Origin of the sequence: Streptomyces sp. NPDC047981, from assembly GCF_040653315.1 — a bacterium.
GTDB lineage: Bacteria > Actinomycetota > Actinomycetes > Streptomycetales > Streptomycetaceae > Streptomyces.
The window spans coordinates 1-57,671 of sequence record NZ_JBEZNQ010000040.1; the positions used below are offsets into that span (position 1 = coordinate 1).

The 57,671-nt window shown below is 70.4% G+C and carries 41 protein-coding genes and 6 pseudogenes; 17 read left to right on the forward strand and 30 right to left on the reverse strand.

Annotation, left to right across the window (positions count from 1 at the left end; translation table 11 throughout):
* Positions 1 to 22: 22 nt before the first annotated feature.
* Positions 23 to 1,321, forward strand: coding sequence for an extracellular solute-binding protein (locus AB0E14_RS23330; protein ID WP_362421399.1), 1,299 nt, complete (start codon positions 23 to 25; stop codon positions 1,319 to 1,321).
* A gap of 35 nt (positions 1,322 to 1,356) precedes the next feature.
* A pseudogene (locus tag AB0E14_RS23335) lies at positions 1,357 to 1,479 on the forward strand (cupin domain-containing protein); the annotation flags it as partial.
* 488 nt (positions 1,480 to 1,967) lie between these two features.
* Here AB0E14_RS23335 and AB0E14_RS23340 read toward each other — a convergent pair.
* The gene (locus AB0E14_RS23340) at positions 1,968 to 2,234 is read right to left on the reverse strand and encodes a hypothetical protein (RefSeq protein WP_362421262.1); all 267 of its coding nucleotides are present in this window, start codon (positions 2,232 to 2,234) and stop codon (positions 1,968 to 1,970) included.
* 95 nt (positions 2,235 to 2,329) lie between these two features.
* On the opposite strand from AB0E14_RS23340, the gene AB0E14_RS23345 reads away from it, so the two are divergent.
* Positions 2,330 to 2,554 (forward strand): hypothetical protein, encoded by a 225-nt coding sequence (locus AB0E14_RS23345; protein WP_362421415.1) that lies wholly within the window; start codon positions 2,330 to 2,332, stop codon positions 2,552 to 2,554.
* A 100-nt stretch (positions 2,555 to 2,654) separates the two neighbouring features.
* On the opposite strand, the pseudogene AB0E14_RS23350 reads toward AB0E14_RS23345, so the two are convergent.
* The 5 genes and pseudogenes from AB0E14_RS23350 to AB0E14_RS23370 all read right to left on the reverse strand — a co-directional run.
* A pseudogene (locus tag AB0E14_RS23350) lies at positions 2,655 to 3,044 on the reverse strand (transposase); the annotation flags it as partial.
* 1,026 nt (positions 3,045 to 4,070) lie between these two features.
* The gene (locus AB0E14_RS23355) at positions 4,071 to 4,256 is read right to left on the reverse strand and encodes a hypothetical protein (protein ID WP_362421264.1); all 186 of its coding nucleotides are present in this window, start codon (positions 4,254 to 4,256) and stop codon (positions 4,071 to 4,073) included.
* A gap of 150 nt (positions 4,257 to 4,406) precedes the next feature.
* Positions 4,407 to 5,312 (reverse strand): ABC transporter permease subunit, encoded by a 906-nt coding sequence (locus AB0E14_RS23360; RefSeq protein WP_362421402.1) that lies wholly within the window; start codon positions 5,310 to 5,312, stop codon positions 4,407 to 4,409.
* A gap of 217 nt (positions 5,313 to 5,529) precedes the next feature.
* Positions 5,530 to 6,291 (reverse strand): cupin, encoded by a 762-nt coding sequence (locus AB0E14_RS23365; protein ID WP_362421266.1) that lies wholly within the window; start codon positions 6,289 to 6,291, stop codon positions 5,530 to 5,532.
* 224 nt (positions 6,292 to 6,515) lie between these two features.
* On the reverse strand, positions 6,516 to 8,531 hold the full coding sequence (locus AB0E14_RS23370) for a beta-galactosidase family protein (protein WP_362421269.1): 2,016 nt from the start codon (positions 8,529 to 8,531) through the stop codon (positions 6,516 to 6,518).
* Positions 8,532 to 9,048: 517 nt separating this feature from the next.
* Here AB0E14_RS23370 and AB0E14_RS23375 point away from each other — a divergent pair.
* Positions 9,049 to 12,660, forward strand: a complete 3,612-nt coding sequence (locus AB0E14_RS23375) for a S8 family serine peptidase (protein WP_362421273.1) — start codon at positions 9,049 to 9,051, stop codon at positions 12,658 to 12,660.
* Positions 12,661 to 12,708: 48 nt separating this feature from the next.
* Here the strand turns inward: AB0E14_RS23375 and AB0E14_RS23380 are convergent, their stop codons facing one another.
* Positions 12,709 to 13,710 carry a helix-turn-helix domain-containing protein gene (locus tag AB0E14_RS23380; protein ID WP_362421275.1) on the reverse strand — a complete coding sequence of 334 codons (1,002 nt, stop codon included), beginning with the start codon at positions 13,708 to 13,710 and terminating at the stop codon, positions 12,709 to 12,711.
* Between the two features lie 203 nt (positions 13,711 to 13,913).
* Here AB0E14_RS23380 and AB0E14_RS23385 point away from each other — a divergent pair, with 203 nt between their 5' ends.
* Positions 13,914 to 15,542: an alpha-amylase family glycosyl hydrolase gene (locus tag AB0E14_RS23385; protein WP_362421278.1), complete on the forward strand. Its 1,629-nt coding sequence runs from the start codon at positions 13,914 to 13,916 to the stop codon at positions 15,540 to 15,542.
* Positions 15,543 to 15,597: 55 nt separating this feature from the next.
* Here AB0E14_RS23385 and AB0E14_RS23390 read toward each other — a convergent pair whose 3' ends face one another.
* The 9 genes from AB0E14_RS23390 to AB0E14_RS23430 form a co-directional block, all read right to left on the reverse strand.
* On the reverse strand, positions 15,598 to 17,982 hold the full coding sequence (locus AB0E14_RS23390) for a polysaccharide lyase 8 family protein (RefSeq protein WP_362421281.1): 2,385 nt from the start codon (positions 17,980 to 17,982) through the stop codon (positions 15,598 to 15,600).
* Between the two features lie 59 nt (positions 17,983 to 18,041).
* On the reverse strand, positions 18,042 to 19,031 hold the full coding sequence (locus tag AB0E14_RS23395; RefSeq protein WP_362421283.1) for a hydroxyacid dehydrogenase: 990 nt from the start codon (positions 19,029 to 19,031) through the stop codon (positions 18,042 to 18,044).
* Between the two features lie 136 nt (positions 19,032 to 19,167).
* Positions 19,168 to 20,844, reverse strand: a complete 1,677-nt coding sequence (locus AB0E14_RS23400; protein ID WP_362421286.1) for an extracellular solute-binding protein — start codon at positions 20,842 to 20,844, stop codon at positions 19,168 to 19,170.
* A 104-nt stretch (positions 20,845 to 20,948) separates the two neighbouring features.
* Positions 20,949 to 21,854 carry a carbohydrate ABC transporter permease gene (locus tag AB0E14_RS23405; protein ID WP_362421289.1) on the reverse strand — a complete coding sequence of 302 codons (906 nt, stop codon included), beginning with the start codon at positions 21,852 to 21,854 and terminating at the stop codon, positions 20,949 to 20,951.
* A complete protein-coding gene (locus AB0E14_RS23410) occupies positions 21,854 to 22,735 on the reverse strand; it encodes an ABC transporter permease subunit (RefSeq protein ID WP_362421404.1) in 882 nt (293 codons plus the stop codon). Before AB0E14_RS23410 ends, AB0E14_RS23405 begins: the two co-directional genes overlap by 1 nt.
* Positions 22,736 to 22,921: 186 nt before the next feature.
* Positions 22,922 to 23,683 (reverse strand): cupin, encoded by a 762-nt coding sequence (locus AB0E14_RS23415; protein ID WP_362421291.1) that lies wholly within the window; start codon positions 23,681 to 23,683, stop codon positions 22,922 to 22,924.
* An 83-nt stretch (positions 23,684 to 23,766) separates the two neighbouring features.
* Entirely contained in the window at positions 23,767 to 24,651 is an 885-nt protein-coding gene (locus AB0E14_RS23420; protein WP_362421294.1) for a sugar phosphate isomerase/epimerase family protein, read from the reverse strand.
* On the reverse strand, positions 24,648 to 25,772 hold the full coding sequence (locus tag AB0E14_RS23425; RefSeq protein ID WP_362421297.1) for a Gfo/Idh/MocA family oxidoreductase: 1,125 nt from the start codon (positions 25,770 to 25,772) through the stop codon (positions 24,648 to 24,650). The genes AB0E14_RS23420 and AB0E14_RS23425 overlap by 4 nt, the downstream gene beginning before the upstream one ends.
* Before the next feature lie 32 nt (positions 25,773 to 25,804).
* Complete coding sequence (locus AB0E14_RS23430) at positions 25,805 to 27,343, reverse strand: beta-N-acetylhexosaminidase (protein WP_362421300.1); 1,539 nt, start codon at positions 27,341 to 27,343, stop codon at positions 25,805 to 25,807.
* 542 nt (positions 27,344 to 27,885) lie between these two features.
* Here AB0E14_RS23430 and AB0E14_RS23435 point away from each other — a divergent pair.
* A complete protein-coding gene (locus tag AB0E14_RS23435; protein WP_362421303.1) occupies positions 27,886 to 28,890 on the forward strand; it encodes a LacI family DNA-binding transcriptional regulator in 1,005 nt (334 codons plus the stop codon).
* A 56-nt stretch (positions 28,891 to 28,946) separates the two neighbouring features.
* A pseudogene (locus AB0E14_RS23440) lies at positions 28,947 to 29,519 on the forward strand (3-hydroxyacyl-CoA dehydrogenase NAD-binding domain-containing protein); the annotation flags it as partial.
* A 180-nt stretch (positions 29,520 to 29,699) separates the two neighbouring features.
* Here AB0E14_RS23440 and AB0E14_RS23445 read toward each other — a convergent pair.
* The gene (locus tag AB0E14_RS23445) at positions 29,700 to 30,380 is read right to left on the reverse strand and encodes an SMI1/KNR4 family protein (protein WP_362421306.1); all 681 of its coding nucleotides are present in this window, start codon (positions 30,378 to 30,380) and stop codon (positions 29,700 to 29,702) included.
* 224 nt (positions 30,381 to 30,604) lie between these two features.
* The gene (locus AB0E14_RS23450) at positions 30,605 to 31,150 is read right to left on the reverse strand and encodes a GNAT family N-acetyltransferase (RefSeq protein ID WP_362421309.1); all 546 of its coding nucleotides are present in this window, start codon (positions 31,148 to 31,150) and stop codon (positions 30,605 to 30,607) included.
* Between the two features lie 173 nt (positions 31,151 to 31,323).
* On the opposite strand from AB0E14_RS23450, the pseudogene AB0E14_RS23455 reads away from it, so the two are divergent.
* Together AB0E14_RS23455 and AB0E14_RS23460 are read left to right on the forward strand one after the other, a co-directional pair.
* Positions 31,324 to 31,742: pseudogene (locus tag AB0E14_RS23455) on the forward strand (IS5 family transposase); the annotation flags it as partial.
* 150 nt (positions 31,743 to 31,892) lie between these two features.
* Positions 31,893 to 32,078, forward strand: a complete 186-nt coding sequence (locus tag AB0E14_RS23460) for a hypothetical protein (RefSeq protein WP_362421419.1) — start codon at positions 31,893 to 31,895, stop codon at positions 32,076 to 32,078.
* Between the two features lie 158 nt (positions 32,079 to 32,236).
* Here the strand turns inward: AB0E14_RS23460 and AB0E14_RS23465 are convergent, their stop codons facing one another.
* The gene (locus AB0E14_RS23465) at positions 32,237 to 33,094 is read right to left on the reverse strand and encodes an NAD(P)H-binding protein (protein WP_362421312.1); all 858 of its coding nucleotides are present in this window, start codon (positions 33,092 to 33,094) and stop codon (positions 32,237 to 32,239) included.
* 81 nt (positions 33,095 to 33,175) lie between these two features.
* Here AB0E14_RS23465 and AB0E14_RS23470 point away from each other — a divergent pair, with 81 nt between their 5' ends.
* Positions 33,176 to 34,198, forward strand: a complete 1,023-nt coding sequence (locus AB0E14_RS23470) for an AraC family transcriptional regulator (RefSeq protein ID WP_362421315.1) — start codon at positions 33,176 to 33,178, stop codon at positions 34,196 to 34,198.
* A 17-nt stretch (positions 34,199 to 34,215) separates the two neighbouring features.
* Here the strand turns inward: AB0E14_RS23470 and AB0E14_RS23475 are convergent, their stop codons facing one another.
* Positions 34,216 to 34,548 (reverse strand): hypothetical protein, encoded by a 333-nt coding sequence (locus AB0E14_RS23475; protein WP_362421318.1) that lies wholly within the window; start codon positions 34,546 to 34,548, stop codon positions 34,216 to 34,218.
* 251 nt (positions 34,549 to 34,799) lie between these two features.
* Here AB0E14_RS23475 and AB0E14_RS23480 point away from each other — a divergent pair, with 251 nt between their 5' ends.
* Positions 34,800 to 36,596, forward strand: coding sequence for a hypothetical protein (locus AB0E14_RS23480; protein ID WP_362421321.1), 1,797 nt, complete (start codon positions 34,800 to 34,802; stop codon positions 36,594 to 36,596).
* Positions 36,597 to 36,752: 156 nt separating this feature from the next.
* Here AB0E14_RS23480 and AB0E14_RS23485 read toward each other — a convergent pair whose 3' ends face one another.
* From AB0E14_RS23485 to AB0E14_RS23495, 3 genes and pseudogenes are all read right to left on the reverse strand, one after another.
* Complete coding sequence (locus AB0E14_RS23485) at positions 36,753 to 37,664, reverse strand: sulfite exporter TauE/SafE family protein (RefSeq protein WP_362421324.1); 912 nt, start codon at positions 37,662 to 37,664, stop codon at positions 36,753 to 36,755.
* On the reverse strand, positions 37,661 to 38,245 hold the full coding sequence (locus tag AB0E14_RS23490) for a rhodanese-like domain-containing protein (RefSeq protein WP_362421327.1): 585 nt from the start codon (positions 38,243 to 38,245) through the stop codon (positions 37,661 to 37,663). Before AB0E14_RS23490 ends, AB0E14_RS23485 begins: the two co-directional genes overlap by 4 nt.
* 119 nt (positions 38,246 to 38,364) lie before the next feature.
* A pseudogene (locus AB0E14_RS23495) lies at positions 38,365 to 39,748 on the reverse strand (rhodanese-like domain-containing protein).
* 362 nt (positions 39,749 to 40,110) lie between these two features.
* Here AB0E14_RS23495 and AB0E14_RS23500 point away from each other — a divergent pair.
* The 4 genes from AB0E14_RS23500 (at position 40,111) to AB0E14_RS23515 (ending at position 42,775) form a co-directional block, all read left to right on the forward strand.
* Positions 40,111 to 40,377 (forward strand): metal-sensitive transcriptional regulator, encoded by a 267-nt coding sequence (locus AB0E14_RS23500; protein ID WP_362421330.1) that lies wholly within the window; start codon positions 40,111 to 40,113, stop codon positions 40,375 to 40,377.
* A 304-nt stretch (positions 40,378 to 40,681) separates the two neighbouring features.
* Positions 40,682 to 41,005, forward strand: coding sequence for a hypothetical protein (locus AB0E14_RS23505; RefSeq protein WP_362421333.1), 324 nt, complete (start codon positions 40,682 to 40,684; stop codon positions 41,003 to 41,005).
* A complete protein-coding gene (locus AB0E14_RS23510) occupies positions 41,002 to 41,286 on the forward strand; it encodes a hypothetical protein (RefSeq protein WP_362421336.1) in 285 nt (94 codons plus the stop codon). The genes AB0E14_RS23505 and AB0E14_RS23510 overlap by 4 nt, the downstream gene beginning before the upstream one ends.
* Before the next feature lie 244 nt (positions 41,287 to 41,530).
* Positions 41,531 to 42,775 carry an NAD(P)/FAD-dependent oxidoreductase gene (locus tag AB0E14_RS23515; RefSeq protein WP_362421339.1) on the forward strand — a complete coding sequence of 415 codons (1,245 nt, stop codon included), beginning with the start codon at positions 41,531 to 41,533 and terminating at the stop codon, positions 42,773 to 42,775.
* On the opposite strand, the gene AB0E14_RS23520 is transcribed toward AB0E14_RS23515, so the two are convergent.
* Together AB0E14_RS23520 and AB0E14_RS23525 are read right to left on the reverse strand one after the other, a co-directional pair.
* Positions 42,763 to 47,613: a DNA repair ATPase gene (locus tag AB0E14_RS23520; RefSeq protein ID WP_362421342.1), complete on the reverse strand. Its 4,851-nt coding sequence runs from the start codon at positions 47,611 to 47,613 to the stop codon at positions 42,763 to 42,765. The two genes, AB0E14_RS23515 and AB0E14_RS23520, sit on opposite strands and share 13 nt — an antisense overlap.
* Before the next feature lie 90 nt (positions 47,614 to 47,703).
* On the reverse strand, positions 47,704 to 49,710 hold the full coding sequence (locus AB0E14_RS23525; protein WP_362421344.1) for a flotillin family protein: 2,007 nt from the start codon (positions 49,708 to 49,710) through the stop codon (positions 47,704 to 47,706).
* A 530-nt stretch (positions 49,711 to 50,240) separates the two neighbouring features.
* Here AB0E14_RS23525 and AB0E14_RS23530 point away from each other — a divergent pair.
* On the forward strand, positions 50,241 to 51,302 hold the full coding sequence (locus AB0E14_RS23530; RefSeq protein ID WP_362421347.1) for a helix-turn-helix domain-containing protein: 1,062 nt from the start codon (positions 50,241 to 50,243) through the stop codon (positions 51,300 to 51,302).
* Between the two features lie 14 nt (positions 51,303 to 51,316).
* Here the strand turns inward: AB0E14_RS23530 and AB0E14_RS23535 are convergent, their stop codons facing one another.
* Positions 51,317 to 51,499 carry a hypothetical protein gene (locus tag AB0E14_RS23535; RefSeq protein ID WP_362421350.1) on the reverse strand — a complete coding sequence of 61 codons (183 nt, stop codon included), beginning with the start codon at positions 51,497 to 51,499 and terminating at the stop codon, positions 51,317 to 51,319.
* 257 nt (positions 51,500 to 51,756) lie between these two features.
* On the opposite strand from AB0E14_RS23535, the gene AB0E14_RS23540 reads away from it, so the two are divergent.
* Positions 51,757 to 52,008 carry a hypothetical protein gene (locus AB0E14_RS23540; protein WP_362421353.1) on the forward strand — a complete coding sequence of 84 codons (252 nt, stop codon included), beginning with the start codon at positions 51,757 to 51,759 and terminating at the stop codon, positions 52,006 to 52,008.
* 132 nt (positions 52,009 to 52,140) lie between these two features.
* Here AB0E14_RS23540 and AB0E14_RS23545 read toward each other — a convergent pair whose 3' ends face one another.
* From AB0E14_RS23545 to AB0E14_RS23560, 4 genes and pseudogenes are all read right to left on the reverse strand, one after another.
* A complete protein-coding gene (locus tag AB0E14_RS23545; protein WP_362421355.1) occupies positions 52,141 to 53,742 on the reverse strand; it encodes an N-acetylmuramoyl-L-alanine amidase in 1,602 nt (533 codons plus the stop codon).
* A 336-nt stretch (positions 53,743 to 54,078) separates the two neighbouring features.
* Entirely contained in the window at positions 54,079 to 55,365 is a 1,287-nt protein-coding gene (locus AB0E14_RS23550) for a cytochrome P450 (RefSeq protein WP_362421407.1), read from the reverse strand.
* Between the two features lie 227 nt (positions 55,366 to 55,592).
* Positions 55,593 to 56,477: a geranyl diphosphate 2-C-methyltransferase gene (locus AB0E14_RS23555; RefSeq protein ID WP_362421358.1), complete on the reverse strand. Its 885-nt coding sequence runs from the start codon at positions 56,475 to 56,477 to the stop codon at positions 55,593 to 55,595.
* A gap of 14 nt (positions 56,478 to 56,491) precedes the next feature.
* Positions 56,492 to 57,625 (reverse strand): annotated as a pseudogene (locus AB0E14_RS23560) (family 2 encapsulin nanocompartment cargo protein terpene cyclase); the annotation flags it as partial.
* Between the last annotated feature and the right edge of the window lie 46 nt (positions 57,626 to 57,671).

Below are 57,671 nucleotides of genomic sequence, written 5' to 3' on the forward strand. Positions count from 1 at the left end.
GGGCGAGTAGACCTTCATCACCATAAAAGATGCCTCCTACCCGGCCCCTACCGGGACCGGGCTCAGAGGTGTCCACCACTCGGGGACAGGTCCCAAGCTCTCTACGCTGATCGCCGGCGGCGATCTGCCGAACCTGATGCAGGTACAGGCCGGGAGCATCGCCGCCTTCGACCAGTTCCTGCGGGCGCGCTGCCTCGATCTGACCGACTACCTCGCCGGCGACGCGGTCAGCGCCTACCCGGCCCTCGCCAACATCCCGCAGAACTCATGGGCTTCCGGATGTGTGGTCGACGGCAGGCTCTACGGACTCCCCATCGACCGCGGCGTCAGCTTCACCTGGCTGCTCTACGGCAGGCAGGACCTGCTCGAGAAGAAGGGCATCACCGAAGACCCGAGGAGCTTCGCGGAGTTCCGTGACCTCTGCGTCGAATTGACCGACGCCAAGCGCAACGTCTGGGCGCTCGCAAGCAGCCCGCTCGACGAGATCCGCAAGATGCTGAAGATCCCCAATGGCTGGAGCGTGCAGGGCGGAGAGTTCGTCAGCGCCGTGGAGCACGAGGCACAGGAGGAGGCTCTGGAGGCCGCCCGCAAGATGGTGGAGTCCGGTGTCGTTCACCCGGACTCGCTGGTCGACACCTCCAAGTGGCAGCAGTGGTTCGCCGCAGGCAGTGCCTACTTCCACTCCAACACCTACTCGGGCTGGTTCAGCTTGTACCAGACGTTCGGCGCGGACTACCCGGACATGCGGGTGCGCCCCATGCAGTACCCCGGCTTCGACGGCGGGAGCGGCGCCGGCTGGCTCGGTCCGGCGTCCAAGCACATCGTGGCCCTGTCCAAGGAGAGCAAGGACCGCGCTGAAACGATCCTCAAGATCGCCGACTACCTTGCCTCGCCCTTCGGTACGGAGGAGTACCGGTACCTCTCGTACGGAATCGAGGGTCGCCATTACACGTCCAAGGGGAGCGACCCGGTCCCGATTCCGGAGAAGGTGCCCGAGATCAAGCTGGATGTGCGCTACCTGGGGTCCGGGCCGATGGCGATGTACTACCCCGCGGACAGCGACGAAGTGCGTGCGCAGTACGAGCACCAGTTGGAGTTCACGAAGACCGCGGTGACGGACCCCTCGGCCGGGCTGTTCTCGCCGACCAGTTCACGCAGAGGAGCGGCGCTCGGCCAGCAGATGAGTGACCTGGCGAACGACATCGTCCTGGGCCGCAAGCCCGTCTCCGCATGGCGCAAGGGTGTGGAGGAGTGGCGCGGCGGTGGCGGTCGGAACATAGCCCGGGAGCTGGCCGGGGCCCGGGCGGCGAACACTCGCTAGGTGGCGTGGCGCGAGGCGGCGAGGCAAGCCCGGCCCCCGGGGAGGAGTGCTGGCACGGCGGCACCGACACGACCCTCATGGCTCACATCGCCTTGGTCGTCGGCGACGCCAATGGGGCCGGCACCACCTGGCTCGAGCCGGTGACCGACGAGAAGTAGGCCGCGGCGCTCGCTACCGTGGCACGCTGAGAAGGTCCTGTTGTGAGCGGTTGTCGCCGCGTCGCGTGCGAGCACGAGGAGTCCGGGGTGCCTGTTCTCTTCGACGGCGTTGCCGCCGTCGCTGTGCGCTGCCACGAGCACTGCTTCGTCGGCATCGGGCCCGCACGCGGCGGACACCGCCCACAGGGTGGCCATGGAGGCGTCCGGGGTCTTGGTCGCATCCAGGTCAGGGTGGCGGTGTCACCGCGCTCGGCGGCGCCGAGGACGATGTCATGTTTGTATTCCGGTACCCAGAGGGCCGGGATGCCCTTGTGGTCGCGGGTGAAGGGCAGGTATTGCCCGCGTGCCGTGTCATCAGCGAGCCCGCTTCAGACGGCGATGACCCCACGACGCCGGCCTCGCGGGCTTCCGCCAGGTCGTGGCGGCGAACTCGGATCCGATGACGGCCTGCATGTCAGCGGTCGGCTTCCCGCCAGTTAGCTCGCCGTCTAACCTCGGCGCGAAATGAAGCGGGCAAGTGTCTCTGTGGGCCAGCAGAGCCATGCGAGAAGCGGGCTCATGACCACGAACCAGTGGACACTGATTCGGCCCTGCCCCTTGTCCAGGATCGCGGGGGCCTCCTCCCGGTAGACGTAGCGGAGGTATCGGCGGCGGACCGGTGCTCCGGCTATCAACAGCACTGGTGAGATGGCAAGGATGGCCACCGGGATCAGGGTTCTCGCGGCGGTGAGTTTCGCCTTCTCCTCGTATCGCATCCGCTCAGTGTGCCGACCTCAGCACGTGCAGCTCTCAGGAGGGCGTAGTGCTCACGGGCGGCAATGTCGGACGCGTCCTCCAGGCCGCTGGTGCCGTGACCCCAGGTCTTCAGCGCGTCCAGGACGCGGTCTCGGTGACGCCGGTCAAGCTCCGGACGAAGGTCACCCGCGGCGTCGGCAGCCCCGCCGCCGCGCTCGCCATGGTCTTCAATCTCGTCGAGTCCGAGCTGGTCAGGAGTATCAGCGCCGCCGGCAGGGACTCACCCGTGCCGCAGGCCGTGGCGAGCGACGCCCAGTCTGTATTGTCCAGCAGTTCCTGAAAGGGAGGGAGAGCGGCAGGGCGAGGCTGCTCGGTCTGGCTGCGGCTGCGGGTCACACGCCGAGGCTATGCCGTCTACGAGCCAGAGTTATGCCCGGGTGTCACGTGTATAACAGGACGCGCTTGCGGAGGAGCTCGAAGCCGGCTCGGCCGAACATCTGGCGCTTCAGCATCTTGATCCGGTTGACATGGCCCTCGACGACCCCAGAGTTCCACCGCGGCGAGAGACCGGCGGTGACGGCGTCGAGGTCGCGCTCCAGGTGCCGGGCGAATCGCTGGAGGCTGGGCAGGTCGGTGGTGGCCGCGGCCTCGATCCACGTCGGCAGTTCATTGCCTTGCAGCTGGGTGAGCATGTGGAAGCGGAGGACGGTGTTGAGGCCCATGCCGAGCTGCCGGGCGATGGACCGCTTGCTATGGCTGGCGGCCAGCAGCGCGTGGACGCTTGCGTGCCTGGCGCAAATGCGTTCGGCGAACCGGTGGCCGCTCGGCCAGGCTGCCGGATCCGCCCACCGCCACGCCCCGCGTGGTCGGAGTCGACGAATACGCTCAGCGCAAAGGCCGGATCTACGGAATCGTGCTCGTCGATGTCGAGACGCGCCGCCCCGTGGGGACCAGAGCCTGAGTTCGGGAGTCATTCACGGCCGGGCCAAAGAGGCCGCCGCAGCGGCCGACTTGCCGGGCCGCAGTCTCTCGCGCACGGCCTGGCGCTCGATTTCCTCGCGTTCCAGGGTTCGCTGGTGGACCGCCTGGTCGCGGTGGCCTCGATGGCCTGGCGTGCCAGACCGGGTTGGTCTGGTCGGCGGCTGCGGTGTACCAGTTCGGATCGCCGTGTTCCCGCTCCGCGTCGTCGTCCTGGTCCTCCTCGTGCTCCTGGTCGTGGTCCAGGTTCAGCGGCACGACCTCGTCGGGCGCCTCCGCACAGTCCGGCGCGTGCAGGACGCCCCGCCCGCTCCATGCCCTGCATCACCCAGCCGGACGGCCGACGCTGCCCCAGGACCTCCTCGACGAACGACGGCTTTGGCGGACGGATCGCCGGCACAGAGCTGTAGTCGACGCCCGGGATCAAGTGAATGTGCTGCGGGGCGTCGAGCCATGCCCGGTACTCCGCAGCCTCGACCGAGTGGTCCTCACGGTTGCGGTACGAGGGCAGGCCCACGTCGCCCCGCCACCCGGCCGGCGTCTGGTGCTAGGAGTAGAGCCGGGCCCGGAGCTCCTGGCCGTCCGGCAGCACCACCGGCACGGGAACGGGAAAGGATCGGGGAAGTCGGCTGCGGCGCAGATCCACCGTAGGCCGCCGCTGGCCGGACTTCTCCATCTGGGGCGGCCCCGGCCGTACTGCGTCCCGCCGTCACGCGGAGACCGAGGCCTCTCCCGCGCAACCCATTCCGGCGCGGGCCGAGAGCGAGCCAAGTCCGTCCAAGTGAGCCGGGGGTGTGACTCCGGTACGACGGGGCGCAGCCCCTCTAGCGTGCGGCTATGGACAGCACCCCGATGCCCGAGCCGCTGCGGCAGGCGGTTCACCGACTCTTCGCCGAGGCGGTCACGAACTGCCAGGAGGTTCTGCAGTACACCGAACCCGACTTCGCGCACGACTGGAAGCGGATGACGCTGATCCGGGCCACAGATGCCTCCGCCACGATGGACATGGCGTCCCTGCTGATCGCCGCGTACTGCCAGCAACACACCGACATCTCGATGGACACGCTCGCGTCCTACCTTCAAACCCGGCATCAGCGCAGACGGGCGACCGGCCCGCGGGAATCGGACCGGCAGAAGGTCGTCGGGATGCTCGGCAGCCCGCAGCCACGGGAGTCCGACGCCGATGAACGCCGCTGCTTTCGGCGCGGACAGAGCTATGCGGGGGACGGGCTGATGGCCGAGGCTGATCCGCAGCAACTGTTCACCGAGGCGTGCTTGCACGGGCTGAAGGCCCGGCTCTGCGACGATGTCGAGGCGCTGGACAGCAGGACGGCGCCGATCGCGCCCTTGAACAGGCCGGCCGCGGCGGCCACGCCCCAGTTCTGGTCGCGGACGCCGTAGTAGTAGACGTAGGTGTCGATGACCTCGGCCACGTCCGGGCCGAAGTCGTCCCGCTGGAGCAGGATCTGCTCGAAGCCGACGGAGAGGATGTCCCCGAGGCGCAGGATCAGCAGCAGGAAGATCACCGCGCGCAGCGAGGGCAGGGTCACGTGCCAGAACCGCCGCCAGGGGCTGGCGCCGTCGATCGCGGCGGCCTCGTACTGGCTCTCGTCGACCTGGTGCAGCGCGGCGAGGAAGATGATCGTGCCCCAGCCGCACTCCTTCCAGATCAGCTCGGCGACCATCAGCGGCTTGAACGCGTCCGGATTGCCGATGACGTCGACCAGGTGGTCCCCGCCGCCGAAAAGACCGTTGACGACCCCGTCGGCACCCAGCACCTGCTGGAACAGGGCGACGACGATGACCCAGGAGATGAAGTGCGGGAGGTAGACCACCGACTGGACGAACTTCCGGGTCCTGCCCTGGACGAGGCTGTGCAGCAGCAGCGCCAGCGCGAGCGGCACCGGGAAGTAGAAGACCAGCTGCACCAGTGCCAGGACGACCGTGTTGAGCGAGGCGTGCCAGAACGCCGGCTCCGCGAAGAGCTCGTGGAAGTTCCTCAGACCCACCCAGGGGCTCGCGCCGAGACCCAGGTAGGGCTTGAAGTCCTTGAACGCGATCAGGTTCCCGAACAGGGCTCCGTACTGGAAGACAAGGAAGTACAGCACCCCCGGCACCATCAACAGCAGCAGGGCGCGATCCCGGCGCACCCGGGCCGGCAAGCCCTGCTTGCGCGGCTGTCCGCGTGTGGGCGCTCTCTTGTCCTTCGTCGCCGGCCGCGTGCGGTGCGTACGGTCGGTGGGCTCCGCCACCAGCGTCCCGCTGCTTGCCCGTTTCATCGGCCCCCTTTCTCCAGCGACCCTTCGACGCGTGGCCGCGTCCTCGGGGGCGAAGGGATCAATCGGTCCGCACTCCGCCGGTGTCGGCGGGCGCGGCAAGGAATGCGCCGTCTAGATCGCAGGCGGCGAGCTGCCCGCAGATCCCCCAGCGTGGCGTCGTACGGGCGTGGACGACCGTGGCTTCGCGCAGGTGCTCCGCCCCCGACTCCAGGGCCGCCAAGTGGTCCTCGGTCGCGGCGACGGCGGCGGCCGGCCCCGCGGCGACGATGTTCCGCCACTCGGCCAGTCGGGGCCGGACCAGTTCCGCCGCCCGCTCGTGGAAGGCCGACAGCGCGGTGAGGTCGCCGCCCTGAACGGCCGAGCGGAGTTCCGCGAACCCCGCGAGGGCGAGGTCCCGTCGGCTGCGCGCCGACTTCTCGGGGTCGGCCGGATCCAGCGCCGCGGCGTGGGCGTACGCCTCGGTGTCGTCGAGCACGACCCGCGGAAAGGGGAAGACCGCGTCCCCCGCCTCCGGCAGACCGCTGTTGGACATCAGGACGAGGATCTCCAGCGCCCCGTCGTCGTTGACCAGCCGGTGCAGTGTGCCGGGCGTGAACCACACGACACGGTCCGCGACGAGCTCCGTCTCCGTGTACCCGGACGCGGTGAGCGTCTGCACGCGCCCTCGGCCCCCCAGCACGACGTATCCCTCGGTACAGGCGAGATGCAGGTGCGGCGCGCCGCCGCGCAGCCCGTCGGCGGCCTCCCAGTCGTAGACCCGGAGCCTGGACAGGCCGGTGCCACCGGGCAGCGGCGGAACCTGAGATGCGGAAGCAGACATGGCAATCCCTCGGAACGGTGGATCAGGGGGTGAGACACAGGAGGCGGTACGCCTGCGCGCGGTCAGGCTTCGGCGTCGATCCGCGCCAGCAGGTCCTTCAGAATCGACCGCATCTCATCCCTACTCGTCGATCAGCACAGAGAACAAGGCACGGAGTGCGCTTCCGAAAATCGCGACGACGCTTAGAAAGCGCTTTCTAGGTGCAGAAGTTAGCACTGGATCTCTTACCGGTCTAGACCTCTGCTCCTCGTCTGGGAGCGGCTCGTCTCTGAGCCGCGAGTGGCGAGTAATCCGAGCTCAAGGCATGCATGTTGACGCGACCCGTGTCGAACGCGGGTCGCGTGCTGGGTTTCGGTCGCTCGGGCGGGTGGTGGGCGGCCCCTGTCGTCCGCATGGCGCAGGCCGACGGCGAAGGGGGCCGCGTCGTCAACATTCCGGCCCGGCGCCTGCCGCCTACCAGACGGGGATGGGTGCGTCCGCCGGGGTTCCGAGGTGTCGCGGATCTCGACGGTGGTGCCGGGTGTGTGGAGTTCGAGGACGATCAGGGTGTTGGTTCCCGCCTTCCACAGGGGCCCGGGGGCGTACAGGGTCTTCTGCGGCCCGCGCTCCCAGTACCGGCCCAGGGCGAAGCCGTTGAGCCAGACCATTCCCTTGGTCCAGCCCGGCAGTTCGATGAACGCGTCGGCGGGCGTGTCCACCTGGACGACCGTGCGGTGGAACGCCGGGCCGTCGGTCACGGGGGCGGAGGTGAAGGTGAGCGCGGTGAGGTCGTCGAGCGGCAGGGGGCGGACCTCCCAGCCGAACTGGTACTGGTTGTCGAGGCGGACCCCGTCGCGGATCCCCTTGCGGTCGGCGAGCAGCGGACCGTAGTTGATCCGGCCCTGGTTCTCGACCAGGACGTCGAGCCGGGCGCCGCCGTCGGGCACCGTGACGTCCAGTGCTGCGAGCGGCCTGTCGCGCTCCAGGAGGCCGATCTCCCGGCCGTCGAGGAAGACCTGGGCGCGGTCGGCGAGCCCGTCGATGCGGAGTTCCGCCTTGGGGAGCGGTCCGCGCAGCCTGGTCCTGTAGTGGATGAGGCCAAGGGACTGGCCGGCTTCCTCCATCGTCACCGGATCGACGTGGTGCTGCGTCGTGGAGAGGAGGTCGAGCGAGTCGGTCAGGGAGACGTGTCCGTCGAGGGCGAGCGTCCGGGGCGCCTGGCGTGGGGGCAGCGCGGGCGCCTCGTGCGCGACGGGTCCGGTGTGCCGGGTGATCACCTCGCGGAAGAGGTGGAACTTGGCCGTGAGTTCGCCCGCCTCGCCGACCGGGGCGTCGTAGTCGTAACTGGTGATGTCGGGCTGATAGGTGGCGCCGTCGTGGTTGGCGCCGTTCCACCAGCCGAAGTTGGTGCCACCGTGGCCCATGTAGATGTTCACGGAGGCGCCGGCGGCGAGCAGGCTGTCCAGCATGGCGGTGGCGTCCTGCGGGTCGCGGGTGTGGTGGTGCTCGCCCCAGTGGTCGAACCAGCCGTGCCAGTACTCGACACAGACCAGTGGGCCCTTCGGCTGATAGACGCGCATGGTGGCGAGCGAGGCCTCGGGGCGTGAGCCGAACGTGCCGGTGGTCAGCACCCCCGGGATCCGCCCGCCGAGCTGGAAACCGTGGCCGGCGCCGTCCGTGGTGAACAGCAGGCAGTCGACGCCTCGCGCGAGGAGGCCGTCGCGCAGGTGTTCGAGGTAGGCGGTGTCGTTGCCGAAGCTGCCGTACTCGTTCTCGACGCCCATGGCCACCACAGGCCCGCCCCGGCTGCCGAGCAGCGGCGCGAGCACGGGCACGAGTACGTCGAACCACGCGTCGACCGCGGCCAGGTAGCGCGCGTCGGTGCGACGCAGCCGGATCGTACGGTCGGCCAGCAGCCAGCCGGGCAGCCCGCCGAAGTCCCACTCGGCGCAGATGTACGGTCCCGGCCTGACGATGACGTCGAGCCCGAGGTCCCCGGCCAGCCGGACGAAGGCGGCCAGGTCCTCGGCCCCGTCGAAGGAGAACTCCCCAGGTCTGGGCTCGTGCACGTTCCACGCGACGTACGTCTCCACGGTGTTCACGCCCATGGCGCGCAGGCGTTCCAGGCGGTCGGACCAGAGGTCCGGATGGACGCGGAAATAGTGGATCGCCGCCGAGACGATCTGGTGAGGCCGCCCGTTGCGCAGGAAGCCCGAGTCGTCGGTGGTCAGGGTGATGGGGGAGGGATGCGAAGGCCTCATGTGGTCTCTGATCTCCGAGATGCGGGACAAGTCGAACGACCGGGAGAAAGCTATAGCAAGCGCTTTCTGTTGATGCTGACGCTATCGCCTCACGCGTGCCTGATCCAGACCATGGGCGCGAGAACCCCGGGGTGACCGTCAATGCCGGGCGCCGAGACCGCGGCGCCGCCGACGGTGGCCTGCCGGGTCGTCGATGGCGGTGGGGGCGGCGAGCTGCGGCGGAGCGACGGTTTGCACCGGGCCTGCTCTCGCGGCCATGTGTCCGTTCGTGCCCTCGTGGCGCAACTGCGACATGGCACAGGTTGGACACGGTGAACTGCTGACTCACGAGCGGGACGCCACCAGGGTGTTCGAGCATGGAACACAAGAACTTTCGGTGGATGGCCGGTGCTGTGGGCGCTGCCACCGCTGCCACACTGGTGGCAGCGGTCCTCCCAGCCACTGCGTACGGCGACTCCGGCTCCCGCGCTGCCACGCCGGCCGTCGGAGCAGCGCAGATCCGATCCACACCGTCACCTTGATCACCGGAGACACGGTCGCCGTCGAGCGGTACCCCGACGGCCGCCAGTCCGCGACGGTCCGCCCCGCTCCGGGCCGTGACAGGGACGGGTTCTCCACCCGAGAGGTCGACGGCCGCTTGCACGTCACGCCCGTCGACGCGGTCCCCTTTCTGGCCTCCGGACAGCTCGATTCGGCGCTCTTCGACGTGACCGGGCTCATCGAGCAGGGCTACGACGACGCCCGAACGGCACAGGTGCCGCTGATCGTCACGTACGGGAACTCCGTGCGGTCGCTCTCGGCGCAGCCTGTGCCGGAGCACAGCACTCGCAAGGCCACCCTGGGCAGTGTCCACGGCGCCGCCGTCACCACGAAGAAGGCGGAGGCCGCGAGGTTCTGGGACGCCGTCAGCCGACCGGTCGGGCCGTCCGCGGCTCAGGGGACCGGCACGGAGCAGCGGCTGGGGCAGGGCGTGGAGCGGATCTGGCTCGACGGCCGCGTGAAGGCAAGCCTGGACCGCAGCACGGCGCAGATCGGCGCTCCCGAGGTCTGGAACACGGGGGTGACCGGCAAGGGCGTCAAGGTGGCCGTCCTGGACACCGGTGTCGACTCCGCCCACGCGGACCTGGCGGGCCGCATCGCCGAGGCCCGCAACTTCACCCCGGCCGAGGACAGCCGGGACGTCCACGGACACGGGACACACGTGGCCGCCAGCGTCGCCGGCAGCGGAGCGGCTTCCGGCGGCAGCCGCAAGGGCGTCGCGCCCGACGCCTCGCTGCTCGTCGGGAAGGTGCTCGACGACAACGGCTACGGTTCCGACTCGATGGTGCTCCAGGGCATGGAATGGGCCGTGGCATCCGGCGCCCGGGTCGTCAACATGAGCCTCGGTGACGCCTCGGCCGGCGACGACAGCCCGATCAGCGAGGCCGTGAACCGTCTCACCGAGCAGACCGGCGCTCTGTTCGTCGTCGCGGCCGGCAACGACGGTCCCGGCACCTCCACCATCGGGTCACCGGGCGTCGCCGCCCAGGCCTTGACCGTCGGCGCGGTCGACCGGGACGAGCGCCTGGCTGACTTCTCCAGCCGCGGTCCGGCCGGGGCCTCCGACCGCCTCAAGCCCGAGATCACGGCGCCGGGTGTCGGGATCGTCGCGGCTCGCGCGCAGGGCACGTCTATGGGAACCCCGGACGGAGAGCACTACACCTCCGCCTCCGGCACGTCCATGGCCACTCCGCACGTGGCGGGCGCCGCCGCGCTCCTGGCGCAGCGCCATCCCGCCTGGACGGCGCGGCAGATCAAGGACGCACTGGTCAGCACCGCCCGCATGGCGGACGGCCTGAGCGTCTATCAGCAGGGCGGCGGCCGCGTGGACGTGGCCCGAGCCGCGGCACAGCAGGTGTACGCCACCGGAACGGCCGACCTGGGCGTCCAGGACAGTGCCACCGCCGAGGTGACGCGGGAGATCACCTACACCAACCACTCCGCCACCGCCGTGACCCTGGACCTGAGGCTCGCCGTACGCGACGCGGACGGGAAGGCCGCCCCGCCCGGCATGTTCCGCGCAGGCGCGTCCACGGTCGTCGTACCGCCGGCCGGAACCGCCGATGTCTCCGTGACGGCCCTGCCACGGGCCGGCGCCACCGGCCACTATGGCGGCCACCTCACCGCTGTCTCCCCGGACGGAACGGCCGTCGTCCACACGGCGATCGGCCTGTCCGTGCGCGGCCCGCTGCGCACGCTCACCCTCAAGGCGCTCGACCGGACCGGACAGCCCGCTCGCGTCCCCCTCTTCGAGGTGTACGGCTCGGACTGGCGCTGGGACACCCTCGGTTGGATGGGACCGGACGGCACCGCCCGGATCCAGGTCCCGGAGGACACCTACTACCTCAAGGCGCTCATCCCCGGCTCCGACCCGACCGGCGAACACCACAACGTCGTCGTACGGCCCGAGTACACCCTGAGCGGCGACGCCGAGGTGGTCCTGGACTCCCGCAAGGCCACTCAAGTGACCGTCCGCACCCCCAGACCCGCCGAACACCAAGGCATGCTCCACTACGCCGCCCACCGGGCCTGGGGCACGCGCAGCATCACCAGTACGGTCGTCGAGTTCGACACCGTCAAGAAGCTGTACGTCACCCCGACGGACACCGCCGTCAAGGGCGCGTTCGAGTTCTACTCGCGCTGGCGCATGGTCGCGCCACGGCTCACGGTGACCGCCCACGGCGCGAAGTCGCCCACGCTCACCCCCGTCCTTCTCAACGAGTCCCCGGCCGTCGAGGGGACCAGGCGGCTCCCGTTGGTCTTCGTCGGCACCGGAACCGAGCAGGAACTCGCGGGCAAGGACCTCCGCGGCAAACTGGTCCTGATGCGCTTCGGCGGCACATGGGCCGAGGACCAGATTACCCGCCTGGCCGGCACCGGGGCAGCCGGAGGCATCGTCATCAACGAGTTCCCCGGCCCGGTGTGGAGCAGATGGTCCCCGATCGGCGACCGGCTTCCGGCCCTCGGCATGAAGCTCTCCCAGGACCAGGGCGAGGCGCTCATCGGCTTGCTCGCGCGCGGCGAGAAGCTCAGCATCGACGTGTCCGGTACCGCCTCCAGCCCCTACCTGTACGACCTGATGCTGGTCGAACGCGACAGAATCCGGGATCGGCTCGACTACGCGGTCACGGACGACACCACCGCCACGGTGACCGCGCGCTACCACCGTACGGGCAGGCAGGCCTGGACCAAGGAACAGCGATTCGCCTGGCGCCCGTGGGAGACAACCAGCATCGCCTGGGACCACCAGGCACCGCTGAAGGTGCCGAGCACCCGCACCGAACTGATCACCGCGGGCGACACCCTGTGGCGGCAGCGCGTGAGGCACGACTACACCTGGGACGACTTCAACCCGCTCGCCGGCGGCATGACGCACAGCCCGCGCACCTACGACGCCCGTGACGTGCTCCAGGACACCTGGTTCGGCTCGGTGATCCGCCCGGCCGTCCCGAAGGGCGCCGGCCTCGCCTCCGAACGCCACGACGACGTGCTCATGCTGCGCATCCCCGAGTTCGTCGACAGCGGGCCCGGGCACTACGCCAGGGCGGGGGACGACGCGGACAGCGTCCGGACCCGGCTCTACCAGGGCACCGACCTGCTCGCGGACCGCGGCGCACCGTGGGGGGAGTTCCCGTCCGGCACCGGCGAAGGCCCGTACCGGCTGCGGGTGGAGACCGCCCGCACCTCCGACCAGTGGCGGTACTCCACGGCCACGGATACGACCTGGACCTTCGGCGCCGGACGCGGAGACGGGCTGCTCCCGCTGCTCCAGCTGGACTACCGCGTCCCCGTCGACCCGCAGAACCTCATCACCCGGTCCGCGCGCGTCGACCTGGGTATCACGGCACGCCACCAGGAAGGTGCGCAGAACCCGCGGATCGCGGGGATGAAGCTGTGGACCTCGTACGACGACGGGGCCCACTGGACCGAGGTCCCGCGGTCCGCGTCCTCGGGCCACGGCGCGTACACCTTCCGGGCCGACCACGGACGGGCGACAGCGGGTGGCCATGTCTCCGTGCGGGTCCGGGCCTGGGACACGGACGGCCACAGTGTCGAACAGGCCGTCCTGCGTGCGTACGGTCTGAAGTGACGGCCGGCGGACCGGGCCCGCCGCGGTGGCCCCGGTCCGCCGAACCCGTCAGATCCAGTCCTGGCGGGCCGCCGTCCAGGCCAGTTGCATCCGCGTGTCCGCGCCGGCCAGCTCCATCAGTTGGTGCACACGGCGCTGCAGCGTCCGCCGGCTCAAGCCCATCTGGCTGGCGATCGCCTTGTCCGTGACACCCCCGACCAGCAGCGAGAGCAACTGCCGGTCGGCGGCGGACAGTACCTGTCCTTCCTCCGCCGCGTGGGGTGCCGGTGCTTCCCCACCCCCTACGTGCAGGGGCACCGCGCTCTCCCAGTAGCGCTCGAACAGCGCGACGAGCGCGTCGAGCAGGCTGCTGGAACGTACCAGCGCGGCCGTGGGCTCCTCGTCCCCTCCTGCGGGCCCACCGGGCACCAGCGGGCACACGGCGGCGGAGCCGTCGGCTATGGCGAGCCTCAGCGGCAACGCGGGAACGGTCCGCGCGATCTCCCCGGCTCGGACGCCGTCCGCGACATTGCCCACTGCCCCAGGGCCGTCGAAGAAGGCCCGCTCGTACACGACCCGATACCGCACCCCGCGAGCCAGCGCGTCGTACTCGGCGCGATTGCTGCCCGACGGCATCGCGACGTACTCGGCCTTGCAGAACCACACCATCTCGTGTCGTGCCTGATCCTGAAGCTCCCGAAGCCGCAGCCGCAGTGCCTCGGCGCCGGTGATCACCTCGATGAGCTGGTCGGCGTTCCGGCGGCGGATGTTCCCACGGTAGACCTCCGTCAGCTCCGCGAGTTCCGTTCGCGCCCGGTCGATGGCCTCGGCACGCTGCCGCAGGCGCGGAAGGAGGGCCACGTCCGGGGCGACAGGGGCGAATCGGCCGGGGCGGTCCGGCACCGTGCCCACCAGCCCTTTCCCCTCCAGCGACGCCAGTACGCCGCGCATCTCCGCCGCACCCCGACCCACCCGCGCGGCCACGTCCTCCGCCGACCCCACGGTCAGGGCGACCAGAGCCCGGTATCCGGCCTCCTCGTCGCCCGTCAGCCCTGCGGCTTCCAGCGCCACCGTGCCACTCCTCTCCAGCTCGCACCACTCTTCCGTCGCCAGACCGTACCCGCGCTTCCCCGGCCCGGCGAAGATCGCCGACCTCGCCTGTCTCCCGCCAGGGGGGGCGAGGAGCGAAGGGGCGCACGCCGGGTGGTGTCCGACCGTGAAATGATGGCAGAAAGCGCTTTCTCTCGATGTCTTCGGGTGACTAGGCTGCGGTCATGCCCCCTCATTCCTCCGCCGGCCCGTCCTGGCTCACGGACGCCGTGCTCTACCAGATCTATCCGCAGAGCTTCAGCGACTCGGACGGCGATGGTGTAGGCGATCTGGCCGGCGCCCTGGCGCGGCTCGACTACCTCGCCTGGCTGGGTGTCACCACCGTGTGGTTCAGCCCGCTCTTCGCATCCCCCTTCCACGACGCGGGCTACGACGTCTCCGACTACCTCAGCGTCGCCCCTCGCTACGGCAGCAACGACGACCTGGTGGCGCTCGTCGAGGCGGCGCGCGAGCGTGACCTGCGGGTCATGCTGGATCTGGTCCCCGGTCACACCTCCGACCAGCATCCCTGGTTCGCCGCGTCCGCCGGAGACCCGAACGGACCGGCCGCCGACCGCTACATCTGGGCCGACACGGTCGAGGCGCCCGGGGAGAGCTGGGTCGCCTCGCCCGGCGCGCGCTCGGGCTGGTACCTCCCGAACTTCTATCCGGTCCAGCCCGCCCTGAACTTCGGCTACGCCCGCATGGACCCCGCCGAACCGTGGCGGCAGCCCGTCGACGCCCCCGGCCCGCGGGCCAACCGGGCCGCGCTGCGCGAGATCATGGCCTACTGGTTCGACCGCGGCGTGGCCGGCTTCCGGGTGGACATGGCCTTCTCCCTGGTCAAGGACGATCCGGGGCGGACGGCCACCGCCGCCCTGTGGCGCGAGACGCGCGCCTGGCTCGACCGGGAGTACCCGGACCGGGCACTGCTCTCGGAATGGGGTGACCCCAAGACGTCGGTGCCCGCCGGTATTCACGCGGACTTCTTCCTGCATTTCGTGGGCCGGGCGCTGCGTTCGCTGTGGGGCAACGGCCAAGGCAGCCATTCCCCGGTCTGGCCCGGAGCGGAGGAGCCCTGCTACTTCGCCCCCGAGGGCAAGGGCTCGATGGAGGAGTTCCTGCGAACGTGGCGCGAGGCGGCCGCGGCCGTCGACGGGGTGGGGCACATTGCGCTCCCCACGGCCAATCACGACTTCTCCCGCCTCGCCTGTGGCACGCGGACCCGTGACATGACCGCACCGGCTCTGGCGTTCCAGTTGACCTGGCCCACGCTGCCCGTCATCTACTACGGCGACGAGATAGGCATGCGGTACCTGCCCGGTCTGCCGGACAAGGAGGGCAGCCAACTCGGCCCGGAGTCGCGCCAGGGCTCCCGGACACCGATGCAGTGGGACGCCGGTCCCAACGCCGGGTTCTCGACGGCCCCCGCCGACTCGCTCTATCTGCCGATCGACCTCGATCCGGACCGACCCGACGTGGCCGCGCAGCAGGCCGATCCCGGCTCCCTCCTGCACCAGGTACGGGAGTTGATCCGCTTGCGCACCGTGCACCCGGCGCTGGGAAGCCGAGGCTCGGTGCGGGTGCTGAACGAGGGCTACCCCCTGGTGTACACCCGAGCTCTGCCCGAGGAGGAGTTCCTCGTCGTGATCAACCCGGCCGATCGCACGGTGCAGTTCAGCGGGGCGCCCGACATCACGGAGGAGTTGATCGGGCGGGGTGTGCGGTCCCAGGACGGTGTTCTCGTCGCCGATTCCTTCTCCTACGCGGTCTACCGGCTCTCTGAGGCGCGGCCGGTCGCCGACGCCGGATGACGTGCGTGGCGGGGGCCGCCCGGTCGGCCACCAGGCCGGCCGGGCGGCCCCAGGGTCAGCCGAGGGTGACCGTGATCCGTTGGGTGGCGCCCGCCTGGCCCGCGGTGTTCACCCGGAGCTGCAGGGACGAGCCGGTGGAGAGGACGGTGACCGTGGGGTCCTTGGACACCACCGCGGTCACCGCGCGGTTGACGGTGATGTCGAGGCTGCCGACTGTCTGTGTGGGGTTGGAGACGAGAATCGTGGCGGTTGTGCCGTTTTCACGGACCATGACGGAGGCGGCCCCCGTGGAGGTGAGGGTGCCGACGGTGCCCGCCGAGTAGAAGTTGACGGCCGTGAAGCCGAGCGAGGGAACGCGGATGCCCTGCTGGGCACTGGAGTTGGCGAGGAGGCTCAGCCAAGTGGTGTCGGCGGCGCGGGCCGCGGTGGTGGTGCTGTCGGCGCCCGGCATCATGAGGTACGTGTAGGCGGCGGCCGAGGGGTCGGTCCCGTGGTCGAGCCACATGGTCACGTAGCGGCGGGTGAGGGGTGTGGTCGAGCCGTTCGCGTTGATGTCCCGCCATGCTCCGGTACGTTCCTGGCGGAGCGCCTTGACCGTGCTCCCGCCCGGGAAGACATAGCCGCCGAAGGCGGCGAGGTGGGCCCAGCGGGCGCCGGTGAGCGTGGCCGACCAGCCCAAGGTGGTCGGCATGCCCACTCCGTCGACCGTCAGGGAGTGGCCACCGGTCGGGCCGAGGTTGCGGTTCTCCACGATCGTCTCGACACCGGCGCCGTCGGCGCAGCCGATGCCGGCGCCGAGGCAGACGATCGCGTCGTCGAAGAAGAACCACGACTTGCGGCCGGTCAGAGTGGACTGGAGTCCACGGACGTCCATGCCGAGCGCGCCGTACGTGCCGTCGCTGGTGCCGCCCGCCCAGGTGGAGGTCGGCCGCGGCGCGCCGAAGTCGCCGCCGGCTCCGTCGGCGAGGGTCTTCTTGGAGACGGTGGTGCCCGGCATCCGGTAGGGATCGACGGTGGGCCAGAAGGCGTCCGTGTACTGGCCCAGCGTGACGTCACGCCACCAGGAGATCATGCCCGAACCGGTGTGCCAGCCGCGCTTGTTCTCCTGGTTGCCGAAGGCGTAGAAGGCGATGCGGGTGGAGGACATCGACAGGCAGGCGGCCCACGTGGGGCGGCGGTGCACGGCACGGTCCATGGAGCCGAAGACGCGGTTGCCGACCGGCTCGGCGACCGCGGTGACCGCGCTGTCGTTGCGTATCGCGTTGAGCCGGGAGAGCGAGGGGACGCTCAGGACTGTGTCCTGCAACGGTACGTAGTAGTCGCGCTGGAGCCAGCCCTTGATCAGACCGTGCCACCGGGCGCGTTCCGCGGCGCTCGCCCCCATGGCGAGCGTGGAGATGGACGCCATGATGCCCTGCCCGCGCGCGTGGTCCCCGCCCGAGCGGCTCGCGTCGACGCCTGTCAGCTCCCTGCTGCAGGCCCTTCCGCTCACCGAATCCATGATCACGCCGCTGTAGACGAACGGAGAGAAGGACTGTTCGACGGCGTCGAAGACAAGCTGCTTGTTGGGGTCGGTGATCTCCCACGCACTGCCGTCGAGCAGGGCGCAGAGGTAGGCGATGCCGCCGAGGAAGGCGTTGCCGTACGAGGCGGCGTAGGGATGGTAGCTGTGGAAGACGTAGGAGCCGTCGCGGTAGAAGCCGTCGCCCGACGTGACCAGGGGCAGGGCAGGGGAGAGCCCGTCCCTGGCGGTGGCGATCTTCGCGGAGTTCTTGCCGAGGATGCCGCGCAGGGCGATGGTCTTGCAGAAGTCGACGCGGTTGGCCGAGTCGCTGTGCGGGGCTCCGATGTCGAGTTGGCTGTCGGGCACGAAGTGGTCGACGGCGGCGCAGAACTGGGTGATCTGGGTCGCCGAGAGATGGTCGTACATGACGGCGCAGGTTTCGAGGAGGTAGGTCGGCGCGCCGATCTGGGCGTTCCACCACCAGTTGAGGTTCGGCAGGGTGAACGAGGCGTTGTAGACGCCGTCGTGGACGTGCTGGAGACCGGCGACGATGTCGGCGGCGAGCGAGGCGTTGCCGGTGAGGCCGGTGCCGGGCTGGGCGTGGGCGAGCGCCATGGTCCGCAGCCGGTTGTAGCTGCCCGTGACGGGGTCGCCCGCGGGCGAGGAGTAGGGCAGGTCCGGCCAGAGGGAGGAGGCCGAGGGCGCCATCGAGGAACGGAACGAAGCGGCCTGTGTACCGAGGTCGCTCAGCCTCCCGGAGAACAGCGGGTCGCTCGCGCTGATGCCCGTACCGAGCAGGAGTTCGCGCCACTTCAGACGGATCGTGTCGTACGCGTCGGCCGCGAGGGCGGGGGTCGTCCCGAGGACTCCGGCGGCCAGGGCCGTGCCTGCCACGGTGGACAGGAAGGAGCGACGGGACCACGACGGCGTTGTCATGTGACCTCCAGCGGTGGGGTGCGGTGTGAGTGTCGTGGGCGTGGGGGGGCAGGGGACCGTCAGGCCGACCGGGTGAGGAGCGCGGGCTCGACGGCGTAGCGGAACGGCAGACCGTGCGCGTAGCGGTCCACCTCGTCCACGGCCGAGACGCCGAGACGGTGGAGTTCGCCGCCGAAGGAGCCGGCCATGTGCGGGGTGAGCAGCACGTTAGGGAGGTCGTACAGCGCCGAGTCCTCCGGGAGCCGGTCCGGTTCGGTGACATCGATGACCGCGTGGATGCGGCCGGACTCCAGTTCTCTCGTGAGCGCAGCGGTGTCGACGAGCGAGCCACGCGCCGTGTTGATCAGCGTCGTGCCGTCGCGGAGCAGCGCGAGGCGGCGGGCGTCGAACTGGTGGTACGTCTCGGGGGTCTCGGGCGCGTGGATGCTGACCACGTCGCTGCGCCGGACCAGGTCGTCGAGGCCGACGCGTTCGGCACCGAGCGCCGCCGCGTCCGATTCGCCCAGATACGGGTCGTAGAGCAGGACGTGCAGGTCGAAGGGGCGCAGAAGCTCGATCACCCGCCTGCCGACCCTGGACGCTCCGACGATGCCGACGGTGCGCCGGAAGTTGCCGGCGTCGGCGAGCATCGTGTGCAGCGGGAGCGGTCGGCGCTCTTCGCGGAACGTCCGGGCGATCGGCAGGACGCGCTTGTTCGCCATGAGGATCGCGGCGAGCGTGTACTCGGCGACAGGGCGGCCGTTCATCTCGGCCCCGGAGGAGACGGCCAGGCCCCGGGCCCAGGCCGACGCCCCCACGAGCCCCTTCACGGAGCCGGCCGCGTGGACGACCGCCTTGAGCCGGGGCATGCGTGCCAGCACGGCCTCCGTCAGAGGCGGGCACCCCCAGCAGGTCAGCAGCACTTCGGTGGAGCGCAGCACGGAATCCAGGGTCGGGTCGCCCGGGTCGGTGAAGTCGGTGACCACGTGGTCCAGGTCGACGTCCGCCATGCGTACGAGCCGGGCGGCCGTCTCCGGGCCGAACAACAGGCCCGGGAACAAGGGGTCCATGGCGAGGAGGGTGCGAGGGCGCGGTCGGGCTGTCATCGGGATGTCCCCTTCGATGTGCTCGGGTGGCCGGAGCGCCGAGCGGAGGGTCAGGTCTCCGCTCGGCGCCGTTCTTGGCGGCCGCGGGTGGGCGTGGAGTTCAGGAGGCCTTGTTCGCTGCCTCGTACTCCTTGGCCAGCTCCTCCGCGGCCTGTGCGCCGCCTCTGGACTTCCACTGCTTCACCATGGGGTCCCAGTCGGAGATCGACTTGCGGCCCATGACGATCGCCTTGACGAGGTCCCCGGCGAAGAGATCCAGCTGTTCCTTCTTGGCGCTCCAGGTCGCGGAGAGCAGGCCGAGCGAGGGATCGGCGACGCCCGAGGTGATGACCTCGCTCTGGAAGGCGTGGCGACGCTTGACCGTCTCAGCGGCCCCGGGCACGGACGAGGGGAGGTAGAGCACCTGCTGGGGGCAGGCCATGAACCCGACGCCGAGGGTGTCCTTGTTGTCGCCGTTGAGGGCGAGTTCGGTCTGGGCCGGGCTGCCGTCGTCGCCGCGCTCGAAGTGGGTGCCCTCGACTCCGTAGTTGATGAGTTCGTACTCCTCGGTGCCGAAGGGGGCGGCGAGGAAGTCGAGGACCCGGAGGAGGAGTTCGATGCGGGCCTTGGGGGCCTTCTTCAGAGCCGTCTGGTAGTCGGCTCCGGGGGCGAGCCAGTGGCCGGGGGTGGCTCCGTTGGTGGGCTTGAAGGGACGGAGGGTCTCCAGGGTGAAGCCGTCCTTGATGCCGGTGGCCCAGCCGGTGAAGGAGGCGTTTGAGTTTCCGGTCGCGGCGGTGATGCCGGACATGAAGTCCGAGCCGAGGGTGGCGTCGTGGGAGAGCGGGTCCGGGCGGTGGACGCCCGCCTTCTGCCAGGTCGCGAGGTACTCGATGGCCGCCTTGGTGGTGTCCTCACCCGCGGACGGGAGGAACTGGCCGTCCTTCAGGAGCCACCTGTTGGGGGAGCCGAAGGTGGGGACGATGGAGTTGTAGTTGAAGGCGCCGTTGCCGCCTGCGCCGATCGGGTACTTGTTGCGGTGGGTGCGGCCGATCTGCAGCAGCCCCTCGGTGAGCTGTTCGGCGCCGAGGGCACCGGTCTCCGGCATCCAGATCCCGGCCTTCTCGAAGCGCTCCTTGTTGACGTAGAGGCTCTGGCCGATGCGGGGTCGCTCGACCGGGACGCGGTAGAGCCTGCCGCCGATCCGGCCGGTGGCCTTCCAGGCGTAGGTGGGGATGGCCGCCAGGTTCGGGTACTTCTTGATCGCGTCGCCGGAGAGGTGTTCGGTGAGGTCCTGGCACTTGGCGGAGACGAGTTCGGCGACGTCGGGGAGGAAGGCGGTGACGGCGATGACGTCCGGGAACTCGCCGCCGGCGACCAGTGCCGCGTACTTCTGCGGGGCCTCCGTGGCGGGGATGACGGTGAGTTCGAGGTCGACGCCGAGGGCCTTGTTGATCGCCTGCCACAGCTGGTGCTTGGCCTTCGGCTTCGGCGGTGCGCCCCAGGTGATGGTCCACACGGTGACCTTCGACCCGTCACCCGGCTTCTCGGCGACCGACTTGCTCAGCGTCCGGGGGTAGGAGGTGAAGCCGGGCTGGACGCCTTCCTCGGTCGGTGCGAGGTCCGGCTTCGCGGCGTCGGGGTGGGGGACGTACGTCGGCCAGGGGGCGAGGTCCTTGCCCGCGTTGCCGGTGTCGCTCTTGCCGGACGAGGTGGAGCAGCCGGACAGGGAGAAGCCGGTGGCGGCCAGTGCGGTGGAGATCCCCGCGGCCTGGAGGACGGTTCTGCGCGAGACGCTCATGACGGATCGGTTCCTTCGGAGAAAAGAGACATGACGAGGCAGGGCATCGGCCCGGGAGGTTCGGGTGTGCCGTGTGGTGGGTGCCGTGTGGTGGGTGCTGAGGGTCAGCTCTTGATGGCGCCGGTGAGGACGCCCTTGGTGAAGTAGCGCTGGATGAAGGGGTAGACGATGAGGATGGGGATCGTGGCGAGGACGACGACGGCCATGTTCACCGTCTGCGGGGCGAAGTCGACCTGTTCGCTGGTGGCTCCGCCGACCTGGATCAGCTGGTTCTGCGCCTGTACGACGTAGGTGCGCATCCAGGTCTGCACCGGCCACATGGACTGGTCGTCGAGGTAGAGCAGGCCGCGGAAGAAGTCGTTCCAGTAGCCGACGGCGTAGAAGAGGCCGACGACCGCGATGACGGCCTTGGACAGCGGCAGCACGATCGTGCACAGGATGCGCAGTTCGCCGGCGCCGTCGAGCTTGGCCGACTCGAAAAGCTCGGCCGGGATGCCCTGGAAGAAGCCGCGCATCACGACCAGATTGAACGCGGAGACCAGGACGGGCAGGAACAGCGCGGTGTACGTGTTGCGCAGCCCCAGCGAGTTGACCACCAGGAAACTGGGGATCATGCCGGCCGGGAAGAGGAAGGTGAACAGGATCCCGAGCATGACGGGTTTGCCGCCGACCACGCCGGGACGGGCGAGGGCGTAGGCGAGGGTGATCGTGCAGACCAGGCTCAGGAGGGTCCCGACGAGGGTGACCAGGGCGGAGACGACCAGGGCGCGGGTGATCTGGCCGCCCGAGAAGACCAGGTCGTAGGCGCGCAGGGTCCATTCCTGCGGCCAGATGGCGTAGCCGCCGTTCGCGGCGACCTGTGTGTCGGGGGCGAAGCTGGTGGCGATCACGACCCACAGCGGGATCACCACAACCAGCACCGTGACCGCCAGGCCGATTCCCTTGGCCCCCTGGGTCAGCGGTTTCGGCTTCTCCATCCAGGCCGGGCGCTCGGTTCGGACGTCGCTCATCAGCGGTACACCCCCTGCTCGCCCATGCGGTGGGCGACCTTGTTCGCGGTGAAGACCAGGACGGCGCCGATCGCGCCCTTGAACAGGCCGGCCGCGGCGGCCACGCCCCAGTTCTGGTCGCGGACGCCGTAGTAGTAGACGTAGGTGTCGATGACCTCGGCGACGTCCGGGCCGAACGCGTCGCGCTGGAGGAGGATCTGCTCGAAGCCGACGGAGAGGATGTCCCCGAGGCGCAGGATCAGCAGCAGGAAGATCACCGCGCGCAGCGAGGGCAGGGTCACGTGCCAGAACCGCCGCCAGGGGCCGGCGCCGTCGATCGCGGCGGCCTCGTACTGGCTCTCGTCGACCTGGTGCAGCGCGGCGAGGAAGATGATCGTGCCCCAGCCGCACTCCTTCCAGATGAGTTCGAGGACCATCAGCGGCTTGAACGCGTCCGGGTTACCGATGACGTCGACCAGGTGGTCCCCGCCGCCGAAGAGACCGTTGACGACCCCGTCCGCGCCGAGCACCTGCTGGAACAGGGCGACGACGATCACCCACGAGATGAAGTGCGGGAGATAGACCACCGACTGCACGAACTTCCGCGTCCTGCCCTGGATGAGGCTGTGCAGCAGCAGCGCCAGCGCGAGCGGCACCGGGAAGTAGAAGACGAGCTGGACGAGCGCCAGGACGACCGTGTTCAGCGCCGCGTGCCAGAACCCCGGCTCGGTGAACAGCTCCTGGAAATTGGCGACGCCCACCCACGGGCTCGCGTTCAGCCCCAGATACGGCTTGAAGTCCTTGAACGCGATCAGGTTCCCGAACAGGGCCCCGTACTGAAAGACCAGGAAGTACAGCACCCCCGGCAGCATCAGCAGGAGCAGCGCCCGGTCCCGGCGCATCCGCGCGGGCAGGCCCTGCCCGCGCGGGCGCCGCCGCGCGACCACCGGTTCTTCCTCGCGCGGTGGCTCCGCGCCCGCCGTCCTGCCGGCGGATTGCGCCACCAGCGTTCCGCTACCAGCCCTTTTCATCAGCTCCCTTTCTCCAACGGCCCCTGGGGGACGCGTCCCCGCCCCCGGACAACGTGATCAACAAATGGACGGACCGCTCCGGCCCCGCGGCGGTAGCGCGACGGCACCGTCGAGATCGCAGGCACCGAGATGTCCGCAGATCCCCCACCGCGGCACCGTCGCCGCGCGGGCGACCGTCGCGTCGCGCAGGTGCTCCGCCCCCGACTCCAGTGCGCGCAGGTACGCGGCGGTCGCCGTGACCGCCGCCGTCGGCCCTGCCTCGACGATGGCTCGCCACTCGGGCAGCCTGGGGCGGATCAGCTCCGCGGCCCTCTCGTGGAAGGCCGACAGCGCGGTGAGGCCGCCGCCCTGGACGGCCGAGCGAAGCTCGGCGAACCCTGCGAGGGCGAGGTCCCGGCGGCTGCGCGCCGACTTCTCGGGCTCGGCCCGATCCAGCGCCGCAGCGTGGGCGTACGCCTCGGTGTCGTCGAGTACCGCCCTCGGAAAGGGGAAGACCGCGTCCCCCGCTTCCGGCAGCCCGCTGTTGGACATCAGGACGAGAATCTCCAGCCGGCCGTCGTCGTTGACCAACCGGTGCAGCGTGCCCGGCGTGAACCACACGACCCGGTCCCGGACCAGCTCCGTCTCGGCATAGCCGGAGGCGTTGAGCGTCTGCACACGACCCCGGCCACCCAGCACGACGTACCCCTCGGTGCAGGCCAGGTGCAGATGGGGTGCCCCGCCGCGCAGACCGTCGGCGGCCTCCCAGTCGTAGACGCGGAGCCTTGAGATGCCGATACCGCCGGGAAGGGGCGGGACCCGCAGTGTGAACGAAGACATGGGATTCCCTCGGAACGGGCGTGTCAGGGGTGTGGCGGCGGTGCCGGGTCGAAGACGGTCGCGGTCAGTGGCGAGTCACGGTTTCACCGGTCTGCGGCCGCGGTGACGTCGATGTCCGCCAGCAGGTCCTTCACATAGGCGAGGTTGTCGCGCAGGCGTTCGCGTGGTGGGCGGTGGATCGCGAAGTCCTCGAAGGTGATCCAGCCGTCGTAGCCCACGGCGCGCAACGCGCCGAGCAGCGCGGCCACGTCGATGCGTCCCTCGCGGAGCGGCGCCGAGAGGTTGCGCCACCGGGTGGCGCCGTCCGCGCGCTCGCCGTCCGGCTCCTCCGGCTCCCAGAGGCCGTTCTTGAGGTGCACGTGCGCCAGGTGGGGGCCGAGTTCCTCCAGGCCCTTGCGGTACTCGGTCCACCCCTCGTAGACCATGTTCCCCTGGTCGTGGATGACGGCCACGTGCTCCGGGTCGAGGCCCTCGACGAGCGCGGCCGCCGCCGCGGGGCTCGACGCGAGGTATCCGTGGTGGATCTCGATCAGTGCCCTGACCCCGTACCGGGCGGCGAGCCGAGCCACGTCCCGGTACTCCGCCCGGCACCGGTCCCACTGCGCGCGCAGCGGCGCGGAGGAGTCGTAACCCCGCTGCATGACGCGCAGTTGGCGCACTCCCAGGTCACGGGCGACGGCCATGGCCGCCTCGACGGACTCGGGCTCCCCGCAGGCCGTGTACGTACCGAGGGCGGGCATCTCCAGGCCGCCCTCGGCCGTGACGCGGGCGATGTCGCCGACCAGCGACGCCAGGCCGGTGAACGGCCAGGTGGACCGGTTGGCCGCCCAGACGTCCTCCGCCTCCTCGGCCGGCGGCTGGTCGGTGATCCGCCACTCGATGCCGTCGTACCCGGCCCCGGCGATCTCGGCGACCGCCTCCTCGTGGGTCAGCTCGGGCGTACTGGCCGTGAATACGGCGTACTTCACGCGAACGCTCCCTTCTCGTGGTGCGCGCCCCGAGGACTCGGGGGCGGATCGAGACGGATCGGACGGCCGGTGCGCGCGGAGTCTTCGACCGCCTCGATCAGGGCGACGGTGCGTCGACCGTCCTCGAGGGTCACGGCGGGCTGCCGACCCTCGTGTGCCGCCTGCGCGAAGTCGCGCATCTGGAGTGCGTGGGCGGTCCAGGCGGCGGTACCGCCGGACGTACCGCCCCGGCCGAGCTCCTGCTCGGCCGTGTCGAGCCCCGTGCCCGGGTCGTACGGCGGGTCGTCGGTGCTGTGACCGTCCGGAGCGGCGTGGAAGAACTTCAGCGCGCCCGCTTCGAGCACGGCCATCCCCCGGTCTCCGTTCACATGGAGCCGCACATGGGTCCCGGGGTACGCGGCGGTCGTCGCCAGTACGGTGGCCGACGCTCCGCCGGCGAAGCGGACCGTCGCGGTGACCGTGTCCTCGACCTCGACACGTTCGTGGGCGAGGCAGCCGCTGTGCGCGTACACCTCGACGGGCTCGCCGAGGAACCAGCACAGCAGGTCCAGGGTGTGGATTCCCTGGTTCATCAGCGCGCCGCCGTCCATGGCCCGCGTGCCGCGCCACCCGGCCGAGTCGTAGTACGCCTGCGAGCGGTACCAGTTGACGGCCGCGCTGCCGGAGGTGAGGCGTCCGAACCGTCCTTCCTCCACGGCACGGCGAACGGCGGCGTTGCCGGGGGTGAAACGGTGCTGGCTGACCACGCCGGCTGTCATGCCGCTCGCGTCACGGGCCGCGATGATCCGGTCGACCGACGCCACCGACATGCCCAGCGGCTTCTCCACGAGGACGTGCCTGCCGGCGGTGAGGCAGCGCACGGCGATGTCCTCGTGCGTTCCGCTCGGGGTGCACACCGAGACGGCGTCGACGTCGTCGCGCGCCAGCAGCGCGTCGAGGCTCTTCGCGACCTCGACCTCGATGCCGTGCGTGCGCAGGCAGTGTGCGGCGAAGCGCTCGGCGTTCTCCCGCACCACGTCGAACACGGCCGTCAGTTCGGCGGCGTCCGGTATCTGCCGGAGGGAGAGCGCGTGCTCCTCACTGATGATTCCTGATCCGACCAGGCCGAATCGTGTCGCCATGACGGTGACCTTCCTTGGGTGAGAACGATGGGTCAGGCGGGCCTGTCGCGCTGCCAGGGATGGGGCCCGGCCAGGGGGCGGTACTCCACTCCGAGTCCGTCGAGCCGGTGCAGGTGCTCCTCCAGACGTGCCTGGAAGCCGGCGAAGTCACGGGGGTTTCGGCTCCAGACGGCCTCGGCGAAGGCGCAGAGGCGGGGGAAGGCCATGTAGTCGACGCGGCGCGGAGAGTCGATGTACTCCGTCCACACCTGGCATTGCGCGCCGAGGATTCTCCCGGCCTCCTCGGGCGCGAGCCCGGGGGGGACGGGCTCGAACGAGTACGCGTCGGCGAGCGTGAGGACGCTGCCGAAGGGCAGCGGTTCACCCGGCTGTTCGGACTGCCGGTAGTCGAAGTAGGTGTGCTCGTGCGGGCACATGACCACGTCGTGGCCGGCCCGCGCCGCGGCGACCCCGCGGTCGGTGCCGCGCCAGGCGGCGACCGTCGCATCGCGGCTGAGCCCGCCGTCGAGGATCTCGTCCCACCCGAGCACTCGGCGGCCCCGCGACCGCAGGTGCGAAGCGAGCCGGCCGATGAACCAGCTCTGCAGCTCGTCCTCGTCCGCCAGCCCGAGTTCCTTGATCCGCTCCTGAACCCTCGGGGAGCCCCTCCACCGGGTCCGGGGACACTCGTCGCCGCCGATGTGGACGTACGTGCCGGGGAAGATGTCGAGGATCTCGTCGAGCACGTCCTCGTAGAACCGGACGGTGGACTCCTCGGCGTTGAGCACGTCCTCGCACACGCCCCAGCGGGTCTCGACCTCCAGCGGCTCCCCGCTGACACCCAGGTGGGGATAGGCGGCGATCGCCGCACGCGAGTGCCCGGGGACGTCGATCTCGGGGACGACGGTGATGTGACGGGCGGCCGCGTGGGCGACGATCTCGCGCAGGTCGTTCTGGGTGTAGAAGCCGCCGTGCGGCCGTCCGTCGAAGACGTCGGACGGGCCGACGCCGACGGCCGTCTCGCGTCGCCAGGCACCGATCTCCGTCAACCGGGGGTAACGCCGGATCTGGGGGCGCCATCCCTGGTCGTCCGTGAGGTGCAGGTGCAGCACGTTGATCTTGTGCAGGGCGAGCAGTTCGATGAACCGCAGCACGTCAGCCTTGGGCAGGAAGTGCCGTGCGACGTCCAGCATGCAGCCACGCCAGGCGAATCGCGGGCTGTCCTCGACCTCGACCGCCGGCACGAGCCAGGGCTCCTGCCGCACGGCGGCGGCACGGAACGCCTCGGTGGGCAGCAGCTGCCGTAGCGTCTGGGCCCCGTAGAACACCCCGGCCGGGTCACCGCCTTCGATCAGCACGGAATCGGTCCGGACCTTGAGCCGATAGCTCTCGGGCCCGAGGGCCGGGTCGACCGCGAGACGGATCTCGCCCCCGGGACGGGCCACCGGTGCCACCGCGAGGACGCCTCGAAGCCATGCGGCGGTGGTGAGCAGCTCCGCCGAGAAGGCCGTCACCACGGTGTCCGGGCCGGCTTCGAAGGGCGCGATGGCCGGCACGGGAACAAGGCGGTCGGGTGGGGGAACGATGTTCATGGGGCTCCTATGACTCCTTGGGCTGCGTGACCGCTCCGCTCGTGGCACCGGACCGGACCTGACTCCGGGGCTGTCGCACTGATCTCCCGTACGGGGTGACGGAACTGCCGCACGCCGTGAAGCGACGGAACGCGGTCACCGAGGCCGCCCTGACGGACGGGCCTCTCGCGTCCGGACCGCGTCTCTCTCACTCGCTGCCTTGCGCTGCGGCGAAAGTTAAAACGCTTTCTACGGGTGCGTCAAGGCTTCCTGCGAGCCTGCGTTCCCGCCAGGGACGACGACCTGCCGGTGCATCAAGTCCGTGTGCGGGCAGTGGCATTACCCCACCTCTACCTCCGATGAACTGGGGCTTCATCGCTGGTGCGGCGGCAGGGCAGCGCATGGCGCATGGGCGGGCCGAGGCCCGCGGGACATCGCAGGAGCGCCGGTGCTACCGTGGCCCGCAAGCTGGCCATCGCGACTCGGAGGTAAAACGGTTGCCATCCGGAGACGGCACATCCCCGACGAGTCGGAAGGACTCCGGCCGCCCCACGATCCGCGATGTGGCCGAACGCGCGGGGGTCTCCCCGGCCACGGTCTCGCGGATCCTCAACGGCAACTACCCCGCCGCTCCCGCCACCCGCGAGCGCGTCGCCCGGGCCGTGGACGAACTCCAGTACGTCGCCAATCCGCACGCCCGCGCCCTGGCAGGCCCGGACCCGGGCACGATCGGGATCGTCGTCAGCACGATCGACGACGGCGCCTACGGCGCGATGGTGCAGCGCATCGCCAGCCTGGCGGCCGTCGAAGGGCGGCTGTGCCTGATCACCACCACCGGTGGTGACGCGGCGCAGGAGGAGGTCGCTGTGCGCCGGATGAGATCACAAGGTGTCCAGGCGATCGTGATGGTGGGTGGCACCGATGGGACCGACCCACACGACAAGCGGACAGCCGCGCTCTATCGGACCGTGGAGTCGTCGGGTATCCGTATGGTGCACTGCGCGCGGGGGGCGATCGACGCGACAACCCCCGCGGCGGTCGTGGAGTACGACAACACGGGCGGCGCCTACGCGGCCACCAGCCACCTCGTCTCCCTCGGACACCGCCGCATCGTCTATCTCAGCCGGGGCGGCGAGCACAGCACGATCGTGCCCCGGCGCGCCGGCTACCGCCGAGCCCTCGCGGAACTCGGCGGCGAGGCCGACCCGGCACTCGAACTCGTCACCGCCACCGGCAGTCTGCCGGGGTACACCGAGATGCGGCGCTTCATCCGGTCGAGCGCCACGCCTTTCACCGCGGTGTTCGCCTACAACGACCGCATCGCCGCCGGCGCGGTCCAGGCGCTCAGGGAGGCGGGGCTGCGCGTGCCCGAGGACGTCTCGGTGGTCGGCTACGACGACACCCACGTGGCACAGGGACTCGGGCTCGCCAGTGTGCACCTGCCCGCGGAGGAACTGGGGTACGTGGCGGCCGGTCTCGCCCTGTCGTCCGCGCCGCCCTTCCACTCGGTCATCAGTACGCGCCTGATCGTCCGGGGCAGCGTCGCTCCGCCCGCCGCCGGACGGTAGGGGTGTCTCTGGCGGCCCGCGCCGATGAAGGCACCTCCTGCCGTCCGGGTGCGAACGGGCGTCGACGGCTGCTGGCCTCGCTCGACAACGGCGTGCGTCGGGGCGAACTCGGTGAGAAGGAGCGTGAGGAAACGCTCGCCCGGCTCTCGTTCACCCGTGACCTGGACGCGTTCTCCGACCGCCAGTTCGTCATCGAGGCCGTGGCGGAAGACCGAGCGGTCAAGAAGCAGGCGCTCACCGCCCTGGACTAGGCAGTGGAGGACCCCGAGGCCATCCTCGCCACCAACACCTCCTCCATACCGGTCGTCGACCTGGCGGTCCTGACCGAACGCCCCGCGACGCACGTCGTCGGCCTCCACTTCTTCAACCCGGTGCCTGTGCAGCATCTCGTCGAGAGCGTCCCCGCGCTGACGACGAGCGCCGAGAGGACGCGACGAGCCCTGGCCTTCGCCGATCAACTCGGCAAGGCGGACCTCATCGGCCTCGACACCGTCCAGGCCATCGCCGAATCGATGTACGCGGAGTACAAGGAGCCGCTCTACGCCGCTCCTCCGCTGCTCCAACGTAGGGTCGCCGCCGGCCGCCTGGGCCGGAAGTGCGGGCGCGGCTTCTACGCGTACGAGGCCTGAGGCGGGAAGGCACGCCCTCCTCGCGCTCGCCGTACTCGCCATCCGCGGTCGCATCAAACGCTGACCATGATGGCCGACGCGATCGCAGAGGGTGTGACGCCCGAACTTGACGGTGGGCGCGCCGCTTTGGAGTGCTCGAGGCTCGGACCGCCCGTGCTCGGTGGGGCCGACTCCGGGGGCTCAGATTGCTTCCCGCGCTGTGCGCTCCGCATGGCGCAGCCAGTCGAGGTACCAGTGCGCGAAGGTCGCCGGCTTTCCGTCGCTGCCGAGGAGCGGGGTGAGGTCGGCGTCGTCCACCCGGGAGTCCGACCAGATCGTGCCGCGGTGGCTGCCGCTGATGATCAGCCACTCCCGCTGGGCGCACCCCAGGTGGCAGATCACGATCGCGCCGACTGTCCGCTCGGGGGCGAACATGACGGCGTCCCACCGTTCGTCCCATGCCTCGATGGCGTCGTCGAACTCCTCGATCTCGTCGAAGTCCTCTTCCTCGGGACGTTCAGCAAGGAGCGCTTCGACGAGCTCGGGGTCCGGGCCCTGCTCGGGAAAGGACTCGGCAAGCCGGGACAGGTCTGCCATGTCCGCGCCGTCGCCCTCCCACCGCCAGCGGCCTTGCACGCGCCGCACCGGGAACACCCCATAGGCGGGACCAGCGCCACCCGCGCCGACATCAAGGAGGAATGTTCGGAATTCCTCCGGCAGCCGCACCTTCAACTGTGCCTCGAGCTCCGCGAGCTCAGTGTGGCTGAGCGGCTGCTCCAGAACCCAGCCGTGCCCCAAGGCCCCGAACACTTCGCTGCTCGCCGGGGACGCCCCCAAAGCCTCGACCCGCTGTCGGATGCCCGCCCAATGCTGATCACTCATGGGGCCCAAGGTAGGTGCCGCCACTGACATCGCGGTCGACCGGCCCCTCCTGGAAGCCAGGTGGGGCCAGCGGGGCCACGAAGACCGTCCTGGACACCCAGGAGCATCACGGCACACAAGGGGGAGGCGGCGAAGGGTTGCCGGTTGCCGACCTTGCGGTAGCCCCAGCTCTCGTAGGTCCTGTACGCGGGGGATTCGCGCTCGCCTATGTTCGGTCCGGCCGATCACGAAGGAGTCGAGGTCGGCAGGTTCTTCATGAGGACGATGCTGTCGTAGTTGGTGACGTCCCACCGCCAAGTGCCGATCGGCGCGTAGCCACGCCGGCGGTACCAGTCGACGAGGTCTTTTGCCTGTGAGGAGGTGTCGATGACGACCTGCGTCGATCCGAGAGCAGCGATACGTGACTCTGCCAGAGCCAGCAGCCGCTGTCCGAGGCCGGTGCCTCTCTGTGATGGCTCGACAGCCAGTTGCCAGAACGAGCCCCCTCCTGCCGACGCGGGGTATCCAGCCGGAGTGGCGTGAGGAGCTGACACGGTGACGGTGCCGACCACTGCGTTCCCGTCCATCGCGACCCAGCACTCGCCTTTGCTCAAGCGGTGCTGAGTGTCCTGCGGACTTTGGTAGGAGGCGAAGAAGATTCGCCCGGCAGCGGCGTGGTCAGCGTAGGCGCGGTGGAGCAGGAGAGTCAGCTGCTCCACCGAATCACCGTTGCGGAAGCGCCTGACCTGCACGGTTGCGGACGGACTCACGTCCGTCGAGTTGGCGTTCATCCGGGCAGTCAAGCGCACTTTGGGATCAGTCCAGCTCAGTTGTGTGACTTGCCTCTGGGGCGGGGCGTTGCTCTGGCTATGGGACGGGGGGCCGAGGCGGCAGAACACCAGGACGAAACCGCATGGCAGAGCCTGCACGCCTGCCTGGTGGAGGTGGTGCGGGAGGTGAAGGGCTGGGCCGCTCTCGCGGCGGGTTCACCACCAAGCTCCACCTGCGCGCGGACGGCCGCTGCCGCCCGCTGTCTTTGATCGGCACCCCGGGTCAGCGGGCGGACTGCACCCAGTTCAAGCCGGTCCTGGAGAAGATCCGCGTCCCGAAACTCGGGCTTGGCCGACCGCGCAGGAAGCCCGATGGCCTCGCCACCGACAAGGCCTACTACAGCAACGGACCCTGCCGCCAGTACCTGCGACGCCGGGGCATCCGCCACACCATCCCGGAGAAGACCGACAGCCAGGCCGCCCGCCACGCAAAGGCTCACACGGCGGACGGCCACCCGGCTTCGACGAAGACCGGTACAAGAAGCGCAAAACCGTCGAACGAGCGATCAACCGACTCAAGCAACAGCGGGCTGTCGCTACTCGGTACGACAAACGCGGCTACGTCTACCTCGGCACCGCAACCGCAGCAGCCCTCGGCCATCTGGCTCCGAACGTGATCGCCCGGACAAGTCCTAGCGGCGCCGGGAAGCTTGACGGCGGCTACGTGGCGCAGTGCCATGAATACGGACCGAGGGGGTGCGGGATGAACGACGACGACAGCGACACCGCGAGCCAGGGCGACGTTCCACGGCGTCCGGGTTCCTCAGATTTCCCAGGCACGTTCTGGACCGTGCTGCTCGCGCTGCTCGTGCTGGGGCTGTTCCTCTACGGCCTCACACGGGGCGAGGGTAGCGGAGGGCACCCCGACGGGTACTCCGGTTGGCACTGAGCGGAGGCCGCGGACACCTCCGCCAGAGCCTCGGCGTGGACACCGTGTACGAGACCGCGGACAGGGCGTCCGGACAGCAGCGTTCGTGCCGGTCGTCGCTTTTTCCGGGGCGTCGCACCGGGCAGGAGCGGGCGCAGGACCCGCGGCTCAACTCATGGTCAATCGATCAGCTGGTGGCGCCAGGCACCGGCGGCCGCGGCCTCCTTCACGAACAGCGCGAAGGAGCGAGGCGACCGGCCGAGTGCGGTCTGCACGCCCTGGGACAGGCGGCTGTCCATGTTCCGCTGGATCGGGCCGACCGCGTCGGCGTAGTCCTCGGCGTCCGCCAGGGGCCAGCCCTCGGCGACCAGCTCGGCCACGAAGTCCCGCGGTGCCAGGGGTGTGTAGCGCAGCGGGCGGCCGGTGGCGCCGGAGATGAGGTCGGCGACCTGGCCGATGGTCAGCGCGCTCGGCCCGGACAACTCGTAGGTCTGGCCCACGTGCTTGTCCTGGGTGAGCGCGGCGACCGCGACGGCAGCGATGTCCTCGGCGTCCACGAAACTGACAGCGCCGTCACCAGCGGGCAGGCGCAGTTCCCCGCCGAGTACCAAGTCGCGGAACAGGCCCTCGCTGAAGTTCTGCGCGAACCATGTCGGCCGCACGACAGTCCACTCCAGACCGCTGGTGCGTACGGCGTCCTCGCCGTCGATGTGGGTCCTGCCCGCGATGCTGTCCTCGCCCGCGTAACCGGGGACGTCGGTGCCGCGGCCCGACAGCAGCACGACGCGTTCGACGCCCAGCTCCTTCGCGCGCTGCACGAACGGCCGTGTCAGCTTCTCGCCGTCGTGCGGCACGATGAAGACCTTCTTCACGCCGTCCAGAGCGTCGTCCCAGCTGCTGTGGTCCGTCCAGTCGAAACGGGGGTCGCCAGAACGCGATCCCACGCGCACCGCGACGCCTTTCGCGCCGAGTTGGGCCGCGGCGCGTCCGCCGACCTTGCCCGTACCACCAGTGATCAACATCGGATGCTCAGTCATGAGGCAACCAAACCCCCCGGCGCCGGGCCCGGGCCATGGCTGAGACACCCAGGTCGATGTTCGAGCCTCTACGGTGGTGGGATGGACACGCTGGCGGAACTGCTTGACGGCGTACGGGCACGCGGTGCCGTGTTCACCCGGACGGTCATGAGCCCACCATGGTCCCTGCGCTTCGCGAGCGGCGCCCAGCTGACCTTGGTCGCCGCTCTGAACGGCCGGGTCTGGATCACGCCCGCCGGAGGCCTCGCCGACGGCGAGCCGATGGAACTCGGCTCCGGTGACATCGCCGTCCTGCGGGGCCCCGCCCCGTACACCGTCGCCGAGGATCCCGCCTCGCCGCCCGGCCGCGTCATCACCAGCGCGGACTACTGCGCCCGAACCGCGCGAGCGGTCGCGGCCGGCGAGCCGGCGCCCGCACCGCGTACGTGCGGTGTCGATACGGCGGGTGCGGTTCTTCTGATCAGCGGCGCGTACGAAGGCCGGAACGGCATCAGCGACCGGCTCCTTGATGCCCTGCCGGACGTCCTCGTCGTACCGGAGGCCGACAGTGACCGTACGCTCCTCGCCCTGGTCGCGGAGGAGGCAGGCCGTGACCAGCCGGGCCAGCAGGCCGTCCTGGACCGGCTGCTCGACCTGATGCTGGTCTCCACGCTGCGCTCCTGGTTCGACCGCCCCCGCGACCATGCACCCGTGTGGTACCGGCCCACGGACGACTCCGTCGTCGCGAGTGCCCTGCGGTTGTTGCACGAGGACCCGGCGCACCCTTGGACCGTGGTGGGCCTCGCCGCCAAGGTGGGTTCCTCCAGGTCGGGTCTGGCCCGCGACTTCGCTCGCCACGTAGGCCAGCCACCTATGACCTACCTGGCCAGGTGGCGTGTCGCCCGCGCGGCCGATCTGCTCCGGGACACCGGCGACACGGTGAGCGCCATCGCCCATACGGTGGGGTACGCCAACGCCTTCGCGCTCAGCGTCGCCTTCAAGCGCTTCCGCGGTATCACCCCCACTCAACACCGTGCGGCCGTCGTGCACAGCCGAGGACGGAGCGCTCGCCCGGAGTCCAGGCCCCGACGAGAAGGGGCTGCACCTCGTGGTGCGGGCCCCTGAACTCGTTTACGACCAGGTCATCTGCGCGAGAAGATCGCGAGCCCCGCAGCCCCGCTCCACGCCGCCGAGGCGAGCGCCATGAGCGCCTTCGCCTCGTTCGCCTCGCCGAGCAGGAACATGACGCCGGCCGCGACGAAGGCGACGGCGCCGATCACCGCGAGGCCGGCGGAGGAGATCGTCGTCGATGCGCGCACGACGCGCAGGTGCAAAGGCTGCTCCTTCCGGCGCTCACGTCGCAGAGAACGCCGCAGGGCACGGGCCTGACGGCGGCGGCACTTGGCCTCGTGTTCGATCTGGGCCAGCAGCTCCTCCGTCGTGGTGCTCAGCAGCGGCGAGTTGGGCGTAGGCACGGAACCTCCTGGGGCGAGCGGATCGTTTGGAAACTCACCGTGATGGATGGTGTGATTGTTCGCCTCAGCTGATCGGTATCCCCCCAGGTGACCGGTCGAAGATCGGGGACAACGGGCCCGTTGTCCGCTGGACAAGTGAGTCGGGGGACAAGATGGGGCGGCCACTGGGCGAGCTGCGGGGGCGAACCCCGCAGGCCAACGCGCTCGCGAATTGGCTCCGAAGTATTACCGCCGGCTTGAAGGTCCGGGAATTGGAGAGCCAGTTCCCCTACTCGAAGGCGATGTGGACCGAATACCGCAACGGCAGCAAGCTGATCCCCGACAGTCTGCTGGACAGTCTGGTCACCAAGCTCATCCCCGAGCCGGCCATGCGCGGGCGGCTGCTCGAGAAGGGCAGGCGACTGCTGGCCGAGGCGAAGGATGCGGCCGCTCAGCAGGAGAGGGGCAAGGCGGCACCCGTCGTCCGACGACCTGGATCAGGTGCTCCTGCGGCTGACGTCTTTCTGCGGCTCGACGACGCACGGTTGCAGCAGATCGAAGCCATGCGCAAGCTCGCAGCCTCCGAGAAGCGGTGCTCCCAGCTGGAGGAGATGGTTTCGGTACTCAAGACCCGTTGCGTCGAGCTCGAGGGCAATCTCGACCGCGCGCGTGAGGAGATCCGCGCCGAGGTGCAGCGCGACCTGGACCTGTCGGTCGAGTACCGCCGCCAGGCCGACCGACAGCTCGAGCACGCCCGCCGCGCCAACCGGGAGGCATACGAACTTCGGCTGGCCGCGGAAGAGAAGGTCGCCCGGGAGCAGCTTGCTGTGCGGCAGGTGGTTGAACAGGCAGCGGACGCCGGTTCGGCGTTCGTCCCCCAGCCGTCTGGCCACGCTGATCACGAGACGACGACTCCCTCGATGGATCAGATCGCGGACGTGCTGCGCGAGGCTGAGGAGCAGCTGGCTGAACAGGACCAGGACCTGGACGAGCTGCGTGAAGTCATGGGCCTGGACAGGCTCGGCCCGTCGGCCGACGAGGTCGTCGTTGTCCGTGGACAAGTCGTGGACCGCGGTGATGTCCCCGTTGAGCGTGAGGCTGTCCACGAACAACGGGCAGACAACGCGGACAACTCTGTGACCAGAGACGATGCGAGCGGCAGACCGAGCCGCGGTAGAGCTGAGGCCTCCATCGCCTGGGAGGTCGAGATGGCCGCCAACCCCGTGGAACTCGGTGCACAACTTCAGGCGCTGCGAGCCTTAGCGGGAGCCGAAAAGTGGTCACACGTCGTGGACATGGCGAAAACGAGACCGGGCCACCTCGGGCAGGGGCCGACGGAAGTGGCCCGCGTGGAGGAATGGCTGGCTGGCCGTCGTCTCCCGGCACGGTGGAAAGACCTGGAATGGCTTCTCGTCGGGCTCGACGCCACTCCGCAGGAAGTCACGGCCTTCCGTAGGGCATTCCACCGCCTGAGAACCATCCACGTAAGCACGTCTGCCGACATCAGCGTCGCAGTTCTCGCCCGCCGTGCCGCTGCCGCTGCCCGTCCCCAGCCGGCAGCCCAGCGGGCGATCCGGCCGAACGCCGAACAGGGCTCAAACGCAACCGACAGCGTCGGCGCACGCGACAGGGCTCTCGGGCAGCTGCGTTCGGAGCGGGTGGAGCTGCCCAGACCGCTTGCGCTGAAGGCCCCCACGAGGCCGTCCATTCCATCGGCGCCTACGCGGAAGCCGATCGTGCGATGGCGCGATGAAGCCCTCGCCATCACCTCGCTCACCCTGATCGTCACCATCGGGGTTGGCTACACAGCCGCGTTGGGTGCGGATCCAGGACCGGCGATGTGGAAGATGGCCGTCTTCGCGGTGCTTGCGCTGGCCGCTGCCGCCCTGATCGGCATGGCAGCCATCGTCCTCACCTTTCCTCCTCTGAGATCCGGCATCTCGGACCGGCCGGCCCAGCACGTACTGATCGGAGGCGTCCCCGCCCTGCTCGTGGGGCTGGCCCTTCCGCCGCTCCTCGGCCGCGACCTTGGCGGCCGGTGGCTCGCTGACGTCGTAGGACTCCTTTAGGCCCTGTTCTGGACGGCCGGTCCGGTCGTCGGCGAAGCAATGCGCGCGCGATATGCCGAATGGGGGAGGCAGCAGCCTACGGGCAGCGCCGAGCCAGGTGCGCCGGGTGGGGCATGGCCCCACCCGGCGCACGGCGGTCGGTCGGCGGCGATGGTTCTACGGGTGTTCGGCACCGCGGGTCGCGGTCGGCTCGCGGGAGTTCTGGGGTGTCGCGCGGATGCCGGGTGGGGTGCGGCGTGCCCGCCTTGCGGCCCGCGCGATGGCGATGGCCCCAAGGATGCCGAGGGCTGCCCAGGTCGGGGGGCCGGCCCAGAGGGTGTGCGGGAGTTGCCGGCCGAGGACGAAGACTCCCATGACGACCACGAACCAGCCGAACGTCTTGCGCAGGGTGTCCTGGGGGATGCGGCCGGCGAAGTGGCCCCCGATCAGGCTGCCGACGACCGCGGCCGCGGTCACCACCAGTGCGAGGCCCCAGTCGATCTGGACGCCGGACAGGTGGCCGGCGAGTCCGGAGAAGGACTTCATGGTGATGACCAGCAGGGAGGTGCCGACAGCGACGCTCATGGGGAGGCCGCCGAGCAGGGCGAGAGCGGGGACGACGAGGAATCCGCCGCCGGAGCCGACCAGGCCGGTGACCGCGCCGACGACGAGTCCCTCGGCGATCACGCGCGTGACGGGCCGCTCGGTGCGGGCGGGCCTGGGCGGCTTCGGATTGCCGGGCTTGCGGAGCATGGCGGCGGCGGTGGCCAGCATCATCAGTGCGAACGCCACGAGCAGGACGGTGCCGGGTACGTACTCGGCCAGGCGGCCGCCGCCGTAGGCGCCGACCATGCTGACCGCGCCGAAGAGCAGTCCGGTGCGCCAGCGGACCCGGCCCGCGCGGGCGTGCGGGACGAGCCCGACAGCGCTGGTGACGCCGACGACGAACAGCGAGGTGGCGATGGCCTCCTTGGGGTCCATTCCGGCGAGGTAGACCAGGATCGGCACGGTCATGATGGACCCGCCGCCGCCGAGGACGCCGAGGCTGATGCCGATCAGCACCGAGGCCGTCAGGACGAGGGCCATCACGCTTGTTCCCGCAGGGAGGCGAGGACGGTGCGGATGTCGGTGCGCGGGCCGCGGTTGTAGGGCAGCTTGGACAGCAGCATGCCCATCGCGCACGTGTTGCTGAGCGCGGCGAAGGTCAGCCCGGCGCCGATGGCGGTACCGATCAGGTGCGCCCCTGGCACGAACACCCCGACGACGCCGGTGACCAGCACGATGGATCCGGCGGTCAGGCGGACCTGGCGCTCCAGGTCCCAGCGGGCGTCACTGCGGTCGACCGGGGCTCCGGCGGCCTCCCAGGCCATCATGCCGCCGTCCAGGACCGGCAGGTTGGGCAGGCCGGCCTCGGCGAGGGCCCGCTCGGCCTGGGCGGCGCGGGCGCCTGAGCGGCAGACGAGCACCGTGTCCTCGTCGAGGTGGGTCAGCAACTCGGCGCGGTGCTCGCGCAGCGTGTCGAGGGGCACGTTGTGGGAGCCGGGGATCCGGGAGGTGCGGAACTCGCCCGGGGTACGCACGTCCACTATGCGTGGTCCGGTGCCCTGTGCCAGCAGGCCCGCGAGGGCGGCGGGGGTGAGGGCGGTGCGGGTGGGGTCGTCATGGGCCATGAGAGGGGTGCTCCATCAGCGGGAAGGGCGGGCGGGCGCCCGTGCGTTCGGGGTGTGGCCGGCGGCCCCGGCGCCCGGTGAGGGCCCCGGGACGGCCGGGAGTTCGGGGGGCTCGGACGTCAGCCGGGCGTGTTCAGCAGCGTCCAGGCGGCGTATCCGCCGAGGAGGTCGGATACGTCGGTGAAGCCGCGGTGGCGCAGGAGGCTGGCGGCGATGGAGGAGCGGTGGCCGCCCGCGCAGTGCAGGACCAGCGGCCGGTCGGCCGGGATCTCGTCCAAGCGGCGAGGCAGTTCGCCCAGGGAGATGTGCAGCGCACCGTCGATGAAGCCGTTCTCGCCGCGTTCACCGCAGTTGCGGACGTCGATGACCAGGGGCGGCCGGTCGCCCGCGAGTGCGGTGAGCAGCTGGGCAGCGGTCAGCCGGCCGGCCGGGGTGACCTCCTCGGCCATCGAGGTCAGGGCGTCGTCGGGGCCGCGCAGGTAGCCGGCGACGTGATCGAAACCGATGCGCGCCAGACGGGTGACGACCTCCTCCTCGCGGTTCTGCGGGGCGAGGACCAGCAGCTCCGTCGCGGGGTCCAGCACGGTGCCGGCCTGCTCGGCGAACCGGCCGTCGGCGGGCACGTTCACCGAGCCGCGCAGATGCCCGGCCGCGAACTCCTGCGAGTCGCGGGCGTCGACGACGACCGCGCCGGCCTCACGGCGCTCGGCGAACTCGGCCGCGGTCAGCCGGGCGGGGCGCCGCCGCCGGGTCGTAGAGGACGTGTTCACGCCGGTTGAGGGCGGCGTCGTAGGGGAAGTAGCCGGGAGCTGTGGACTGCCCGGCGGTGACCAGGGCGACGAACTCGGCCTCGTTCATCGGCGCACAGGCGTAGTTCGTGGCCCGCTGTTCGCCGATCGTGGACTGCCTCTCGGTGGAGAGGTTCTTGCCGCAGGCAGACCCCGCGCCGTGCGCGGGGAAGACCCTTACCTCGTCCGGCAGGCCCATCAGCTTGCGCTGCACGCTGTCGTGCAGCATCGCGCCGAGTTCCTCGGCCGTCACACCGACCGAGGCGAGCAGGTCGGGCCGGCCCACGTCGCCGATGAACAGTGCGTCCCCGGTCAGCACCCCGTACGGAACCTGGTCCCCGCCGTTCTCGTACACCAGCACGCTGATCGACTCCGGAGTGTGCCCCGGCGTCTCCATGATCTCCAGGGTCGTGCCGCCCAGGCTGATCGTCTCGCCATCGGCGAGCTTGCGGATCGCGTACTCCGTCTCGGCCCGCCGGCCGTAGCCGATCCACGCACCGGTACGTGCGGCCATCTCCAGGTGACCCGCGACGAAGTCGGCGTGGAAGTGGGTGTTGATGACGCCGACCACCCGTAGCCCGCGGGCCTCGGCATCAGCGAGGTACTCCGAGATGTCCCGGCGTGGGTCCACGACCACCGCCTGGCCCGTCGACTCGTCCGCGATCATGTAGGACGCCTGGGAAAGACAGTCGAGGTAGTACTGGGCGAAGAACACGAGAGACCTCCAGCAGGAGCGGGAACATACCCACCCGGGTATGCGGGACGACGCGCGGCGGCACAGGCCACCACGGGGCAGGCGGAGAAGCCCGGGGCCCCGGAGGGCGGAAGGGCAAGCGGGAGAGGGGCAACCCCGGAAGGCGGCCGACACCTCGGACGGAAATACCCCCCGGGGTATTACTTTCTCGACGGTAGGGACGCACTCGCGCCCTGTCAAATACCCCCGTGGGTATCGTTCCGTCGAGGTGTGGCGGGGGCGCGGTCGCCGCCGCGCTCGCCGTCCGGGGTCACAGCCCCCCATCGGCCGGATACCCCCTGGGGTACCATCGGGAAGCGGCACGCGTATTCAGGGAGGTACCGATGAAGGTCGACGACGACGCGGTCAGTGCAGTCCTCAACCGTCTGCGTCGCGCTCAGGGCCAGCTCGCGGGCGTCATCGCCATGATCGAGGCCGGACGCGACTGCAAGGACGTCGTCACCCAGCTCGCAGCCGTCTCCAGGGCCCTGGACCGCGCGGGCTTCAAGATCGTGGCCAGCGGCATGCGCCAGTGCATGGCCAACGCCGACGAGGATCAGCCCCCCATGACCGAGGAAGAACTCGAGAAGCTCTTCCTCGCCCTCGCCTGACGACCCCCGGGCGGCCCCTTTCGGAGCCGGGCCGCAGTCAGACGCTCCACTGCATCCGGGCAGGCCGGGATGGAGCAGGCCCTCGCCGGTGATCGTGTAGATGAGTTCGGGCGAGAGCACCGCCCCGAGCGGCCGCGCACGGCACGGCCGACACCGCCCGGTCCGCGCAGCGCGCGGACCGGCGGACAGCGACGGCGCCCCCATCGCCCAGCCGCGTGGGGGAGCACCGTCCCACGTAGTCCCCGTACGCCCCTCCCCGTACGGGGAGGGAGCCCGTACCGTAGAAGTGGAACAAGGAGGCTTCATGGGCGCGTTGCCACACAAAACACCCACCCCGGCGTACGCGAGCCCGTACCGGATCGAGGCACACGAAGGCCCGCAGACCCTGGCCGAGCTCCGCGCTGCCCTCGCGGTGATCAACCCCGCCGAACTCGTCGCGTTCAACGCCAAACTCGACGCGGCCACCTTCGGGTTCGAGCAGGCCACCGTCATCACCGAGGCGCGCCATCTGGTCGCCCTGCGGACCCGGCCCGAAGTGCAGGACGCCATCCGGGCCTCGCTCGCCGGAGAGACCGACCTCATGAGCACCGACGACCTGTGGGCCGAGCTCGACAAGGGCGCCGCGTGACGCGCTGGATCGTCCAGGTGCCCCGACGGCTCTACCCCGAATTCGCGCACCTGTCTCCCGGCGGCCGCCGGGCCGTCCACGACGCACTGGCCCTCCTCGCAGCAGACCCGCAGTCACCCGCCTCGACGACGGAACCCCTCCAGGCCGTCGAGCTGCGCCGGATCACCACGCAGCCCACCACGGACACCGGCGTGACGATCACGATCCTGTACCGCGTCCACGAGCCCCAGGGCCAGAGCCCCGGACGTGTGGAGATCATCTTCATCCTCGTCGGCCCGTAGACCATTCAGCACCCCGGCGCCCGCGGCCTCCCACTCCGAGGGCGCCGCCGTGCGTTCGCCGCCTCGCTGACTGTGCCTGGGCAGCGCCCCGACGAGGGGTCGTCGCGGGCGGTCGTCCGCGGCTCGGCGGGAACAGTCCGCGAGCCTGGTCTAGCGTGGAAGTGAGGCACCGCCCTGCGACAGACACTCCGTCTGGCCGCGGACGGATCCGTCGGGTGGTGTGCCCGATCGGCAGGTGAGGGCCATGAGCAGCACAGCCGGCGTGTCCGGTGCAGGGACCCAGGATTACGACGTGATCGTCGTCGGCGCACGGTGCGCGGGCGCCCCGACCGCCATGCTTCTGGCCCGCCTCGGTCACCGGGTTCTCCTCGTCGACCGGGCGACGTTCCCGAGCGACACGATCTCCACCCATCTGATCCATCCGCCGGGCCTGGCCGCGCTCGAACGCTGGGGACTGCTGGACCGCGTGGTCGGTACGGGCTGCCCAGCCATCGACATCTACGCGTTCGACCTGGGCCCCTTCGTCCTTGCCGGGTCCCCTGCCGGGGAGGGCTTCGACGTCTCCTACGCCCCGCGCCGTACGGTCCTGGACAAGATCCTCGTCGACGCGGCAGCGGAATCGGGCGCCGATGTGCGCGAGGGATTCACCGTCGAGGAGATCCTCGTCGACGGCGGGACCGTCACCGGTGTCCGGGGCCACGACAAGGACGGCGGGACCACCATCGACCAGGCCGCCCGGATCGTCGTCGGTGCCGACGGACTCCACTCGACCGTCGCGAAGGCCACGGCCGCCACCAGCTACGCGGAGAAGCCGAAGATCAACGCGTACTACTACACCTACTGGGCCGGCCTGCCGATGTACGGGCAGTTCGAGGCGTTCGACCGCGAGGACCGGGCCTTCGCCGCATGGCCCACCAACGACGACCTGACGATGGTCATCTCCGCTTGGCCCATGCGCGACTTCGAGGCCAACCGCGGCGACATCGAAGGCAACTACCACGCCACACTGGCCCGCGCCCCTGCCTTCGCCGAGCGCGTCTCGAAGGCCACTCAGGCCGAGCGGTTCGTCGGCATGGCCATCCCCAACTACTTCCGCAAGCCGTTCGGGCCCGGCTGGATCCTCGTCGGAGACGCCGGCTACCTGAAGGACCCCATCACCGCCCAGGGCATCCAGGACGCCTTCCGGGACGCGGAGCGGTGCACCGCAGCGCTCGACGACGTACTCGCCGGGCGCCGCCCCTTCGACGAAGCCATGCGTTCCTGCCAGGAGGCGAGGGACGCCGAAGTCAGGAGCATCTACGAGTTCACGGCGGATTTCGCGACGATGGAACCTCCGCCCCCCGAGATGCAGGAAGTGCTCCTCGCGGCGTCCCGCAGCCGCTCGGCACAGGACGAGTTCGCCCGGGTGACGGCCGGCGTGACGCGGCCGGAGGAGTTCTTCGGGCATATGCAGGAACGCATGGAGCACCAGGCACCTCACGCTGCCTGAGGGGAGGCTTCCGCCGGGCCTGCCGCGTGTCTTCCTCCGGGGTGGGCGGGCGCGTGTCGCGGGTCCGTCGTCGCACGGTTGATCGCCGTTTCGACGGCTGTGATGCGGTCGGCGAGCAGGCCGAGGGCGGCGACCGCGCGGCTCAGCAGGTCCTCTCCGGCGCCGCCGAGTGCCCGGGTCCGCAGGTGGGCGGAGGTGACCTCCGCCCAGCGAGCGGCCTGCGAGGGGGTGAGGGTGCCGCGCAGCTCGGAGAGTTTCAGGAGGTTGGCTTCGGCGTCGACGGTGAGGGTCTGGGCCTCTGCGGTGTAGTGGTCGTCGATGACGGCGGCGAGTTCGGCGTCGTTCATGGCCGGTGAGATTCGGGCGACGATCTTGTTCATGTTGCGGTACGAGCCCTGGAGACGGAAGGGCGGTTCGGTTCGGGCGTCGTCGGACTGGGCCGCGGACGCCATGTAGGCCGCGTTGACCGCGAGGACCGTCGCGCGGGCGGTCAGCAGGTGGCGCAGGACGGCGAGGACGCGGTCGAGTTCGGCGGGGGCGTAGGGGTGGGTGAGCCGGTCGCGCCGCGCGGTCGGGTCGCCCGTGGCCAGCCGGGTCAAAAGCTCCAGGTCGGCGCGGTCCCGCCCGGCGAGCGGGGCGAGGTCCGGGTGGGAGGTGAGGGCGTTCTCGACGAAGCTCAGCGCGAAGGCGTCCCCCCTGCCGGTCAGCATGTCGCCGAGGTTCCACACGTCGGCACGGTTGGCGAGCATGTCGGGCAGGCGGAAGCGCTGCCCGGTCTCGGTGTAGGGGTTGCCGGCCATGCAGACGGCGAATCGCTTGCCGCGCAGGTCGTGGCCGCCCAGGGTCCGGGTGGCGTCGCAGAGCGGGATGAACTTCTGCAGGAACTCCGGCGCGGTGTGCTGGATGTCGTCCAGGTACAGCAGGACGTTGTTGCCGGCCGCGAGCGCGAAGGCGATCTTCTCCAGCTCCCGGCGGGCGGCGGCGTCGGGCGCTTCGGCGGGGTCCAGGGAGTGCGTGTTCCGGCCGAGGGCGGGACCGTCGACCTTGACGAGCAGCAGGCCGAGGCGGTCGGCGACGTACTCGATCAGTGTGGTCTTGCCGTAGCCGGGCGGTGAGAGCAACAGCAGCAGGCCGTGGGAGTCGGTCCGCTTCGCGTCGCCGGCCGCACCGAGCTGCTTGGCGAGGTTGTCGCCGATCAGGGGGAGGTAGACCTCGTCGACGAGGCGATTGCGGACGAAGGACGACACGACCCGGGGACGGTACTCGTCCACGCGTAGCCGCGCGCGCTCGGCCGCGACGAGCTTCGCCCGCTGCCGCTGGTAGTCGCGGAACGCGGGCACGTCCGCATCGGCGAAGGCCCGCGTCCTGGCCAGGTACTCGTCGAGGCGCAGCCGCATCACGCCTCCTGCCACGCGGGGATGGGCGCCGAGGAGTCCGGTGGCCGTGGCTGTGGTCGGGGTACCCACCTCGTACCGGTCGAGATCCGGGCTGAGTTCGACCGCGACGGCCTCGGTCAGGGCGTCCTCGTCGATCTGCTCGGCGGAGGCCGACGCGTACGAGGTGATCCATGCCTCGACGAACTGGCGTCGCGCGTCCCGCGCGCCGAGACCGGCGAGCGTCTCGTCGTACGCGGAGTCGACGACGGCGCCGCGGAACTCGTGCAGCAGAGCGCGCGCCTGGGCGGAGACGGCGAAGCCCGGCGGACCGGAGGTCAGCTCCGCGACGAGATACTCGGCTGCGGTCGCGTCGCCGACTATCCCGGCCAGCTCCCGCTCGAGTCCGTCCAGGGCTGATGCCGAACCGAAGAGGTCACGGGCCTGCGCGAGTGAGACCGCGCGTCGGGTCCACTCCTCCCGTGCTTCGGCGGTGGCGGAGCGGGCCCAGAAGGCCTGGGCGGCCGCGCGGGCCTTCGCCGGGTACCTGAGGAGTCCGGCCCCCTCGCGCAGCTTGAGCACCGTCTCCAGGATCGCCGCAGCGTCGTGGTCGTGGACGCCGCGCTCGTAGCCCTCGTCGTGGGCGGCCTCGGCCGCCCGTCGCGCGAGTTCGACGAGGTCCGCGCCGGCCAGGGAGTCCGGGCCGTGTGCGGCGAGCAGGCGGGCGGCCAGGTGCTCCGCACGGTAGACCTCGTGCGACTCGGAGGGCAGCGTCCGGTTCCAGTACGGCCGGGTCGCGGCGAACTCCGGGTCGGTGACCGGGGCACGGTAGTCGGTTCCCGTCAGGGCGAAGGCGAGGGTGTCCTCGTACGGTACGAGCGTGAGTTCAGGGGCCTGCCTGTTGACGGCGAAGCGGTGCCTGCCGAGCCGGATGGTGTCACCGTCGTCGGAGAACAGGTCGGTACGGTCCCGCAGCGCACGGTCGGCTTCCTGGCGGGCGGCTCCGAGCCTCCCGTCCAGCTCCTCCGCCCGTACGTGGTCCCCGAGTTCGCGGAGTCGCGCCGCGAGGTGCCGGACCTTGGCGACCATGGGGTCGGAGGCGAAGTAGGTGTGGACCGCGTCGCGGGCGCCCAGGGTGGACGCGCGTCGGGCGATCACCGCCAGGACCCGGCCCGCGGAGTCGGAGAGCCGCTCCGCGCGGCGGGCGCGCGCGTCCTGCAGGGACTGTTTGCGCGCCGTGAAGGCGTCGTGGATCTCGGTCCGCCTGTCGCCGATGTCGGCGACGAAGCCGTCGTGTTCGGCGAAGCGGGACTCCAGGTTCTCCAGCTGCAGCAGCAGGTGGCCGAGCTGGTCGTCGCAGCGGTCCGGGGTGTCCGCGGCCGCGAGAGCACCGGTGACGGCCTGGCTCAGCAGGGCCAGCTCCGCGGCGAACTCCGCTCTGCCCTCCTGGTCGAGGAGTTCGGCGCGCCGGGACGTCAGGACGGCGCGGGCGCGGTTGAGGGAGCCGAGGACGTCACCGATCCGCTGCAGGATGGAGGTGCGTACGGTCGCGTCACCGATGTCGAGGCCTGCGATGATCTCGCTGAGTGTCCGGAGCCCGAGGGTGTGCTCGTCGAGCCGGTCGCCGACGGGGCCCGCCCCGGCGACGGTGGTCAGCTCCCCGGCCTCCGCGGCGAGTGTCTCCGCCTCCCGCTGGTGGCCGGTGAAGGCGTCCCCGCGCCGGAGGAACGCGACGGCCCGCTGCGCGGCCGAGGCGATGTCGGCCTCGACGTCAGCGGCGAGCGCGTCGATGCTCTCCGTGTCGGCGTACCGCATCTCGCTCAGCGTCACCAGGCGCCCTTGCGCCTGACGCAGTTCGGTGATCCGGCCTATCCACTCCTCGGCCGAGGCGGGCGCCTCGCCCCGGATGCGCCGGACGAGCCGGGTCACCTGCTGTGCGGACTCGGCCAGCGCGTCGCTCGCCTGCCGGGTGAGCGCGGTCACGGCTTCGAACTCGTCGAGGACCTGCGCAGCGGTGCCCCGCAACTCGTCGAGCGCACCCCGCAGGTCGCCCGTGTCCGGTTCGCCCAGCCAGTGGTGAGCGTCATGGGCACGCTCGCACGCGGCGACCAGCGACTCGTACACCGCGCCGGCGGGCGTCAGCTCGACGGCCTGCCGGGCGATGCCGAGGCAGTCGGAGATGCCCCGGACGAGGTCCGCGTTGCCGATCCGGGCAAGCGGCCCCTCGCCACGCGGCGCCACATGGGTGTCCGCCACGTACGGCGTCCGCCAGATCTGCGCCGGGTGCGTGCGGCCGGGCTGCCCGTCCTCGGCCCGCAGCACGACCATCGTCCCGTCGTCGAGGAGCGCGTACCCGTGGCAGGAAACGGGGGTGGCGACCTCCTGGCGGATGCGGTTGTACGGGAGGAGCAGGCTTCGGCCGGACTCCTGAGCGTGGAAGGCGAAGAGGATGTCCTCGCCGTTGGGGGAGCGGATCGCCCGCTCGAACGTCAGCTCCGCCGCGTCCACGTCGAAGGTCCTCACCGCTCCGGAGGCGAGACAGTAGCCGCCGGGGAACAGGACCCCCTGGTCCTCCGGCAGCCGCAGACATGCCTGTCCGATGCCGTCGAGTCTGACCACGGTCCCGGTCAGGGCGTTGAAGACCAGGTGGCGTCGGGTCTCCTCCTTGTACGGGCGGACGCGCACGACGATCAGCGCGCCCACCGTCGCGTACGCGACCTCCGCGTCGGCCAGGGACTGCAGCGGCTCGTCGACCGGCTCGCTGTGGATTCCTTCGGCGGTTTCGGTGTCGTTCTCCGTCTTCATCGTCAACGCCCCACCGGCCGTGGAGACGAAGAGCCGGCCGTCGAGCGAGACGTGCGGGTGCCGGCCGAGCACGTGGTCGTCGCGGGTCGTCTCCACCCACTGAACGTCCTGCGAGGGCGGGGAGTGGTGATCGCGCTCGCCCTGGGCGTCGAGGAAGCGTGTCTCGCCCGTTCGCCCGACGGACCAGCGGAGGACGCGGAGGTCGTCGGCCTGCTCTCCTGTCTGGAAGACCGCGAGGAGACGGCCTTCCAGGCGGCGCAGCCGCAGCAGGCGTGTCCCGCGGAAGTACCGGTGCAGACCGGTGAACTCCCGTACGAAGTCCGGGTCGTCCAGAAGGCCGGGCACCGCGCCCTCGGGCAGTGGGTTCAGCTCGCGGTCGTACAGGCCGAAGACATCGGAGACGGAGGTCTCGGCCCGGTCCGATGATGTCGTCCGGCGGCCGAGGAGCAGGACGTCCTCCCCGACGGCGACGATGTCCCGGGCCAGGCCGTTGCTCTGAGTGCGGATGCGGTCGGTGCCCGCGAGGGTCAGCTCGCCCGAACCGAACTCCGTGATCCGCGCCTGGTTGAGGGCCTCGGCGCGCCGGGCCAGCTCACCGGACTGCGCGACGAGGCGGTCGCGCAACACCGCGTACGTGTCCTGGTCGATTCCGGCGCTCATGTCGTTCGCTCCCCTGTTCCGTGATGGTTGCGGAGCCGGTGCCGCCAACCCCCGTGTGCCGGCACCGGCCCTGCCGTGACCGCTGGGCGGTCAGCTCTTGGCGGCGCCGTTGAGCGCCGTCTCGGCGCCCGCGGGGGCGCCTGCGTCCAGGACCCCGGACTTCATGACCTTCGCCAGGAGCGCGGACACACTGAGGTTCTGCACATCGGCGGTGGACAGCGAGCCCAGCACCTTGGTCAGGTCCTCCGTGAAGGACCCGTCCCCGCTCAGCCACGGACCGGCGAGCGTCCGCGCGGTCTGCGAGTGGTCGACGAAGCCGTCGACGGACCTACCGAGCGCGATCGACTGGACAAGACGGTCGAGGAAGACGGACTCGCCGCCGACGATGTTGATGTCGGCGTTCTCCAAGCCGGTCGCGAGAACGGTGGCCTGTGCCTCGGCGACCTGCCGCTGGACGTCGAGCCCGGCGAGCCGGATGTCCTTCTCGGCCTCCAGGCGGAGCCGGTACTCCTCGTGCGTACGGGAGGCCTCGTCGAGCGCGGCCATGGCGGCCGCCTTCTCGGTCAGACCGGCTGCCTCGGCCTTGAGCTTCTCCCCGATGGCGGTCGCTTCGGCCAGCGCCTTCTCCCGGATGCCGGCGGCTTCGGCGCGCAGCCGCGCCTCGGTGGCCTCGGCCTCGGCCCGCCCGGCCTTCTCGATCGCGTCCGCCTCCTTCTCCCGCACCTGCACGGCCGCGAGCCCTTCGGCGGCGGCCTCCGCCTGGATGCCCTCGGCAAGCCGGATCTTCGCGCGAGCGTCCATGTCCGCTGCCTTGTTCCGGGCCTCCGCGAGCGTGAGTTCCTCGGCGGCGCGGTGGACCGCGGCTTGCTCGGCGGCCTCCGCGGCCTTGATGTCCTTGACCAGCTTCTCCTGGGCCTCGGCCTCCGCCGCGATGATCACGGCCTGCCGCTCGCGCTCGGCCTCCTCGACGGCACGCAGCCGCTTGATCGACTCCTCCTGCTCGGCGACCGTACGGTCCACCGCGACCCGCTCCCGGACCACTTCGGCGATCTCCCGGCGCTCGGCCTCGACCTCCTTGTCGGCGGAGATACGGGTCAGTTCGGTCTCCCGGTCCCGGGCGATGACTTCGAGCAGCCGGTCCTTCTCGATCCGCTCGTTCTCGATCGCGATGACCCGCTCGCGGTTCTTCTGCGCGACCGCGACCTCGCGGGCCTGGTTCTCCCGCTGGATGCCCAGCTGCTCCTCGGTCCTGAGGAAGGCGCTCTGCGCACGCAGCCGCTCCTCCTCCACGACCCGCGCGGTCTCGGCCTCCTCCCGGGCGCGCACGGTGTCGATCTCGCGCCTCTGCTTGATCTCCGCGTCCGCCTGCCGACGCTCCAGCTCCAGGATGGCCTCGCGGGCGTCGACGTTCTGGCGGGTGATCTCCTTCTGCTCGTTCTGGCGGTACTCGTTGGTCCGGACGTTCTCGACGGCCGTCAGCTCGGTGATCTTGCGGATGCCCTGGGCGTCCAGGATGTTGCCGGGGTCGAGGTGGGAGAGCGGGGTCTGCTCCAGGTGGTCGATCGCCGCGTCCTCAAGGCTGTAGCCGTTGAGATCGATGCCGATCAGCTCGATGATCTTGAAGCGCAGCTCTTCGCGCTTGGTGTAGAGGTCGGTGAAGTCCATCTGCTTCCCGACCGTCTTCAGCGCCTCGGAGAACTTGGCGTTGAACAGCTCCTGCAGGATCTCCTTGTCGCTGGCCCGAGCGGTTCCGATGGCCTGGGCCACCTTGATGACGTCCTCGACCGTCTTGTTGACGCGGACGAAGAACGAGATGCGGATGTCCGCCCGGATGTTGTCCCGGCAGATCAACCCGTCGCGGCCGGTGCGGCTGATCTCGATCGTCTTCACCGAGATGTCCATGAGTTCGGCCTTGTGCAGGACCGGCAGGACGACCTGTCCGGTGAAGGTGACATCGACCTTTCGCATCTTGGAGACGATCAGGGCCTTGCCCTGCTCCACCTTCCGGAAGAGCCGGGTGACGGCGAAGAGCAGGGCGACGCAGACGAGCAGGACAACGGCGATCAGCACGCCGATGCCCGGGGTGATGGCATTCATGGAAAACCCCGTTGTGGATGGGAGAAAGGGGGAGTCGCGTGCGGGAGCGCGTCGTTCTGGGTCCTCGGCGCCCCTCGGGTGGCGCGTGCCCGGTCGGCCTACCGGCCTCGTCGTTCGGGAACGGCCGAGAGGCACGGCGCGGCGCCGGCCGGGAAGTCCCGTTCGGGCGGACCCGTCACCACCACGAAGTCCTGAGAGCGCGGCCCCGGTTCCGGTTCGTCGGGGACCAGGGCCGCCGGAGGCGGGACCGGTCGCGACGTCACCGGCCGGGCAGGACGCGGGAACCGCAGGGACTGCCCCATTCGGTCCTCCCGCGAAGTCTCGATGTCTTCCGGGTCCAGGCAGCTTCGCGCCGCGCGTGGCCCCTCGCGGGACCATTCTGGCCGAGTGAGAGCCTGTTCGGCATTGCCGGAAACCGGCAGTCCTTGACGTGTTCTTGATGCCTGGTTGCGGACCTTGGTGTGCGACATGCAAGTCTTGAACGGCGCGTCAGTAACTCATCAGGGACGCGTCAGGATGCGGGGAGGGTCATGGCGGAGCGAGAGATCGACGAGCAGTATCTGGACGGGTATGCCGAGATCCTGTCCAGCGTCTGCACGACGCACCGCGGGCTCACGCGCGACGAGAGGGAGACGCTGCGGTCCCGGGGGGAGCGAGCCGCGGAGGACGGTATCGGGCTACGGCGCCTCATCCGGGCCCATCTGTCCGCCGCGCAGCGTGTCCACCTCGATCTGCCGGCCGCAGCCGCCGTCCATCTGCTGAGCGCGGTCGAGCAGGCGGTGGACTCCTTCGCCGAAGGACACGAGCGGGCACAGCGCTTGGCGGTGCGTCAGGAAGAGGCGGCCAGAAGGGAGTTCATCGACGACCTCCTGTACGGGCGCAGCGACCTCGGAAGGCTGGCCGAACGAGCCGAGCGCTTCGGGCTGCTCCTCTCCCACGCCCACGCCGTGGCCGTGGCGCAGGGCCCGGAGCCGTACGGCGACGGCTACGCGGTCACCCGCACCGTCGAGTCCGCCCTCGTCGCGCGCTTCGGCAACCGCCGCATCCTGCTCACCACCAAGGACGGCCGGCTGATATGCGTCGCGCCGGCCGACGAACCCGAGGTGCTGACCTACTTCGCGAAGCAGGCGTACGCCGCCACCGACGGCGGCCAGGTCGCCATCGGCCGATCGCATCCCGGCGCCGGCGGCGTCGTCCACTCCTACGAAGAAGCACTCAACGCCCTCGCCCTCGCCACCCGCATGGACCTCAACGATCCGGTCCTGCACGCCGCCGACCTGCTCGTCTATCCCGTCCTCACCCGGGATCGGCAGGCCATGGCGGACCTCGTACGCAGCGTCCTGGGCCCGCTCCAGCAGGCCCGCGGCGGCGCGCAGCCGCTCCTGGACACCCTCTCCGCGTACTTCGACACCGGCTGCGTCACCGCCCAGGCAGCCCGCCGCCTCAACCTCAGCGTGCGGGCGATGACCTACCGCCTCGACCGCATCCACCGCCTGACGGGCGCCGACCCCGGCGACCCTGTCCAGCGCTACACCCTCCAGACCGCCGTCGTCGGCGCCCGCCTCCTGGGCTGGCCGGGTCAGGAACTGTAGGGGGCGGAGACAGGTCAGTTGCCGGCACTTGCAGCGATGCTCCAACCGACGAACAGCGCCATCGGCATACCTATGAGGGCGGCTGCCAACCACCAGCCCACCCGGGTCGAGGTCTTGCGCCCGACCGCGTAGGACAGCAGCGCCATGGGCAGGGCGAGGACGAGCAGGACGAAGATGACGATGACACCGACCGCCATGCGTGATCCTCCCTTTCCATGAGAACGCGGGCCGCCCAGCTGGTGGCCCCCGGTCAGACTTGCCGACCCTACGTTGTGCGGTTCCTTGGGCATCCATTGGCCCGATGCGTCGCGGGCGGTGCGGGCCGCGAGGGGGGAAGGGCTGATCGCAGGCCCTGAGAGGTATGCGCTGCGCTCACCGAGAGGGAGATCGGTGAGCTGAGGGCTGAGATCGCCACCATGAAAGAAGGTGGGTACTACTGATGGAAGGTCGGCGGATGAACCGGGCCGAGGTCACGGATGTCTTTGTCTTCGCGAAGGGGGACGGTGCCGTTTACATCGACCCCGTCGAGGGGGACATCAAGGCGGGGGACCGTGTGAAGATCCTCCGCGAGGGCGTGAAGGTCGCCGAGGTCGTCATCTTCCCGCGCGACGGCAGCGCGGCCGGCGCGGTTCGAGCCGGTGGACGTGCGCATGCCCTCGTGAAGGGATTCGTCTGCGTCGTCGGTGACATCATCGAAGCCGAGTGAACGGCACTTCGGCGAGCTGAGCCCGCCAACAACTCAGCCTTGCAGGCCACGTTCGATTTCGCGTCGTGCGACGGCGGGCGGCCGGGCCCTGTGAGAGGTCCCGGCCGCTGGTGTGCGTCGTGGTCGTGGTCGTCAGTTTCCGGTTGCGTACGGGGAACTGCCCGCGGTCGTGCGGATGGTCGGGAGTGCGGAGTACAGGCTGGCACCGGGGCAGAGCGTGGCGTAGCCGTCGCGGTGTCCGGAGATGGTGTTCAGTGTGGCGGCCTGGCCCTTGGTCCACACTCCGGTGTCCGCCGCGGCGGTGAGCGTCACCTTCGCCTCCGGGTCGACGCCGTGCAGGCCGAGCTTCCAGGCGGCGAGGTCGGCGATGGCCTGCTTGGCCGCGGCCGTCGGCGTGCCGCCGTTCTCGTAGTCGCCGAGGAGCGAGATGCCCGAGGAGTAGCTGTTGAAGCCGTAGGTGTGTGCCCCGAGGACGGGCCGGTCCACGCCGCCCGCACGGCCCTCGAAGACCGTGCCGCACTTGTCGACGAAGAAGTTGTAGCCGATGTCGTTCCAGCCGTTCGTCTTCACGTGGTACGTGAGGATCGCGCGGATGATGGCCGGCGAGTCGGCGCACGCGTAGTCGTTCGTCCCCGCGGTGTGGTGGACGAAGACGGCGTCGACCTTGTTCAGGTACGAGGGCGGGTTCTGGACGAGCGACTCGTCCGCGCCCCAGGCGGCGCGGCTGACGACGGCGGGGGCGGCCGGAGCGGTGCTGCTCGGCTCCGGGGTGCCGCTCGGCCCGGTGGGGGAAGCGGGCTCGGTGGGCTCCTGCGTGGGGACCGTGCTGGGGGTCGGGTCCGTGGGGGCCGTGCTGGTGGGGGCTTCGGTGGGTTCGGTCGAGGGGGCTTCCGTGGGCGCCTCGGACGGGGTCCCCGTCGGAGTCCCCGTGGGCTCGTCCGTCGGGTCTTCCGTCGGGTCCGTGCCCGGGGCGGACTCGGTGGGCTCCTGCGTGGGCGGAACCGTGTCCGTGGGCTCGGCGGGGGAGGCCGTCGGCTCCTCGACCGGTGGCTGCGATGTCTCGCCGCCCCCGGAGCCGCCTGTCGTGTCGCCGGGATCAGCGCTGGGGGAGGCGGGGCTGGTCTCCGTGGCGTCGGGCGAGGCGCTGGGCTTGCCGTTCACCTTGTCGTTCGGCTTCCCACTGCCCTTGCCGCCGCCGTTGCCCTTGCCCTTGACCGTCTCGCCGGGGTCGATCAGGTCGAGGCGGAGCGCTTCGGGTACCGCGGTCTCTTCGCCGTCCGCGACGACCCGCGCCTCGACGCCGTCCGAAGGGCCGACCCACAGCGGCTCCGAGGCGCCACGTACGTCCGACGCGCCGCCCTCGGCGGATTCCGGTGCCCGTACGTCGAAGTCGAGGTCGCGCCACGCGCTCCACTCGCCGGTGGCCGCCTTGCGGGTACGTATCTGGGCTGTGCCCTCGAAGGTGTCGCCGCTGTCCTCCCACGAGACGCCGACGAGCGAGAACGACTGTGTCGCGGTGCGTGGCAGTGCGCGCTTCTTCGGGTCCTTCCCGTCCAACGGCAGCGCATGCGCCGCCGCCTGGCGCGAGCCGTCATCGGGACCGGCTGTTTCACCGCCTCCTGTCACGGCGACGGCCGTCACACCCGTGCCCGCCAGGACGACGACTCCTGCCGCCAGCCAGACCGCGCGCCTCTTCCCTGTCGCCCGCCTTGCGCGGGCCCCTCTCGGACTCATGTCCCATCCCTCGTACGCAACTGATCAGTATCGGTGGCAGGTCGCGAGAAACCAGGCGGTGACCGCTCGGCTCCACCGGCTCATGGACCCAAACCCGCTGTGCATGCGCAGAGTTCGCCCCGAGCCTCCGCCGCACAGCGCAGCGGTTATACATGACGCGGCTGCGCAGGCACACGCGGGCGGACAAATGGGGCGCGGGTGTCCTGAGCTGCCTTGCGTGTCACTTCTCGGCTTCACCCGTGGGTGGTTCGCCGGTGTGTCTCGCGTGTCCGAACGTGCCTAGGGCGGTGGCGCGCCCGCGGAGCCGACGCCGAGCGGCTCGGGTCCCGGTAGTGCCTACCCGAGCGTCGCGAGGGCCGGGCCGTCGGGTCGCACGGTGATGCCGTACGTGGCCTCGGTCGGCGCCGAGCGGAAGCGCGGTACAGGGGCGGACAGGAGGTGATCGAGGAGAACGGTCGACTCCCGCAGGGCGAACTGCAGACCCAGGCACGCCCGTGGCCCGATCCCGAACGGGAGGTAGCTCCCGGGGTTGCCGGGGCGGCGCCCAGGGGTCGTGAAGCGGCCCGGGTCGAACCGCTCGGGGTCCTCCCAGAGGCCGGGGTCCCGGTGGGTGAGGTACGGGCAGACCAGGACGTCGGTTCCCGCCTCGACCCGGTGGCCTGCGAGGACGTCGTCCTCCGCGGCGGAGCGCGGCAGCATCCAGGCCGGCGGGTAGAGCCGCAGTGTCTCGTGGACGAGCGCCTGGACGGCCTGGCGCCGTTCGGGAGACCCCTCGGCCCCCGCGGCGAGAGCCCGCTCCCGAGCCCCCGGGGCGCGGTCCAGGAGGAGGTGGAGCCACGTCAGGGTGGTGGCGGTCGTCTCGTGGCCGGCGACGAGGAGGGTGACCAGCTCGTCCCGGATCAGCCGGTCGCTGTACGCGGGGTGCGTCCCGGCCGCCTCGACCAGGACGTGCAGCAGGCCCGGGCCGTCGGGCGGCACCGCGTCTCCGTCCCGGACGGCGGCGATGGCCCGGCTCGCCACGGCGTCGATCCGCGCCAGCTCGTCGGCGACGACCCCTCGGGCGGCGGCGCCGTCGGAGGGAAGGCTGGGCAGCGCGGCCACCACGGCGGGCACGGCGTCGAGTTCACGCTCCGTCAGGGGGTCGAGAGGGTGTCCCGTCAGGGAGCGCCAGATGGTGTCCAGGGCGAAGCGGCGCATCTCCTCGCCGACGTCGAACACCTCTCCCGTACGGGCGTACGCGGCCCAGCGCGCCGCGGCGGTCCGGGCGGCCCCGTCGATCCGCTGCTCGTAGCGCCGCATTCCCCTGCCGGTGAACTGTGCCTGCAGCAGCTTCCGTTGCCGCTGCCAGGCCTCGCCCGTCGCGGCCAGCAGGCCGTCGCCGATCAGCAATCGCGCACGGTGCGAGCGCTTGACGTACCGATCGGGACGGAGCGCGAGCACGTGCTGAACGGCCTCCGGGGCGGTGACCAGGAGGGTCGGCCGCGGGCCGAGCCGGAACAGAGCGAGGCCGCCGAGCCGTTCGCGGGCCATGGCGAGCAGGTCGACGAGTTCCCCTCCGTCGGCCTGCCACCGCCGGACGAGGGCGGGGTCCAGTTCGGGGACGGTGTCGAGGCGGGCGGTCATGTCCACGGGATGCTCCTGTTCGACGGCTGTACGTCGGCACGGACCGGACACGGGGCGGGGGCGGACGAAGCCAGGGCGTGAGGCAGGGCGTGAGGCGAGGGTGAGGCGAGCGTGAGGCGAGTGTGAGGCAGGGCTGCGGTACGAACGGCGCAGCACGCACTGTAGGAGAGCGGGCGCGGTGGACGACAGACCACCACACCCGCTCTCCGTCAGACGGACGCGTCAGGTCAGACGCGGTCCGCCGCGATCAGCACGTACTGGAACGAACCGTCCTTGTACGAGTTGATGAACGCCTCCTCGATTCCGGTGACCAGGGACGACGTGGCCCGCAGCTCCCAGTAGGGGAGGGTCGCCGGAGTCAGGTCGACCACGGCCTGCGGTACGAGACGGTTGTCGGCCATGGCGCGCAGGTACTCCCGACGGGAGTGGATGTTGCACTCGAAGTGCGCGTTGATCTGGGAGACCCACTTCGAGGGCTGGCCGTAGCGCGGGTTCCAGCAGCCGGTGATGGTCACGTAGCGACCGCCGACCTCCAGGACGCGGGAGTGCTCCGCGAACAGGTCCTGCAGGTCGACGTACATGCTCGACTCGTTGTTCCACGAGGCCGCCGCCTGCCCCGTCTCGAAGGGCGTGTCGAGCATGTTGCAGACCCGGGCGTGGACGGAGTCCTCGATGCCGAGTTCACGGGCCCGCTGGTTGGCGAAATCGGCCTGCGTGGCCGAGAGGGTGACGCCCTCGACCTTGCAGCCGAACCGCTGGTGGGCCATGACCATCGAACCGCCCCGGCCGCAGCCGGCGTCCACGAGCGTGTCGTCAGGACCGACGGAGCCGAGGTGGTCCAGGAGGACGTCGGTCTGCGCCGACTCCAGGCGGTGCAGTTCGGCGATCAGCTTCTTCTCGTAAGCGCTGTCCTCGACGTCCCCGAGGGCGGCGTGGTCCACGTCGCCGATGCCGTAGTGGTGGTGGTAGAGCCCGTCGACGTCGCCGAGCCGCAGGTTCACGGGCCGGGCCTCGTTGTTCCAGTAGCGGGCGATGTCTCCCTGGTAGGGCGTCGCCGGCGCGGGGATGAAGGCCGAGGTGCCGCTGACGGTCGGGAGCTGGGTGTTCGTCATGTATCGATCCGTTCTTACCAGAAATCGGGCAGGCTGTATCGGAAGGTGTTGGTCTGGTGCCAGTAGTGGTTGCCGTCCACCCACGCGGCCATGCCGTGCAGGAAGCGCAGGACGTTCGGGACCGGACAGGCGGCGGCCAGGTCGGCGGCCGCGTCCTCGAAGGCGTGCATGAGGTCGTTGTGGACCTCGACCGCCTTCAGGTAGGCGTCGCGCTCCGAGAGGTCCTCGCGCTCGGCGATCACCACGGGCAGATTCAGGTGCCGGCCGGGGCTGTTGAGCTCCTTGGTGTAGGAGTACAGGTCGTTGACGATGGTGGTCGCATTGCCGGCCAACGCGATGACCCGTTGCATGGCGGGCTGCGCGTGCAGGTCGGTCGGCAGCTCGTAGCCGCCGACGGTGTCGGTGATCGTGGGGCAGGGGCGGAAGTTGTTGAACTGCCGCATCGCCAGGTACTCCCACACCTCCGGGACGTGGTCCGTCTCGGACCAGGCCGCCTCGGCGAGGTACCCCAGGTGCAGCCGGGCCATGTCGTGCCGGAACCGGTCGGCCTGGGAGGGCGTGGACTGCTGGACGAAGTACTCCATGGCGGAGCGGTAGGCGCGGCGCGGGGCGTCCGCGTGCAGCGAATCGGCCCACCCCGGCTGGTAGTCCGCCGTCGTGTGGAGCGGGTCGAGGGCGGTGTGGGCGAGCAGGAGGCGGCCGCCGAGGCCGATGGGGGAACCTCCGTGGTCCTCGCAGTAGCAGTCGTCGACCGCGTTCTCGGCGACCATCAGCCGGGCGGCGATCATCAGGTGGTCGAGGGTCGGAGCGTCCGGATGGCAGGCGACCATGTAGCGCCCGATGGAGAAGCCGTCGAACTGGCCCTCCCACTCCTCGGGGAACAGCTCGACCTCCTCCACCGCCCAGTCCTTGATCCGGCGACTGACCTCCTCCACACGCACCGGGTCGGGCTCCTCGACCGGGTGGTGGTAGAGACCGGGGATCGGTCGACCCGAGGTCGCGGCGGCCGGCCCCGCCGCTTCCGCCGCTTCCGTCGGCTCCTCGGGGGCCGGCGGCGCAGGGGGCGCCGGGGGCTCCTCGCGTCGGGCCGGAAAGAGGCTCGACGTGCCCAGACCGGTGGGGCCGCGCAGGATCCGTTCCAGCGAGGACAGGGCAGGGGAGAGCCCGGGATCGGGCATCCGTAACTCCTTGGTG

Excerpts from the sequence above, each read along its gene's own strand:
- AB0E14_RS23340 (WP_362421262.1), bottom strand. The coding sequence starts at position 2,234 with ATGCGATACGAGGAGAAGGCGAAACTCACCGCCGCGAGAACCCTGATC.
- AB0E14_RS23360 (WP_362421402.1), bottom strand. The coding sequence starts at position 5,312 with ATGGTGCCGGGGGTGCTGTACTTCCTTGTCTTCCAGTACGGAGCCCTG.
- AB0E14_RS23365 (WP_362421266.1), bottom strand. The coding sequence starts at position 6,291 with ATGTCTGCTTCCGCATCTCAGGTTCCGCCGCTGCCCGGTGGCACCGGC.
- AB0E14_RS23370 (WP_362421269.1), bottom strand. The coding sequence starts at position 8,531 with ATGAGGCCTTCGCATCCCTCCCCCATCACCCTGACCACCGACGACTCG.
- AB0E14_RS23385 (WP_362421278.1), top strand. The coding sequence starts at position 13,914 with ATGCCCCCTCATTCCTCCGCCGGCCCGTCCTGGCTCACGGACGCCGTG.
- AB0E14_RS23390 (WP_362421281.1), bottom strand. The coding sequence starts at position 17,982 with ATGACAACGCCGTCGTGGTCCCGTCGCTCCTTCCTGTCCACCGTGGCA.
- AB0E14_RS23395 (WP_362421283.1), bottom strand. The coding sequence starts at position 19,031 with ATGGACCCCTTGTTCCCGGGCCTGTTGTTCGGCCCGGAGACGGCCGCC.
- AB0E14_RS23400 (WP_362421286.1), bottom strand. The coding sequence starts at position 20,844 with ATGAGCGTCTCGCGCAGAACCGTCCTCCAGGCCGCGGGGATCTCCACC.
- AB0E14_RS23405 (WP_362421289.1), bottom strand. The coding sequence starts at position 21,854 with ATGAGCGACGTCCGAACCGAGCGCCCGGCCTGGATGGAGAAGCCGAAA.
- AB0E14_RS23410 (WP_362421404.1), bottom strand. The coding sequence starts at position 22,735 with ATGCGCCGGGACCGGGCGCTGCTCCTGCTGATGCTGCCGGGGGTGCTG.
- AB0E14_RS23415 (WP_362421291.1), bottom strand. The coding sequence starts at position 23,683 with ATGTCTTCGTTCACACTGCGGGTCCCGCCCCTTCCCGGCGGTATCGGC.
- AB0E14_RS23425 (WP_362421297.1), bottom strand. The coding sequence starts at position 25,772 with ATGGCGACACGATTCGGCCTGGTCGGATCAGGAATCATCAGTGAGGAG.
- AB0E14_RS23430 (WP_362421300.1), bottom strand. The coding sequence starts at position 27,343 with ATGAACATCGTTCCCCCACCCGACCGCCTTGTTCCCGTGCCGGCCATC.
- AB0E14_RS23445 (WP_362421306.1), bottom strand. The coding sequence starts at position 30,380 with ATGAGTGATCAGCATTGGGCGGGCATCCGACAGCGGGTCGAGGCTTTG.
- AB0E14_RS23450 (WP_362421309.1), bottom strand. The coding sequence starts at position 31,150 with ATGAACGCCAACTCGACGGACGTGAGTCCGTCCGCAACCGTGCAGGTC.
- AB0E14_RS23460 (WP_362421419.1), top strand. The coding sequence starts at position 31,893 with ATGAACGACGACGACAGCGACACCGCGAGCCAGGGCGACGTTCCACGG.
- AB0E14_RS23465 (WP_362421312.1), bottom strand. The coding sequence starts at position 33,094 with ATGACTGAGCATCCGATGTTGATCACTGGTGGTACGGGCAAGGTCGGC.
- AB0E14_RS23470 (WP_362421315.1), top strand. The coding sequence starts at position 33,176 with ATGGACACGCTGGCGGAACTGCTTGACGGCGTACGGGCACGCGGTGCC.
- AB0E14_RS23490 (WP_362421327.1), bottom strand. The coding sequence starts at position 38,245 with ATGGCCCATGACGACCCCACCCGCACCGCCCTCACCCCCGCCGCCCTC.
- AB0E14_RS23500 (WP_362421330.1), top strand. The coding sequence starts at position 40,111 with ATGAAGGTCGACGACGACGCGGTCAGTGCAGTCCTCAACCGTCTGCGT.
- AB0E14_RS23505 (WP_362421333.1), top strand. The coding sequence starts at position 40,682 with ATGGGCGCGTTGCCACACAAAACACCCACCCCGGCGTACGCGAGCCCG.
- AB0E14_RS23515 (WP_362421339.1), top strand. The coding sequence starts at position 41,531 with ATGAGCAGCACAGCCGGCGTGTCCGGTGCAGGGACCCAGGATTACGAC.
- AB0E14_RS23520 (WP_362421342.1), bottom strand. The coding sequence starts at position 47,613 with ATGAGCGCCGGAATCGACCAGGACACGTACGCGGTGTTGCGCGACCGC.
- AB0E14_RS23525 (WP_362421344.1), bottom strand. The coding sequence starts at position 49,710 with ATGAATGCCATCACCCCGGGCATCGGCGTGCTGATCGCCGTTGTCCTG.
- AB0E14_RS23530 (WP_362421347.1), top strand. The coding sequence starts at position 50,241 with ATGGCGGAGCGAGAGATCGACGAGCAGTATCTGGACGGGTATGCCGAG.
- AB0E14_RS23535 (WP_362421350.1), bottom strand. The coding sequence starts at position 51,499 with ATGGCGGTCGGTGTCATCGTCATCTTCGTCCTGCTCGTCCTCGCCCTG.
- AB0E14_RS23540 (WP_362421353.1), top strand. The coding sequence starts at position 51,757 with ATGAACCGGGCCGAGGTCACGGATGTCTTTGTCTTCGCGAAGGGGGAC.
- AB0E14_RS23545 (WP_362421355.1), bottom strand. The coding sequence starts at position 53,742 with ATGAGTCCGAGAGGGGCCCGCGCAAGGCGGGCGACAGGGAAGAGGCGC.
- AB0E14_RS23550 (WP_362421407.1), bottom strand. The coding sequence starts at position 55,365 with ATGACCGCCCGCCTCGACACCGTCCCCGAACTGGACCCCGCCCTCGTC.
- AB0E14_RS23555 (WP_362421358.1), bottom strand. The coding sequence starts at position 56,477 with ATGACGAACACCCAGCTCCCGACCGTCAGCGGCACCTCGGCCTTCATC.